Raw genomic sequence first — 57,671 nt, 5'->3', positions numbered from 1 at the left:
CATGGTCCGTATGAGCGGCTCGAAGCGGGCGCGGTGGGTTACGCGAACTGGGGTGACCGGCTGATGGTGTCGACGGTGCCGGACTTCGCGAGCTTCGCCGCACGTTATCGCGGGCCGGCCGTCGACGCGACGATGAACGATCCCGAGATCGTACGGCTCGCGCAGAGCCTGACCGCTCAGGCAACCGATCCGCGCGCAAAGGCGCAGGCTTTATACGACTGGGTGCGTTTGAATATCCGTTACGTGGCGTTGTTTCTCGGCGAGACGGCGGCGATTCCGCACAAGGCGATCGATATCCTTCACAACCGTTACGGCGACTGCAAGGACCACGTCGCGTTGTATAGCGCGTTGCTGGCGGCGGTCGGCATTCGCAGCGAGGCAGTCCTGCTGAATCTCGGGCCGTACTACAGCTTGCCCGATGTGCCCGGATACGGCAGCAGCGCGATCAATCACGCGATCGTGTGGATTCCCGAGCTGTTGCTGTATGCGGATACGACGGCGGGCGGCGTGAGCTTCGGCTATCTGCCGCCGAGCGTGATGGATCGGCCGGTCCTGCTGGTCGACGCGGGTGTGCTGTCGCGCACGCCGGCCACGCAGGCACGCGGGCGCAGTGCGCGCTTGCAGATCGACGTCGATGAAAGCGGCGCGGCGAATTACGCTTACCGTGTCGAAGATGCCGGCTATACGGCCGAGCTGGAGCGCAACATGTTCCGCCGCGCGACGCGGCAACGCACGCAGCAGATCGCGGCAAGCCGTTTGTTGCAGACGGGTTTGCACGGCACCGCCCAGTTGCACACGGACGATGTGAACGAGACCGACGGCGCGTTTTCCACCGCGATGCAGGGCCGCGTCGAGCATTTTGTATGGAAGGACGGCACGACCGCCGTGCCGGCATTGAGCAGCCTGTCCGGCGGGATGGCGGGCCAGGTGCAGGGCTGGCTCGCGGAGCCTTCACGCACGCAGCCGTGGGCATGCATCGGCGGAGACTTTGACGAGACGCTGGAACTCACGCTGCCGCGTTTCGCGCGGGTCGCGGATGTGCCGTCCGACGTGGTGCTAAAAGACCGCTACCTGGCATTCTCTTCGCGCTACGTGTTCGATCCCGTCGCGCGAACGCTGCAGGTCACCCGGCATTTGCGCGCCGCGTTCGGGCATCAGATGTGTTCGGCGCAAGACTTCGCCGACGTGAGGGACGATCTGGTGAAGATCGAACGCGATCTCGATTCCGAGGTGGTGGTGAAGGCGGGGACGTAGCGAGCCCTACGTACCGCTCTTCGTCACGATCGGCACCCACGTACCGCCTTTCACCTGATATAGCGTGGAAGCGCCGCTCTTCAGCGCACCGGTGCTGTCGAAGGAAATCTTGCCGGTCACACCCTCGTAGTCGATCGCTTTGAGCACGGGCCGATACGCCGACGGTGAACTGGACTTCGCCTGTTGCATCGCGCGGATCGCGGCCCACGCGCCGTCATAACCGAATGGCGCATAAGACAGAATATCGACGCCGAAGCGCTTCTTGAACTTCGCCGAAAAATCCTTGCCGCCTGGCAGTTGCGCGAGCGGCCGGCCGTATTCCCATGCCATTGCGCCTTCCGACGCATCGCCCGCGAGCTTGATGAAGTCCTGGTCCATCACGCCGCCGCCGCCCACCAGTTGCGCGTTCATCCCGAGTTGCTTCATCCGCTTCGCGAAGCCCGCGGCCTGTGTGTCCAGTCCGCCGAAGAAGATCAGATCCGCGTTGGTCGACTTGATCTTGGTGATCTGCGTGCTGAAGTCCACCGCTTTATTGTCGGTGTATTCGCGCGTGACGATGTTGCCGCCGTGCGCCTTCACCGCTTTCTCGAACTCGTCCGCTTCGCCCTGACCGAATGCGGTGCGGTCGTCGATGATCGCAATGCGTTTCGCCCTGGTCACTTCGACCGCATACACGCCCGCGTTGCCGGCGTTTTGCGCGTCGGTGGAAATCACCATGAAGGTGTTGGCAAAACCGCGGCCGGTGATGATCGGGTTGGTCGCGGCCGGGTCGATCACCGGAATGCCCGCCTGCTCATAGATCTGCGATGCGGGAATCGTCGTGCCCGAGTTGAAGTGGCCGACCACCACCGCGACGCCCGAGTCGACCAGCTTTTGCGCGGCCTGCACGCCGATACGCGGGTCGGCCTGGTCGTCCTGCGACACGAGCTCGAACTGCGCGACCTGATCGCCGATCTTGATCTTCTGCGCGTTGGCTTCCTCGATCGCGAGCCGCACGCCGTTCTCCAGGTCCTTGCCGTAGCCGGCGTTCGCGCCGGTCAGCGGCGCGGCGAAGCCGATTTTCACCGGCAGGTCGTCGGCGAAGCCGGCGAGGGGCGCGATGGCGAAGACGGCACCGGCCAGCCAGGCAAGCGGTTTCAGCGTATTGCGAAGACTCATGGTCTCTCTCCATCGACAGTTTGAGGGTGTCAAAGCGGCAACGCATCACGCTGGATCGGCGCGCAAACTTCAACTTCCGTTTGCGTCGATGCGATTCATCAAGAGTACGGATGATCGATCGCCAGAAACATCGTGGAAATTACGCGGTGCGCTGCCGCGCTTCGTCATCTGGCGCGAATATAGAAAGCCAATTTGCGATCGTCTTGGCAGATCGCGGCGCTTTGAATGAGCATTTCGGCACAGACGGCGCAGCGCTTGGGCTGGCGGCCGGAGGAGGGAGAGGAGCATGTGCCGATTGCGGCACATGCTTAACAACCGCGATGCTTAATGCTCGCCTTGCTGGCGCAGCAATTCTTCACGCAGACGCAGCAGCGGCGCCTTGGTGTCTTCGTCGGCCCAGGTGTCGAGGTCGTCGATCGCGCGCTGGCAGCCGTCGAGCACCAGATCGAGATCGACCGGCACGCCGTTGTTCAGCGCGAACTCGATGGTCTCGGCGAATTGCTGGCATTCGTCCTCGCCGTATGAGATGTCGAGGTTGTCGGCGATCACTTCGGCGATGTTGCTGCGCGCGCGGTCGTCGGGCGTCACCATGTCGATGATGCCGCGCGCCACCGCGGGCGAGTAATACAACGCGATGTCGAGCCATTGCGCGGGATCGAAGTCGGCCTCGTTGAACTGGTTCTCGAAGTACTCGATCGCTTCCTGCTCGTGCGTTTCGTCCGCGTCGACGCTGACGCACAACTGCTCAAAATATTCTTCCCGCTCGCTGCGGATATAACCGTCCATCGATGCCTCGTCTGCTGAAATGCCGGATGCTGAGAAATGCGGTGAGGCCGGGCGGCGCTCCGGGCCCACGCGGCACGAATTATAGGTGGAGTCGGTGTGCATCGTGACGCCTCGGCACCTACGCGCCGGCTTCCTGCGTCAAGCCGTTTCGGCCACCCACGCGTCGAACCATTCGCGCGGTTGTGCGATCTCGTTCTGCGCGGCCACCAGTTCGAGCTCATAACGCCCGGCCTGCCACGTCGCCTTGACGACACCGTTCACAGCGGCCAGCGTGTGCTCGAAGGCCGAGCGGATCGAATCGCCGAGCAGCGTGCGCGCGACGAACACCGCGCTCGTCAGATCGCCGACGCCGACCGGCTGCCGCGCGAACGGATAGAGCGGACGTTGCCCCATCCACGCTTCGCGCTCGGTGACGACCAGCATGTTGAAGCGATCGGCGGGACTGTTGCGGTCGAGCAGATGCTTGACGAGCATCAGTTTCGGCCCGCGCGCGATCACCTCGCGGCACGCGGTCACGGCTTCTTCGAGCGTTTCGATCTCGCGGCCCACCAGGCGTTGCAGTTCGCTGTGGTTGGGCGCCATCGCGTCGGCCATCTCCGGCATGGTGCGCACGAGGAATTCTTCAATGCCGGGTTCGACCTTGCAGCCGTTCGTCGCGCTCATCACCGGATCGCAGAAGTACCACGCGCGCGGATTGGCGGCCTTCACCGACTTGACGATCTCGAGTACCGACTGCGCCTGTTCGGGCGTGCCCAGATAGCCGGAGAGCACCGCGTCGCAACGCGGCAGCACGCCGATCGCGCCGATTCCGTCGACGAGCTCTTCCATTTGCGTGGCGCCGATCGCGCTGCCGGTCCAGTGGCCGTACTGGGTGTGATTCGAGAACTGCACGGTATTGAGCGGCCAGACGTTGACGCCCAGCCGGCGCATCGGGAACACGGCCGCGCTGTTGCCGGCGTGCCCGAACACGACATGCGACTGGATGCTGAGAACGTTTTTCGTCATGGTAGGCGTACGCGCTTTACCGGAATGCGCGTTTGAGTGAGGACAAAAAGGTGCGCCGCTTGCGCGACCGGTTGAGCCGGTGCGGTGCGCGGCAGGACGGGTGTTTCAGCCGATGCAGGAATAATGCACGGTCTGCGTAGTCCACAAACAATACAGGAGTTTGCCGCGCGCGAGTTGATCCGTCCCCGTGCTGTTGCGTCGAACCATCATCGGGGTGGGTGGGGGCCGTGGGGCCCCGTGCTCGCTAAGCGTGCTCAGGCGAACTCAGGCGAGCTCGCGATATAGCGCCAGATACCGCTCGGCCGATGCGCCCCAGCCGAAATCCTGGCGCATCGCGCGCCGCTGCGTGGCCTTCCACTCGGTGCGGCGGCCATACAGCGCGAACGCGCGACGGATCGCGGCGGAGATGCCCTTCGGCTCGAAGCGCTCGAACACGAAGCCGGTTGCACGATCGTCGGCGAGATTTTCCAGCGACGCGTCGAGCACCGTGTCCGCGAGGCCGCCCACGCAATGCACGAGCGGCAGCGAGCCATAAGCGAGTGCGTACAACTGCGTGAGGCCGCAGGGCTCGAAACGTGAAGGCACCGCGATCACATCGCTGCCGGCGACGATCGTATGCGCGAGTGTTTCGTCGAAACCGAGTTCGACCGCGACCGATTCCGGATGCGCATGCGCGACGCGCTTCAGTCCGTTTTCGAGCGCCGGGTCGCCGGTGCCGAATACCACCAGTTGCCCGCCGTGCTTGATGATTTCCGGCACCGCGCCGAGCAGCAGGTCGAGGCCTTTCTGCTCGGTCAGACGGCTCACTACGCCGAACAGCAGCGCGTCGCTTTTCTGCGCGAGGCCGAAGCGTTTTTGCAGCGCTTCCTTGCAGGCCGATTTGCCGGCCAGACGTGTCGACGTGTAATGGTTGTCGAGCAATGCGTCGCTGGCGGGATTCCACACCGAGTAGTCGACGCCGTTCAGGATGCCGCTCAAGTCGTGCGAACGATGCCGCAACAGCGCGTCGAGCCCGCCGCCCTGCGCGAGCGTTTGAATTTCGCGAGCGTAGGTCGGGCTGACGGTGGTGATGCGGTCGCTGTAGTAGAGGCCGGCCTTCAGAAACGACAACTGACCGTAGAACTCGATCCCGTACATGCTGAAGAAATCGTCCGGCAACGCGAGCTGGCCGAACTGATGCGCGGGAAACACGCCCTGGTAGGCGAGGTTGTGCACCGTGAACACGCTGTGCGCGAGCGCGCGGCCATGATGGCGCTCGGCGGCTTTCAGATAGGCGGGCGCGAGTCCGGCGTGCCAGTCGTGCGCATGGACGATCTGCGGCGACCACGCCGGATCCAGCTGCTGCGCGAGTTGCGCGGCGACCCAGCCGAGCAGCGCGAAGCGCTGCGCGTTGTCGCCGTACGGCACGTGCTCGTCGTTCAGATACGGATTGCCGGGCCGGTCGTACAGCGTGCCGGCGCGAATCACGTAGACGATCAGACCATTGGCCGGCAGCGTGCCGCGTTCGAGCGTCACGTTCGGCGCGTCGAAGCGGCGGCCCAGTTGCGCGACCGGCTGCAGGTCGCTTAGGCCCGCCAGTACCGCCGGAAAGCCGGGTAGCAACACCCGCACATCGGCGCCGCGCTCGATCAGCGCGGGCGGCAACGCGCCCGCGACGTCGGCGAGACCGCCCGTTTTGAGGAGGGGATACAGCTCGCTTGCGACGTGCAGGGCGCGAATCGTCATAGGCTACGTTTCTTCCTGTTGGTCAGTCGGGTGGGGCGTTCCGCTTCGTTCCGTCTCGCTTCGTTCCGCTTCGTTTCCGGTTCGCTGCGCGCCGGATCAGGCCGGCTCACTGCGGGCTCTGTCGCAGCGCTTCCGGCGTGACCAGCACGACGCCGTCGTCGGTGCGATAGAAGCGTTCCGCGTCCGCCACCGGATCTTCGCCGATCACGGTGCCTTCCGGTATCGCGCAGCCCCGGTCTATCACCACTTTCTGCAGGCGGCAGCTCGGGCCGACCGTGACCTGCGGCAACAAGACTGCCTCACTGATATGACAGAACGAACTCACTTTCACATTCGACGACAACACCGAGCGCGAAATCTGCGAGCCCGAAATCACACAGCCGCCGCAGACGATCAGATTATTGCCGCTGCCTTGCAGCCCTTTCATGTCGCGCACGAACTTGGCGGGCGGCAGTTGCTCCTGATAGGTCCAGATCGGCCAGTTGCGATCGTACAGGTCGAGCGTCGGAATCGTGGACGCGAGATCGAGGTTGGCGGCCCAGTAGGCGTCGATCGTGCCCACGTCGCGCCAATAAGGTTCGACTTTCGGGTCCGACGACACGCACGACATGCTGAACGGGTGCGCGATCGCGAGGCCCTGGGTGACCACGCGCGGCAGGATGTCCTTGCCGAAGTCGTGGTCGGTATCGATGGTGGAGATGTTCTCTTCGAGCAGCGAGTACAGGTAATCCGCGCTGAACACGTAGATGCCCATGCTGGCGAGTGCCGTATCCGGGCGGCCCGGAATGCACGGCGGATCGGCCGGTTTTTCGACGAAGCCCGTGACGCGCCGGTGCTCGTCGACGTGCATCACGCCGAAAGCCACCGCTTCCATGCGCGGCACCTCGATACAGCCGACCGTGCAATCCGCGCCGCTTTCCGCGTGATCGGCGAGCATGCGCGTGTAGTCCATCTTGTAGATGTGGTCGCCCGCGAGCACCACGACGTATTTCGGGCGGATCGAGCGGATGATGTCGAGGTTCTGGAACACGGCGTCCGCGGTGCCGCGATACCAGTGCGCGCCTTCCACGCGTTGCTGGGCCGGCCACAGGTCGATGAATTCGCCGAATTCGCCGCGCAGGAAGCTCCAGCCGCGTTGCAGGTGGCGCAACAGCGAATGCGCCTTGTACTGCGTGACCACCGCGATGCGACGGATGCCGGAGTTCAGACAATTGGACAGCGCGAAATCGATGATCCGGTATTTGCCGCCGAAGTGAACCGCCGGCTTCACGCGTTTGTTGGTGAGCGGCCCGAGCCGCGTGCCCCGTCCGCCCGCGAGGACGATGGCGAGAGTGCTGCGTTGCAGATCGTTCAGCCGTGCCGGAGTTTCCATGTTTGTCTCCCATGTCACATCGTTGCTGATTTGTGTGCCCCGGATGTTGCATGCGCCGCTGTTCTTCGCCAGTTTGCGCGGGTTGCTTCGTGATGCGAGGCGGCTCGTTTCTGCGCGGGCCCGTCTGCTAGTTCTAGCACCGATTTGCCGCCGACGCGTAGCTCAATTCTGCGGGCGGTGCTTGCAGACTCACGTTGTGCACGATCAACCCTTGCACGGTTGGCATCCGTGCGCCACGACACATAGGCCGTGAGGTGACGCTTCGCAATATGCGTGCCACGGATTGGACGGGCGGACTTGCACGCGTGTAAGCAACTTGCGTGCACCGCAGCACGGTCGGGCCGCGCGTCGTAGAATCGTCCGCTCTCCGGTTGCGGCCGCGTCCACGCGGTTCTTCCTCGGCTTTCCCTTTGCCAGAAAATTTATCGATGAACCTCCGTCGTCATTCTCTGCTCGCTATCCTGAGCGCCTCCATGCTCGTCGCGGCGTCCGGCGTTTTCGCCGCATCGGACGCTGCCGCTGCTTCTACAGCTTCTGCTGAACCGTCCGCTTCGGCCAGTCCGGCCGCCGCCAGCGATACCGCCGCCGGCAATGCTGGCAATGCCGGCCCTGCCTATGGCCCCGAACTGCAGGGTTTCAACTATCCGGCGCCGGTTGGGCAATACGATTTCACGTCGCAAGGTGTCGCGCTGCATATGGCGTACATGGACATCGAGCCGGCGCATGCGAACGGCCGCACGGCAGTTCTGTTGCACGGCAAGAACTTTTGCGCGGCGACCTGGGACGCGACGATCCATCGCTTGAGCGACGCCGGCTACCGGGTCATCGCGCCGGATCAGATCGGCTTCTGCAAATCGAGCAAGCCCGAGCACTATCAGTACAGCTTCCAGCAACTGGCGCGCAATACGCACGCGCTGCTCGCGTCGCTCGGCGTGACCGACGCGACCGTGATCGGCCACTCGACCGGCGGCATGCTGGCGATCCGCTACGCGCTGATGTATCCGCGTGAGACGCAGCAACTGGTGCTGGTCAACCCGATCGGTCTGGAGGACTGGAAAGCGAAAGGCGTGCCGCCGTTATCCGTCGACGACTGGTATGCCCGCGAGTTGAAGACCACCGCGGACGGCATCCGCCGCTACGAGCAGGCCACTTACTACGCGGGTCAATGGCGCGCCGATTACGAACCCTGGGTGCAGATGCTGGCGGGCATGTACCGGGGACCGGGCAAACAGATCGTCGCGTGGAATTCGGCGTTGCTGTACGACATGATCTACACGCAACCCGTGGTGTACGAACTGGGGCAACTAACGATGCCGACGCTGCTGCTGATCGGCCAGAAGGACACCACCGCAATCGGCAAGGACGCCGCGCCGCCCGACGTGCGCGCAAAGCTCGGTCACTACCCCGAATTGGGCAAGGCGGCGGCGAAGGCGATTCCGCACGCGACGCTGGTCGAGTTCGCAGATTTAGGACACGCGCCGCAGATGCAGGACCCGCAGGCGTTTCATAAGGCGTTGCTGGAGGGGTTGGCGGCGCTGCCGGTGAATCGCTAATGATTCAACCGGCTTTCTATCGGGCAACGTACTCCTGCGTTGCCCGCCGCCTATCGAGCTTATGCCGGTGCGAGGGCGTCGACCGTTCCTCGTCCGGCTGAGGTGTATGCGTCTGCCGGATTTGCTCGATCATCCTGGTTAAGACATCGAAGGCCGTTGCCGGTGTGGCCTGAGTCGGAGTTGGCTTACTCGGGTTTTGATGGGCGATCCAGTCGCGATATTGCTTGATTTGCTTCACCTGCCCGATGAGATCAGGGTCAACTTCGCCTTTGAAAAGGTTGAGAATCTCACCAAACTTCCAGTACTCGACCTCACTTTCGAACTTTTCTGCCAGCCTGTTGGCATAGTGCTGCGGATATCCTGCTGCAAGCAAACGGTTCGCCATTTGCAAATGCTCGATAACGAATCGTTCGAATGTGGCGAACAGCGCCAAAATGGCAAGGTCGGCGGCTTGCTTTGCGGCTTCTGCAAGTGCGTAATTTGCTTCTTCCGGCGTTGCCCCAATGAACTGTGTGCGTCGGATGAGTTCCTCGTGCTGGTTCTCAATCGTATGCGTGGCAACCTTGAAACAATCGTTCGCGACGGCAAATGCCTTATAGACGGGATCCAGTGGATTACTAAAATTCATAGTCGGAGACATCCGTGAGCAGGTCGAGAAACAGACTCTCTTCAACGAGTTTTGGCCGACGTACTTTCGCCTCGATCCAGTACCAGCCATCTGCGTCGACTCCGGAAATCATACGTGTCGACGACGAAGTCACGGTTTTTCCATCAACGGTAGTTTGTGTCGAAAACGCAGAACCTTTTCCAACATAGAAAAGGAACGCATGTCTCGTCACACGGCCAATCAGGTCCACTCTCCCGCGCGCGCCGATGATTTTTGACCCGACAGGCAGGATCCTCGCCACCGACACTCCGTCCTTTGATATGTAAAGGCTCGGGGCATCATATTGGGCCATTCGCTCTTCATTGAGCTTTACAGCGTCGCGGTCCACGGTTAGGCCGTGTTCTATGCACCAGCCGCTCACTTCCTCCAAAAAGGTCGTGACGCGCTGCACATACTCGATCGAAGAAAAGCCTGCGTCTTCAGTTTTTTGTTCAACCACTGCCTATCCTTGTTTGTCACGATGCGCCCACCGCGGCACACCAACGCTTGCCTGCACAGTCACCGTCTTGCCCGCATCAGGGCGATTTGGGCAGTGATCCCGCACCCAAATCCGAGGCGTCAGCGTACCATCGAATCTGTCGCAAAAATCCGCAAAAAACTGGCGTATCGCCATTTCCTTCGACGGTGTTCGGCGCCAGGACACGCGCCGCAGATGCAGGACCGCAGGTGTTTCACAAAGCGCTGCTCGACGGGCCGGCGGCATCGTCGGCGAATCGCTAAACGAGCGCTGTAGTCCAAAAGAAGAAGGGCGGCCTATCGTCGGATAGGCCGCCCTTTTTTAATCCGTCAAACCCGCTCAATTGCCGCTCAACTCCTCGCGCACCTGAGCGGCGATTTCAAACGAGCGCAGCCGCGCCTCGTGATCGTAAATCTGCGCGGTCAGCATCAACTCGTTAGCGCCGGTCTGTTCGATGATCGACTGCAAGCCTTCACGCACCGCATCGCGATCGCCGATGACCGAACAGGCAAGCGAATGCGCGACGCCGTTCAACTCCATCGGCGACGCTTCGAGCCGTTCGACCGGCGGCTGCAACTGCCCCGGCGTGCCGCGCCGCAAATTGATGAACTGCTGCTGCAGCGACGTGAAGAGTCGCTGTGCTTCCTCATGGCTATCGGCGGCGAACAGATTGACGCCGATCATCGCGTAAGGCTTGTCGAGCGTCGCCGACGGCCGGAACTGCTCGCGATACACCTTCAGCGCGGTCAGCATGTAATCGGGCGCGAAATGCGACGCGAAAGCGAACGGCAGGCCGAGCGCCGCCGCGAGCTGCGCGCTGAATAGCGACGAGCCGAGCAGCCACAACGGCACGTGCAGGCCCGCGCCGGGCACCGCGCGAATCCGCTGGCCCGGTGCCGGGTCGGCGAAATAACGCTGCAACTCGACGACGTCGTCGGGAAACGAGTCCGCGCTGTTCTGCAGATCGCGGCGCAGCGCGCGAGCGGTCGATTGATCGGTGCCGGGCGCGCGGCCGAGGCCGAGGTCGATCCGGTCCGGATAGAGCGATGCGAGCGTGCCGAACTGTTCCGCGATCACGAGCGGTGCGTGGTTCGGCAGCATGATGCCGCCCGAGCCGACGCGAATCTTCTTCGTGCCGCCGGCCACGTGGCCGATCACCACCGCGGTGGCCGCGCTCGCGATGCCGGTCATGTTGTGATGTTCCGCCAGCCAGTAGCGGCGGTAGTTCCAGTTTTCCGCGTGCTGCGCGAGATCGAGCGTGTTGCGGAACGCATCCGCGGGCGTGGCGCCCGCGTTCACGGGCGATAGGTCGAGGACCGAGAAGGGGATCATTGTCTGTTGATTGGCGGGTTCCGGCGTTTTCACGCGATGGGGCATTGTGGCAAAGCTTTCGTTTTCCTGCTGACGGCGCGCGGATGTCCACGTTCCTGAAAGGGGGTTTTGACGCGCGTGCAGCGGCGGCGTGAAAAAGCTGCGCTATCCCGCCGCCTGTTATCGGCTCAGCGTTACATGCAAAGTCGATATAGATATGGCCGATCAATATTTAACAAGCGCATGTCGCGCTGCTACCTTAATCGTCTTGCAACCCGCGCCTCGCAACCCGCGCCTTGCAGCACGCTTCACCGCGAGCATTGCACCCCGCAAAGAACGCCCACGCCCCGCCGGGCGGCAACCATCCTGGGAGACACCCACGTGTCCATCGAATTCATCGGCATGATCCAGTCCCGCAAGGTGTCGGAAACGCACGCGCCGCAAGGGCCTGCGATCGACCTCGCGTACCTCGAACAGTTTGCCCGCGCGCATGAGGATGCGGGCTTCGACCGGATCCTCGTGCCGTACCATTCGACCAGCCCCGACGCGCTGCTCACCGTCGCGCACGCGGCGAGCGTGACCAGCAAGGTGCACTTCATGCTCGCGCATCGTCCGGGCTTCGTCGCGCCGACGCTCGCCGCGCGCCAACTGGCGACGCTCGATCAGTATTCGGGCGGCCGTCTCGCGGTGCACATCATCTCCGGCGGCGACGACGCCGAGCAGCGCCGCGACGGCGATTACCTGTCGCATGACGAACGCTACGCGCGCACCGACGAATACCTGCACATCCTGCGGCGCGTGTGGACCGAAACCAAACCGTTCGATCACAGCGGCAAGTACTATCGTTTCGAGCAGGCGTTCTCGGAAGTGAAACCGCTGCAGCAGCCGCACATTCCGGTGTATTTCGGCGGCGCGTCGGCGCCCGCGCTCGAAATCGCCGGCCGTCACGCGGATGTCTACGCGCTGTGGGGCGAGTCGAAGGCACAGGTGTGCGAGCAGGTCGCCCGCGTGCGCGCGGAAGCGGCCAGGCATGGCCGCACCGTGCGCTTCTCGGTGTCGTTCCGGCCGATTCTGGCCGAGACCGAAAAGGCCGCGTGGGAGCGTGCGGATCACATTCTCGAAGAAACGCGGCGGCTGCGCGCGCTGCAAGGGCTCGGCGTAGGCGGCCCGGCGCAAAGCGAGGGCGCGCGGCGTCTGCTGGCGGCCTCGGGCGAGTCGGATCGCGTCGACGAACGCCTGTGGACCGGCGTCGCGAAGGAAATTGGCGGACGCTCGAACTCGACCGCGCTCGTCGGCACGCCGGAGCAGGTCGCCGATACGCTCGCCGACTATTACGCGCTGGGCGTGTCGACCTTCCTCGTGCGCGGCTTCGATCCGCTCGAAGACGCGATCGACTACGGCCGCGAACTGATCCCGGCCACCCGTGAACGAATCGCACGCGTCGAGCGCGTGGCCGCCTGAACTGGAGCAACGATGACCGATCTGTCCCACGCTGTTCTTTCCACTTCGTCCGCGCAGGATGCGCCGACGCTGGAGCGTCACGCGCCGCTGCGCAAATTCTGGTTCGACGAAGTGCCGCCGCGCGCGAGCATCGCGGAAGAACGCCGTTATCGGCAGGAACGGCTCGCGGTGGCGTTTCGTCTGTTTGCGCGTTATGGCTTCGATCAGGGTCTCGCCGGTCACATCACCGCACGCGATCCTGAGTGGCCCGATCACTTCTGGGTCAATCCGTTCGGCAAGCATTTCAGCCGCATTCGCGTGTCCGATCTGCTGCTGGTGAACGCGCAAGGCGACATCGTGGTGGGCGACGGGCCGTTGAATCAGGCGGCCTTCGCGATTCACGCGGCGATTCATGACGCACGTCCCGACGTGATCGCCGCGGCGCACACGCATTCGCTATACGGCAAGGCGTGGTCGACGCTCGGCCGCACGCTCGATCCGCTGACCCAGGATTCGTGCGCGTTCTACCAGGACCATGCGTTGTTCGACGACTTCCGCGGCGTGGTGCTCGATACCGGCGAAGGCGCGCGGATCGCCGCAGCGCTCGGCGAGCGCAAGGCCGTGATCCTGAAGAATCACGGCATCCTGACGGCGGGCCCGAGTGTGGAGTCGGCTGCGTGGTGGTATATCGCGCTCGACAACGCGTGCCAGACGCAACTGCTCGCCGAAGCCGCCGGCACGCCGCAACCGATCCCGCACGACGTCGCCGCGCTCACGCACGAGCAGGTGGGTCGTCCGGGCGGCGCGCTGTTCGCGTTTCAGAGCCTGCTGGAAGGGCTTGTCGAAGCCGAACCCGACGTTCTCACCTGACCCATCCCGGCCGCGAGTTCGATGCCGCCGGCTTCGCTCCGGCGGTATCGGCGTTCGCCAACCGCTCGTGCTCGCGTTCGTGCTCATTGACGTTGCGTAATTCCTTCCTCCCAATCCAACAGTTTCAAGACTCCGAAATATGACTCGAGCCCTACGAACGGACCGGCTACGCACGTTCGCCGGCCAGATCGCGTCGCTGGTCGACCAGCACGCGCCCGAGGCGCAACTGCTCGAGACCGGCGGTGCGCATCTGCGCGAACTGATCGCCCACGACGACTGGCTGCCCGATGCGTTCGCGCAGCCGGACCCGGAGCGCTATCAACAATTCCTGCTGTACGCGGACGCGTTGCAGCGTTTTTCAATCGTCAGTTTTGTGTGGGGACCCGGACAGTCGACGCCCGTGCACGACCATACTGTCTGGGGATTGATCGGCGTGCTACGTGGCGCGGAAATTGCACAGGGTTACAGCATCACGCCGGAGGGCGAGTTGCGCGAAGAGGGCGACGCGCATCGCCTCGACGCCGGCACCGTGGATGCAGTGTCGCCGCGCATCGGCGACATCCATCGTGTGAGCAATGCTTTTGGTGACCGTACGTCGATCAGCATTCACGTGTACGGTGCAAATATCGGCGCGGTGACGCGGTCGGTGTATCCGGCCGGCGGCGGCCGCAAGACGTTTATCTCCGGCTATTCGAACGACCTGTTGCCGAATATCTGGAATGTCTCGAAGGAGCCTTTGGTCTCATGACTTTCGCAAAAGAGTTCAGCACCCGATCATTCGAAGACGTGCGCCGGGCACTCCTCGAACGCGATGAAATCGCGCTCGTCGACGTGCGCGAGGAAGATCCGCACGCACGCAGTCATCCGCTGTTTGCAGCCAATCTGTCGTTGTCGCGGCTCGAACTGGACGCGCCGCTGCGCTTGCCGCGCCGCAATGTGCCGATCGTCGTGTTCGACGACGGCGAAGGGCTCGCCCAACGCGCGGCGCAACGCCTGAGCGAACTCGGCTATACGGATGTCAGCTTGCTCGCAGGCGGACTGAAAGGCTGGGCGCGCGCGGGCGGCGAGCTGTTCAAGGACGTCAACGTGCCGAGCAAGGCGTTCGGTGAGCTGGTGGAAAGCGAGCGCCATACGCCGTCGCTCGAAGCACCGCAGGTGCAGGCGCTGCTCGATCGCGAAGCCGACGTGGTGGTGCTCGACGCGCGTCGTTTCGACGAATACCAGACCATGAATATTCCCGGCAGCGTCAGCGTGCCAGGCGCCGAATTGGTGCTGCGTGCACGGCAGATCGCACCGGATCCGGCCACGCGCATCATCGTGAATTGCGCGGGTCGTACGCGCAGCATCATCGGCGCGCAGTCGCTGATCAACGCGGGCGTGCCCAATCCGGTGGTGGCGCTGCGCAACGGCACGATCGGCTGGACGCTGGCGGGGCAGGCGCTCGCGCACGGCAGTTCGCGCCGCTTCGATCCGAAGACCGACGACGCGGTTCGCCTCGCCGCAGCGCTCGCCGCGCGCAGTGTCGCGGACCGTGCGCGCGTGGGCCGCACCTCGCGCGACGAAGCGCGCCGCTGGGCCGACGAAGCGGTGCGCAGCATCTATCGTTTCGACGTGCGCTCGCCTGAGGAATACGAAGCGGGTCATATTCCCGGCTTTCGTCACGCACCGGGCGGCCAGCTCGTTCAGGAAACCGACATGTTCGCGCCGGTGCGCGGCGCGCGCGTGATTCTCGCGGACAACGACGGCGTGCGCGCGAACATGACGGCATCGTGGCTCGCGCAGATGAACGTCGAGGTGTACGTGGTCGACGGTTTGACGGCCGCCGATTTCAGCGAAAAAGGCGCGGCCCCCGCGCCGCGTTTCGCGGTCACGCCGCCTGCCGCCGATGAAATCTCGCCGGCCGATCTGCTCACGTTGCTGCAATCGCGCGGCACGGTCGTGCTCGATTTCACGACCAGCGCGAATTACGTGAAGCGCCATATTCCGGGGGCGTGGTTCGCGATCCGCTCGCAGCTCGACCAGGTTGCGCCCGAGTTGCCCGACGCGCAGCGCTATGTGGTGACATGCGGCAGCAGTCTGCTGGCGCGCTTCGTCGCACCCGAACTGGCCGCGCTGACCGGCAAGCCGGTTCAGGTGCTGAGCGGCGGCACGGCAGCGTGGGTCGACGCGGGCTTGCCGGTCGAAAGCGGCGAGACGCGGCTGGCTTCACCGCGCATCGACCGTTACCGGCGTCCGTATGAAGGCACCGACAATCCGCGCGAAGCGATGAACGGGTATCTGGAGTGGGAATATGGACTCGTCGCGCAACTCGGGCGCGACGGCACGCATGGTTTCCATGTGATCTGAGCAACGCGGTTGCGGGAGGCCGCGCGGCAGGTTGCGCGTGGGCACCTGAACCGCGAGTCAGGCCTCGGGGTTGTGGGCCGTCACGCCGCCCGTTGCGCGCGAGCCTCCTTGAACTGCCGCTCGACCGCCGCGCCAAAGCGCTCCACCGGCTGCTGCAATTTGCCGAGCACGCGCGGATGCACGAGCCAGATGTCGATCAGCGGTTTGAAATCGCTGACCGGGACGATGTCCAACGCGTCCCCATGCGCGCTCGCATGCAGCAGCGGTAGCGGCACGAGTCCGAGACCGTTGCCGTCCGCGACCAGTTGCAGTTGCAACTCGGTGCCGAGCGTTTCCAGATTGAGCTTCAGCGCGAGGCCAAGACTCGTCAGCGCGCGTTGCAAGCCGTCGCGAAAACCGCAGCCGTCCGGATTCAACACCCAGCCGATCGACTGGCATTCCGCGAGCGCATGCGCGCGTTTTTTCAGCAAGCCTTTCTGCGCGACCACGGCCAGTTTCACGCGGCCGAGCGAGCGCGCCGACAGCGTGTCGTCGAAGGTCTTGTTGCTCGGAAGCAGGATCGCGGCGGCATCGAGTTCACCCTGTTCGACCTGTTGCAGCAGACGGCTGCCCCAGCCCGTGGACGCGCGCGCCTGCAGTTCGGGGAACGCCGCCTTGAGGCCGCGCATTGCGTCGCTGAGCGCGATGTCGGCGATCGTCTGCGCGACGCCCAGACGCAACATGCCGACAGGCGGCGTATCGGTCGCGACGATCTCGCGCAGCACGTCGAGCTCGCGCTGGATCACGCGGCATTGTTCGTAGACGACGCGGCCGGTGGCCGTCGCCTTGAGCGGGCGTGTATTGCGGTCGAGCAGTTCGACGCCGAGCGCCTCCTCGAAATTCTGCAGACGGCGCGTGATTGCCGGTTGCGTGAGGCCGAGCGTGAGCGCCGCCTGTTGCAGCGACTGACAGCGAATCACGGTGACGTACGCGTCGATTTCGTCGATCTTCATGATGAGCGGTGACAGGGAGAGTGCACGAGTTTCATGCACTGGATGATACCTGCGGCGAACCCCATTCATGCTGTAGCAGCGAAGAAAATCCGCATATTTGCTTAGCAGAATAATGCGTTTGTCTTATACAGGGGCTTGCCTTATCGTCGGTTGCACCTTACTTCAAGCTACGACGTTCGCGCCGCCATGACGATTTCCTCGCCTTCCTTCTCCACGCCATCCGTGTGGTCGCGCATCCGCCGCGCGCTGTTCAAACCGCTCGCTACGGTCCCGCTCACGCTGTGCGCGTTGCTCGGTTCGACGCATTCGTCGGGCGCCGATCTGCCGGTGCTGAAAGTGGGCGACCAGTCGTTGCAAACGCGCGGCATTCTCGAAGCATCAGGTCAACTGAAGGATTTGCCGTACAAGATCGAATGGTTCAACTTTCCGGCTGCCCAACCGCTCGGCGAAGCGCTGAACGCGGGCGCGGTGGACGTGGGCGGCCTCGGCGACGCGCCGCTGGTGTTCGCGCTGGCAGCCGGCGCGCGAGTGCGCGCGGTCGCGGCGACACGCTCGACGCCGCTGGACCTCGCGATCGTGGTCGGCGCGCAATCGCCGCTCAACGATGCGGCTAGCCTGAAAGGCAAACGCATCGCGACCACACGCGGTTCGATCGGCCATTACCTCGCGTTGGCCGCGTTGAAAAAAGCCAACGTGCCGCTCGGCGACGTGACCTTCGTGTTCCTCGCGCCCGCCGACGCAAAAGCGGCGCTCGCGTCGGGCAGCGTCGATGCATGGTCCGTGTGGGACTCGTACACCGCGCTCGGCGAAGCGCGCGATCACGACCGCATCATCGCGAACGGCGTGGGCCTTTCGGAAGGACTCAGCTATCAGGTCGCCACCGATCGCGCGATTGCCGACAAGCGAACGCAGCTCGCCGACTTTCTGCGCCGCGTCGCACTCGGCCAGCGCTGGGCGCTGTCGCATCCCGACGAGGTCGCGGCGATGCAATCGCGCGTGACCGGCCTGCCGACCGACGTGCTGAAAACCGTTTATCAGCGTGGCCAGGTGCATCCCGTTGCGATCGACGACAGCGTGATCGCCGCGCAGCAACGCACCGCCGATACCTACGAAGCGGCCAGCGTGATTCGCGCGCATCTCGACGTGCGCCCGAGCTTCGATCGCAGTTTTCCGCTGCCTTGATCGATGTGTGATGCGCACGAAGATGTGCCTGCCGGAGTCTTTCCATGAACGCCCCCATTGCCGATAGCGCGGTGACGCGCCGTCATCCTCCGCTCGATAGCGATGCGTTCGACGCATTGCTCGCGCAACTCACTGCCGAATTTGCGGCGAGTGCCGAACACTACGATCGCACCGCGGAGTTTCCGCACGCGAACCTCACGCAGCTGCACGAATTCGATCTGCTCTCGTTGACCGTGCCGGCGTCGCTCGGCGGCGCGGGCGCGAGCTTGCCGCAAGCGTTGAAGGTAGTACGCGCAGTGGCGCACGGCGAGCCGTCCACCGCGCTGGTGCTGGTCATGCAATATCTGTTTCATGTGCGTTTGCAGGGCAATCCGCATTGGCCTGTCGAATTGCGTGAACGCGTCGCGCGTGAAGCGGTGCGCGACGGCGCGCTGATCAACTCGTTGCGCGTCGAGCCCGAACTCGGTTCGCCGGCACGCGGCGGCTTGCCGTCGACGATCGCCACGCGTAGCGGTGACGGTTGGCGCATCGACGGAAGGAAGATTTACTCCACCGGCAGTCCAGGACTCAGCTGGCTCGCGGTATGGGCTCGCAGCGACGAAACACCGCCGCGCGTCGGCGTGTGGCTCGTGCCTCGCGATACGCCCGGCGTGCGGGTCGGTAGCGAATGGAACCATCTCGGCATGCGCGCGACCGGCAGTCACGAGCTGGTGTTCGACAACGTGTTCGTGCCGGCTGCCCATGCCGTCGACGTGCATCCGCCCGGCGCACCGGGCGCGGGTCTCGATCCGCTCGGCTTCGCGTGGATGAGCGTGCTGTTGTCGGCGATCTACGACGGCGTTGCGCGAGCCGCGCGCGACTGGTTTGCGCACTGGGCCGCCACGCGCGCGCCCGGCAGCCTCGGCGCGCCGCTCGCGAGTCTGCCCGCGTTCCAGCAGACGCTCGGCCGGATCGACGCGCTGCTGTTCAGCAACCGCGTGTTGCTCGACGCGACCGCGCACGCCGAACGCGTCGCGCTCGACGAAGCGCCGCTCGTCAAATACACGGTGACCAATCAGGCGATTCAGGCGGTGCAACTTGCGGTGGAAGCGAGCGGCAATCCCGGACTCACGCGCGACCATCCACTCGAGCGTCACTACCGCGACGTGTTGTGCGCGCGGATTCATACGCCGCAAAACGATTCGGTGTTGCAGGGTGTGGGAAGCGCGGGGTTTGCGCGGTTCGGCGGCGGTTGACGGCCTGCTTCTTCGTGCTCGGGCCGATGCATTGACTTACGCTTAAATTTACGCACGAATCATCTGCCGATTCGGTGTAAACGCGCTCTCGTCTAAAACCGCCAATGCGTTTAGATTAGCTACACCTTAAAGGCTTATCGAGGGACCAGGGCGACCGAACCCGCAGCAGTCCGTTATGCCGGCGACGACATGAAGTCGAAGCGGTCAGAAGCCAATGGTTTCTCGCCGCAGCGTGCGGCCGGACTGCTGCGCGTCGTCCTTCAAATCTGTTTCAGGCGGCATCCAGTCCGCTTTCACTTTCCGGTCGACCGTACCGACCCGCCCGGCGACGCTTTGCACAGCGTCGCTCGCGGTTTTCTCCCCACGCGGTTATTCTGTATGACAGCCCGAAGGAAGCTTGCTTCGTGGCATTCCCCACAATGGAGATGCGGAACGCGTGAGCGGGCCGCGTTCGTACAGGATATTCTCTGTGAGTCTCAAACTGCTTTCCGTCGCGATGCTGGCCGCGTGCGTTGCACTGACTGGCTGCGACGACCAACAGAGCGACCGCGCCGTGCAAAAACTCAAGGAATTCTTCAACGCCGTCAAACCGGACGCATTGTTGCTGAAGGGTTTGACGCCGGGCGTCTCGACCGAAGCGCAGATCCGCGACCAGATGGGCAAGCCGGAAACCGAACGCAGCTTCACGGACGGCTCGAAGCGTTTCGAATATCCGCGCGGCCCGCAGGGCCTCAATACCTACATGGTCGATATCGATCGCGACGGCAAACTGCAGGCGATCACCCAGGTCCTGACCGCTGAAAACTTCGCGAAAATCCGTATTGGCATGACTGAGGACGAAGTGCGCCGGCTGCTCGGCAAGCCTGGCGAAGTCGCGGTGTATCCGCTGAAACCGGAGACCGTGTGGAGCTGGAAGTGGCGCGAGCGCGGCGTGACGGAAGAGGGTATCTTCAACGCGCATTTCGACCAATATCATAAGGTGTACACGACATCGCGCTCGGATGTGGTGCGTGGGCGATAAAGAACAAAAGACGGGGGAAGCGATGATACGTCGACGTCGATACAGCCGTATCGGGCTGGTGTTGGGGGGCGGCGCCGCGCGCGGCTGGGCGCATATCGGCGCGATTCGCGCGCTGCACGATGCGGGCATCAAGCCCGACGTGGTATGCGGCACGTCGATCGGCGCGCTGGTGGGCGCCGTCTATGCGAACGGCGACCTCGACTGGCTCGAGGAGTGGGTATCGCGGCTCACGTGGCAGACGGTGGTGCGGCTGCTCGATCTGCGTCTGTCGGGCGGATTGCTCGGTGGACGCAAGGTCATCCAGTTGTTCGCCGACAAATTCAATGGCCGTTCGATTGCGCAGTTGAACCTGCCGTTCGCGGCGGTCGCGACCGAACTCGATACAGGGCGTGAAAGCTGGCTGCAGGACGGCAGCGTGGTGGACGCGGTGCGCGCGTCGATTGCGATTCCGGGGATTTTCACGCCGGTGTGGCACAACGGCGTGTGGCTGGTGGATGGCGGCTTGAGCAATCCGGTGCCGGTTTCGGTGGCGCGGGGAATGCGGGCCGATTGCGTGATTGCCGTCGATCTGAACAACGACATTCTGAACGGCCGCGATTTTGGCGGCGCGGTGGTGGAAACGCCCGCACTCGATCCGAACGCGCCGCCGCCGGTGGCGCTGCGGCGCAACGGCAAGCCGTGGCCGCGGTGGCTGGCGCCGGCGGAAACCCCGGTCAGCGACGATGTGCGGGTGCCGCCGGCGCCGAGTGCGCGGGTGCCTTCGATGCTGAGTTCTGTAGCGCAGAGTATCGACATCATGCAGGTGCGGATTACGCGCAGCCGGTTGGCGGGGGAGCCGGCGGATATTCTGATTCAGCCGCGGCTAGGCGGGATGGGGATCTTTGATTTTCATCGAGCGGGGCCGGCGATCGAGGAAGGCCGGGCGGCGGTTGAGTTTGTGTTGCCGGCGATTCGGGCGAGGTTGGGGATGGATTAGTGGAAGCGTTTGGCTGCGCAATGACTCATAGATGAGTCATTGCTTGATGCTCTCATCGGAACAGCCAGACGCACGATTGGTCCTTTAAATATCAAAAAAGCGACCCAAAACCTGCAAAATCGAGGCGCCGCTCCGGCCGCAACCAGCGGCAAGGGCCGCGACACTGCCCGCAAAACCAAGCCCCCCAAGTATTTCCACACCAGTGCCGGCTGGATGCTGCAAAGCAGCAAATCCCCTCCATGAGTTTGAGCAATTAATTTCAGCTTGGGAGACTCCGCGCCATCCCGGACAAATCAGGCCAGCAAAAAGCCCGACGCAGTCCCAACCCCTGGATGGAGAGGAGACCCCCGTGTTCCTTTACGGCTTTGGCCCGGTGCTGCTAGCCGGCACGATCCAGACGATCGAACTGTCCGTGCTGTCGCTCGCCGCCGCCGTGTTGCTCGGCCTTGCAGGCGCAGCAGCGAAACTCTCGTTCAATCGCCCGCTGCGCGCGCTCGCCACCGGCTACACGACGCTGATCCGCTCGGTGCCCGATCTCGTGCTCATGCTGCTGCTCTTCTACAGCATCCAGATCGGTGTGAATAACCTCACCGACGCACTCGATCTGCCGCAGTTCGACATCGATCCGTTCGTCGCGGGCGTGCTCACGCTCGGTTTCATCTACGGCGCGTACTTCACCGAGACCTTCCGCGGCGCGTTTCTCGCCGTGCCGCGCGGTCAGCTCGAAGCCGGCAGCGCGTACGGCATGAGCGGCGCGCGCGTATTCACGCGCATCCTGTTCCCGCAGATGATGCGTTTCGCGCTGCCCGGCATCGGCAACAACTGGCAGGTGCTCGTCAAGGCGACGGCGCTGGTGTCGATCATCGGTCTCGCGGATGTCGTCAAAGCCGCGCAGGACGCCGGCAAAAGCACCTTCAACATGTTCTTCTTCATCCTGATCGCCGCGCTGATCTATCTGGCGATCACCACCGTGTCGAATCTCGCGCTGATCTGGCTGGAAAAGCGCTATTCGATCGGCGTGCGCCACGCGGAGCTCTAACCGATGATCGATATCCTCAATCAGTTCTGGAAGGCGTTTCTGTACTGGGACGGTCAGCGCATCTCCGGTCTCGCGGTCACGCTGTGGCTGCTGGTGGCGTCCGTCGGCATCGGCTTTTTTGCGGCGATTCCGCTTGCGGTCGCCCGCGTGTCGAAAAAGCGCTGGCTGTCGACGCCCGTGCGCCTCTACACCTACGTGTTTCGCGGCACGCCGTTGTACGTGCAGCTTCTCCTGATCTACACGGGCATGTACAGCCTCGAATTCGTTCGCTCGCATCAACTGCTGGACGCGTTTTTTCGCAGCGGTTTTCACTGCGCGATCCTCGCCTTCGCACTGAACACCTGCGCGTACACCACCGAGATTTTTGCCGGCGCGATCCGTTCGACCTCGCACGGCGAAGTGGAAGCGGCGCGCGCGTACGGAATGAGCGGCTTCACGATGTACCGTCGCATTGTGATACCGTCCGCGCTGCGCCGGGCCTTGCCGTTGTACAGTAACGAGGTGATCCTGATGCTGCATGCCACCACGGTCGCGTTCACGGCCACGGTGCCGGACATCCTGAAGGTAGCGCGCGATGCGAATTCGGCCACCTATCAGTCGTTCGATGCGTTCGGTCTCGCCGCGCTGATCTATCTGGTGGTGTCGTTCGCGTTGGTGGCGCTGTTCCGGCGCGCCGAGCGTCACTGGCTCGGTTATCTGGCGGTGCGTACGCATTGAGCAGCAGATTGGAAGCGCACCCGTCGCGCCGTCACGAAGATTGATCCGTCTTTTCACAGGGAGAGCATCTTGCTCCACACGACTCAAACCGAAGCCTGCAAGCTCGCCGTTCAGGACATCCACAAGCGCTACGGCGACAACGAAGTGCTCAAAGGCGTGTCGCTGAACGCGAACAAGGGCGACGTGATCAGCATCATCGGCGCGAGCGGCTCGGGCAAGAGCACCTTCCTGCGCTGCATCAATTTTCTCGAGCGGCCGAACGCCGGCCAGATCGTCGTCGACGGCGAAACGGTGAAGACGAAAGCCGATCGCGCCGGCAATCTCGAAGTCGCGGATCACAAGCAGTTGCAACGCATCCGCACGAAGCTCGCGATGGTGTTCCAGCACTTCAACCTGTGGGCGCACATGAACGTGATCGAGAACATCGTCGAGGCGCCGATTCATGTGCTCGGCTTGTCGCGTCGCGAAGCAGAAGACCGTGCGCGTGAATATCTCGAGAAGGTGGGCCTCGCGCCGCGTCTGGAGAAGCAGTATCCGTCGCATCTGTCGGGCGGCCAGCAGCAGCGCGTCGCGATTGCGCGCGCGCTCGCGATGAACCCCGACGTGATGCTGTTCGACGAGCCGACCTCGGCGCTCGATCCGGAACTGGTCGGCGAAGTGCTGAAGGTAATGCAGAAGCTCGCCGAAGAAGGCCGCACGATGATCGTCGTCACGCACGAAATGGGTTTTGCGCGCAACGTGTCGAACCACGTGATGTTCCTGCATCAAGGCCGCACCGAAGAGGAAGGCCTGCCCGCGGAAGTTCTGAGCGCGCCGCGCAGCGAACGGCTCAAGCAGTTCCTGTCCGGCAGTTTGAAGTAGCGCGCGGCTCGCGTTCGTTTTTTGATGGCTCGACCGTCCAGTCCAACCCGCACCACGCAGGTCGCGATCGTCGCGTTGCCGCCCGTGTCGATGTCGGGCGTCGGCCCGATCGTCGACGCGCTCAATCTCGCCAATGAAATCGACGGCCGCGCGCTGTATCGCGTGCAGGTCTGTTCATGGGACGGCCGCGCGGTGCCGCTCGCGGGCGGCGCGCAATGGCCGGCGGATGCCGCGTTCGGCGACGCGATCGCGTGCGACTGGCTGATCATCGTCAGCGAACGGTTCCAGCAGTTCGCCGACTACCGCCTCTTTCTCGCGAGTCTTTCCCGGGTCGGGCAGCGCACGCCGCTCGTCACCGGCATTCATCACGGCGTGTGGTGGCTCGCGATGGCGGGGCAGTTGTCCGGCTATCGCGTGAGCGTCAACTGGGAAACCTATCAGCAGTTCTCCGAACAGTTCGAGCGCTCGATCGTCACGCAGCAGATCTTCGAAATCGACCGCGATCGCGCGACCTGCGCGGGCGGCCAGGCCACCGTCGATTTCATGCTCGCGATGATCGGCCGCGAGCACGGCCCGGAACTCGCGGACCGGATCGCGGATACGCTCGGCGTCGGCGTGTTGCGCGCGGGCGAAGAGCGCCAGCGCATTCCGTTCGTGACCGCGCCGGGCGAGCGTCATCCGCGGTTGAACGACGCGCTGTTGCTGATGGAAGCGAATATCGAAGACCCGCTCACCACCGACGACATCGCCGGCCTCGTCGGCGTGTCGCGGCGTCAGTTGGAGCGGCTGTTCCGCCAGTATCTCGGCTCCATGCCGTCCAAATACTATCTCGGCTTGCGGCTCTCGAAAGCGCGCACGCAATTGCAGCGCACCAGCAAATCGGTGGTGCAGATCAGTCTCGCGTGCGGGTTTTCATCGGCGGCGCACTTTTCGAATGCGTACCGCGAACGCTTTGGTGTCACACCGCGAGAGGATCGTCGCAACTGGATCGACAAACAGACCGGCGCGCGCGGTGCGGCGGCGAGCGAACCGCGCGCGGGCGCGTTGATCGAGCGGCCGGATCGTGGGGAATGAGTGGTGGAATAGGCGTGTGGAATAAGCGTGTGGAATAAGCATGACCCCGGCGCTCCACGCACGGATCCGCCCGGAAGCTCATAGAAAACGTCGCGTATGCGCAAGACGTATCGCGTGCGGTTTCCTACACTAGCTGTATTACCTCTCACCTGTAACGAGGATTTGCCATGAACGACCTGACAGTGACACGCCAGACCTTCGACGAAGTCATGGTGCCGGTGTTTTCGCCCGCGGCCTTCGTACCGGATCGCGGTCTCGGTTCGCGCGTCTGGGATACGCAGGGCCGCGACTATATCGACTTCGCCGGCGGGATCGCCGTCACCGCACTCGGTCATGCGCATCCCGAGTTGCTGAAGGTGTTGCACGAGCAGGGCGGCAAGCTGTGGCACATCGGTAACGGCTACACCAACGAACCGGTGCTGCGCCTCGCCAAACGTCTGGAAGACCTGACTTTCGCCGACCGCGCGTTCTTCGCGAACTCGGGCGCGGAAGCGAACGAAGCCGCGCTGAAGCTCGCGCGCCGCGTCGCGTTCGACCGCCACGGCGCGGAAAAAGACGAAATCGTGTCGTTCACGCAATCGTTCCATGGCCGCACGTTCTTCACGGTGAGCGTCGGCGGTCAGCCGAAGTACTCGGAAGGTTTCGGTCCGGTGCCGGCCGGCATCGTCCATCTGCCGTACAACGACATCGAAGCCGCGAAGAAAGCGATCGGTGCGAAAACCTGCGCGGTGATCGTCGAGCCGATTCAGGGCGAAGGCGGCGTGATCCCGGCCGATCCGGCATTCCTGAAGGCATTGCGCGAAGCTTGCGACCAGCATGGCGCACTGCTGATTTTTGACGAAGTACAAACGGGTGTGGGCCGCAGCGGCTACTTCTACGCGTATCAGGACACGGGTGTGACGCCCGACATCCTGACCACCGCGAAGGCGCTCGGCAACGGTTTCCCGATCGGCGCCATGCTGACCACGCACGAACTGGCCGCGCATTTCAAGGTCGGCGTGCACGGCACCACGTACGGCGGCAATCCGCTCGGCGCGGCGATCGCGGAGAAGGTGGTCGAACTGGTCAGCGACCCGAAGCTGCTCGAAGGCGTGCGCTCCCGCAGCGATGCTTTGAAAGCTCATCTCGCGAAGCTCAATGAACGCTTCGGTCTGTTCGACGAAGTGCGCGGCAAAGGTCTGCTGATCGGTGCGGAACTGAGCGGTGCGTTCAAGGGCCGCGCGAAAGATTTCGTCACGGCGGCCGGTCAGCATGGCGTGATCATGCTGATGGCGGGACCGGACGTGCTGCGTTTCGTGCCGTCGCTGATCATGCCGGCCGACGACATGAACGAAGGTTTCGTGCGTCTCACGAAGGCGTTCGAAACGATCGTCGGCGCGAAGGCCGAAGCGCAGCCGCAGTGATCACGCGTCACATTCAACAGGAACGATGATGCTCTTCGTACGCCCCGGCCGCCTCGCCGATCTCGATGCGCTCGAACATATGGCGCGCACCGCGCAGCCGGTGCTGCATTCGTTGCCGCACGACCGGCGCGCGCTCGAAGCGCGCGTCGCGTTGTCGGAGGATTCGTTTCGCGCGGAGGTCGATTTTCCGGGCGAAGAGTTCTATCTGTTCGTGCTCGAAGATTCGGCCAGCGGCAAGCTGATGGGCACGGCGAGCATCGTCGCCGCAGCCGGCTATTCGGACCCGTTCTACGCGTTTCGCAACGACGCGCTGATTCATGCGTCGCGCGAACTGCACGTGAATCGCAAGATTCATGCGCTGACCATGTCGCATGAACTGACCGGCAAGAGCCGGCTGGCGGGCTACTACATCGACCCGTCGCTGCGTGGCGACGCCGCCGCGCATCTGATGTCGCGCGCGCGGATGATGTACATCGCCGCCAATCGCAAGCGTTTCACGCCGGAAGTATTCTCGCTGCTGCTCGGCGTGACCGACGACGCGGGCGTGTCGCCGTTCTGGGAAGCGGTGGGTCGCAAGTTCTTCGGCCGCGATTTCGCCGATATCGAAATCGAGTCGGGCGGACGCAGCCGAACGTTCATCGCCGAAGTGATGCCGACCTATCCGATCTACGTGCCGTTGCTGCCGGAAGCCGCGCAACGCGTGCTCGGCGAGCCGGATGAGAACGCGCTGCTCGCGTACGACATTCATCTGGAAGAGGGCTTCGAGACCGATCGTTTCATCGATATTTTCGACGCCGGTCCGGTGCTGACCGCGCAAGTGGACCGCAGCGCGTGCGTGACACGCAACGAAACGCGCGCGGTGCACGGCATGCGCGAGACTGCGCAGACCGCAACGGAAGCCGCGATGTATCTGATCGCGCATAACGGTGCCGACGGCGAATTCCGCTGCGTGCTCGGCGATTTGCCGGAAGGCAAGTCGAGCGGCGCGGCGTTGACGCCCGGCGCGCGTGCCGCGCTCGGCGTGCAGGAAGGCGACGCGGTGCGCTGCGTGAGATTGCACCAGCTTCATCACGAAGATCTGACGGGAGACGCGCAATGATCGTCGTTCGCGTTGTGCAACGGGGCGATCTGGACGCGCTGATGCGACTCGCGCAGGAGACTGGCCCCGGTCTCACCACGTTCAAGCCGGACCGCGACGCGCTCGCGGCTCGCGTCGAACGCGCGCGCCGCACGATGGAAGACAGGGCGGAGCCGCATGAAGCGGGCTACTTCTTCGTGATGGAAGACACGGACACCGGCGACGTGGCCGGCGTATGCGGTATCGAAACCGCGGTGGGCCTGCAACAGCCGTTCTACAACTATCGCGTGAGCACGGTCGTGCACGCGAGCCAGGATCTCGGCATCTGGACGCGCATGCGCGCGCTGAACATTTCGCACGACCTCACGGGTTACGCCGAAGTCTGTTCGCTGTTCCTGAGCCCGCGTTATCGCACGAGCGGTGTGGGCGGTTTGCTGTCGCGTTCGCGCTTCATGTTTCTCGCGCAGTTTCGCGAGCGTTTTCCGCAGCGTATCTGCGCGGAACTGCGCGGCCATTTCGATGCGCAAGGCACGTCGCCGTTCTGGCGCGCGGTGGGCTCGCATTTCTACCAGATCGATTTCAATGCGGCGGACTATCTGAGTTCGCATGGCCGCAAGGCGTTTCTCGCCGAACTGATGCCGCGCTATCCGGTGTACGTCGAACTGTTGCCGCAGGAGGCGCAGGACTGCGTGGGCCTCACGCATAACGACACGATTCCGGCGCGCCGTATGCTCGAAGCGGAAGGGTTGCGCTACGAGAATCACGTCGATATTTTCGATGCCGGTCCGGTGCTCGAATGCCATATCGCCGACTTGCGCACGGTGCGCGAAAGCGTGGTGGTGCCGGTCGAAATCGCCGCATCGAGCACACCGGGCGCATCGAACGCGCCGGCCGATGGACCGAAGTCGATGATCTCGAATACCTCGCTGGGCGATTTTCGCGTCGGCGTAGTGGCGGGCGTGCCGCAAGACGGCGTGTTCCGGTTGAGCGCGGCTGAGGCCGCGGCACTCGACGTCAAAGCGGGCGACCCGCTGCGGGTGCTGCCGCAGAAACACAAACAAGGATGATCATGAGCGAGCTTTTCATCGACGGCGAATGGGCCGCCGGCACAGGACCCGTATTCGCGTCGCGCAACCCCGGTACGGGCGCGACGGTGTGGGAAGGCAACAGCGCGTCGGCGGACGACGTCGAACGTGCAGTGCGCAGCGCACGCCGCGCGTTCGCGACGTGGTCGGCGGCGAGCCTCGACGAACGCTGCGCGGTGGTGCGCCGTTTCGCCGCGCTCGTGACCGAACGCAAGGAAGCGCTGGCCGAAGCGATCGGCCGCGAAACCGGCAAACCGTTGTGGGAAGCGCGCACGGAAGCGGCGTCGATGGCGGCGAAGGTCGAGATCTCGATTCAGTCCTATAACGAACGCACCGGCGAAAAGCGCTCCGCAATGGCGGACGGCACCGCGGTCTTGCGGCATCGTCCGCATGGGGTGGTGGCGGTGTTCGGGCCATATAACTTTCCGGGGCATTTGCCGAACGGCCATATCGTGCCCGCGCTGATCGCGGGTAACGCGGTGGTGTTCAAGCCATCGGAACTCGCGCCGGGCGTCGCGCGGCTGACCGTGCAGATCTGGCGCGATGCCGGCTTGCCGGCCGGCGTGCTGAACCTCGTGCAGGGCGAGAAGGAAACCGGCATCGCGTTGGCGAACCACCGGCAGATCGACGGTTTGTTCTTCACCGGTAGTTCGGATACCGGAACATTGCTGCACAAGCAATTCGGCGGCCGTCCGGAAATCGTGCTGGCACTCGAAATGGGCGGCAACAATCCGCTGGTGATCGGACCCGTGGCCGATGTCGACGCGGCGGTTCATCACACGATCCAGTCGGCGTTTCTGTCAGCCGGGCAGCGTTGTACCTGCGCGCGCCGCATTTTCGTGTCGAACGACGCGGCCGGCGACCGCTTCATCGAACGCTTCACCGACGTGAGCTCGCGGATTCGCGTCGGCGAATATAACGCCGAGCCGCAACCGTTCATGGGCGCGGTGGTGTCGGCGCGCGCGGCCGCGCGCCTCGTCGCCGCGCAGGAACGTTTGCTCGCCGACGGCGCCCGTTCGCTGCTGACGATGGAGCAGCGCGATCCGCAACTCGGCTTCGTCACGCCCGCGATTCTCGACGTGAGCGCCGTACACGACCTGCCCGACGAAGAGCACTTCGGCCCGCTCGCGCAGATCATCCGCTATCGCACGTTCGACGAAGCGCTCGAGCGCGCGAACGACACCGGGTTCGGCCTCTCCGCGGGCCTGCTCGCCGACGACGAAGCGCTGTGGACGCAGTTCCAGCGCACGATCCGCGCGGGCATCGTCAACTGGAACCGGCCGACCAACGGCGCGTCCTCCGGTGCGCCGTTCGGCGGCCCGGGCCGCTCGGGCAACCACCGGCCGAGTGCGTACTATGCGGCCGACTATTGCGCGTACCCGATGGCGTCCGTCGAAAGCGCGCAACTGCACATGCCCGCGAGCGTTTCGCCGGGCCTTCAATTCTAAGGATCGACGATGCAAGCCACTGAAGCCAATTTCGACGGCCTGGTCGGCCCGACTCACAACTACGCGGGGCTCTCGTTCGGCAACGTCGCGTCGCAGAACAATGAGAAGTCGGTTGCCAATCCGAAGGCGGCGGCGCGGCAAGGCCTGCGCAAGATGAAGCAACTGGCCGACCTCGGTTTTCATCAGGGCGTGTTGCCGCCGCAGGAACGGCCGTCGATGCGCCTGTTGCGCGAGCTCGGCTTTTCCGGCGACGACGCCACCGTGATCGCACGCGTCGCGCGCGATGCGCCCGAGTTGCTGGCCGCCGCGAGCTCGGCCTCCGCGATGTGGACCGCGAATGCGGCGACCGTGAGCCCGTCGGCCGACACGCACGACGGCCGCGTGCATTTCACGCCGGCCAATCTGTGCAGCAAGCTGCATCGCGCGATCGAACACGAGTCCACGCGTCGCACGTTGCGCGCGATTTTCGCCGACGACAGCCGCTTCGCCGTGCATGAAGCATTGCCCGGCACGCCCGCGCTCGGCGATGAAGGCGCGGCGAATCACACGCGCTTCAGCGCGGAATACGGCACACGTGGTGTCGAATTCTTCGTATACGGCCGCAGCGAGTATCGCCGCGGACCGGAGCCGAAACGCTTTCCGGCGCGTCAGACCTTCGAGGCGAGCCGCGCGGTCGCGCACCGCCACGGTCTCGACGAAGCGGCCACCGTGTACGCGCAGCAGAATCCCGATGTGATCGACGCGGGCGTGTTTCACAACGACGTGATCGCGGTCGGCAATCGCAGCACGCTGTTCTGCCATCAACTGGCGTTCGTCGAACAGAAAGCCGTGTACGACGAATTGCGCGCGAAGCTGCTGGGCCTGAAGTCCGAATTCAACGTGATCGAAGTGCCGGATGCGCAGGTGAGCGTGGCCGATGCCGTCACGTCGTATCTGTTCAACAGTCAGTTGCTGACGCGCCCGGATGGCAAACAGGTATTGGTGGTGCCGCAGGAGTGCCGCGAGAATCCGCGCGTGGCCGCGTATCTGGACGATCTGACCTCGCACAGCGGCCCGATCGACGACGTGCTCGTGTTCGATCTGCGCGAGAGCATGAAGAACGGCGGCGGCCCGGCCTGTCTGCGTCTGCGCGTGGTGTTGAACGACGCCGAGCGCGCGGCGGTGAACCCCGGCGTGTGGATCGACGACGCGTTGTTCGGCCGCCTCGACGCGTGGATCGAAAAGCATTATCGCGATCGTCTCGCGCCGGCCGATCTGACCGATCCGCATCTGCTCTCCGAATCGCGCACCGCGCTCGACGAGCTCACGCAAATTCTCGCCTTGGGTTCGCTGTATGACTTCCAACGCTGAACACGGCATGCTCGACGACTTCCTGGCCTACACGCTGGCGGGCCGGCGGCCTGCCGCGCACGAGACGCAGGGTACCTGTGCGAACGGCGCGCGCTGGTCGTGGCTCGACGAAGGCGTGCTGCAATTCGAACCGGCATCGGTCGGGAAGGGCACACGTAGCGTGCTCGCGTCGGCCGGTGTGCATGGCGACGAGACCGCGCCGATCGAACTGCTGTCGCGACTGGTGCGGGATATTGCACGAGGCAGTGCGCAAGGCGGCCTCGCGCTGACCTGCCGCCTGCTGGTGATCCTCGGCAACGTGGACGCGATGCGCGACGCGTGCCGTTATCGCGACGACGATCTGAACCGGCTCTTCAGCGGCCGTCACGCGCAGGTGCCGCATAGTCATGAAGCGCCGCGTGCCGCTGCGTTGGAACAGGCGGCGATCCGCTTTTTCGCCGACGCGTCATCCGAAGCCGGCGCGCGTTGGCACATCGACATGCACACGGCGATCCGTGCGTCCGCGTTCGAGCAGTTCGCGTTGTTGCCGCACACCGGCAAGCCGTTTTCGCGCGCGATGTTCGAATGGCTCGGCGAGGCACGCATCAGCGCAGTGCTGCTGCATACCACGAAGGGCAATACGTACTCGCACTTCACGGCAGAAGCGTGCGGAGCCGAAGCCTGCACGCTCGAACTCGGCAAGGTGCGGCCGTTCGGCCAGAACGACCTCACGCGCTTTGCCGGCGCGGACGAAGCGCTGCGCCATCTGCTGGCCGGCGAGAGCGGCGTCGCACCAACAACCATGCCGCGCGTGTTCACCGTGATCGATCAACTCACCAAGCAAAGCGATGCATTCGAGTTGCTGGTGGCCGCCGACGTGCCGAACTTCACGCCCTTCGCCAAAGACACCTTGCTCGCCCGCGACGGCGACTATCGCTACATCGTGAGCCGCGACGAAGAGCGCATCGTGTTTCCGAACGCCACGGTCAAACCCGGTCTGCGTGCCGGTCTGCTGGTCGTCGAGACCACTCGGCATACGCTGTCCCAACTCGTCTGAGCCGCTGCCGACGCACGGTGTCGGCTTGCCGGAACGCGACACGCATTTGCACGTTTTCAGTGCGTCTATCCGGCGTCGCGTTCCGGCAGCCCTTCCCGCCGCCGCCCAGGCGCGCTTTCCGAAGCCTGTACAATCCCGCCCTCGCGGCTGCTGCGCTGCACCACGCCGGCCGCACGAGTTTGAATCGCATTGATGGCGCGGCAATGATTGCCCGGATTCGACTCCGTCTTACTCAACACCGTAGAGGAACACCCGTAATGAAGATGAATTGGCGAAACATGGCTGCGTTCGCGCTGTTCGCGGCGTCGACAGCAATGGCAAACTCGGCAGGCGCCGCGAGCGCGGCCGATATCAAGGAAGTGCGCTTCGGCGTCGAGGCGTCGTATGCGCCGTTCGAATCGAAGTCGCCGTCGGGCGAATTGCAGGGCTTCGATATCGACGTCGGCAATGCCGTGTGCGCGAAGCTGAAGGCGAAATGCGTGTGGGTCGAGAATTCGTTCGACGGCCTGATTCCGGCACTCGAAGCGCGCAAGTTCAACGCGATCAACTCGGACATGACGATCACCGATCAGCGCCGCCAGGCCATCGACTTCACCGATCCGATCTACACGATCCCGAATCAGATGATCGCGAAGAAGGGCAGCGGCCTGCTGCCGACGCCCGCGTCTCTGAAGGGCAAGCATGTCGGCGTGCTGCAAGGCACGATCCAGGAAACCTACGCGAAGGCGCGCTGGGCACCGGCGGGCGTCGACGTCGTTCCATATCAGACGCAGGACCAGATTTACGCCGACCTCGTCTCCGGTCGTCTTGACGCTGCGTTCCAGGACGCGGAAGCGGCCTCGAAGGGTTTTCTGAAGAAGCCGCAAGGCGCGGGCTTCGAATTCGCCGGTCCGGCCGTGGTCGACGAAAAACTGCTCGGCGCAGGCGTGGGCTTCGGCGTGCGCAAGGGCGACAAGGCGTTGAAGGACGCGTTGAACCAGGCGCTCAAGGAATTGAAGGCGGACGGCACGATCGACCGCTTTGCCGCGAAGTACTTCGACGTGAAGGTCGTGTTGAAGTAAAGCGTTGCGCGCCGGCGAGGCGCGCAACGCGGTCACCGCACCGCTTAGCGCGCCTTCGCTTCAGGCTGATCCAGATAGTCGAACACCACTTCGCCGAGACCGAGCGTCAGGTCGGCAATCAGATGCCGCGCCTCGACGATTTCGAGCACCGGCAACTCCGCCACCGGCGCGAGCGCATGCGGCGCGAGTTCGAGCGCGGCCGGTCCGGTCCATGCGCCTTTCAGCTCGATATCCTGCAGGTAGTAGCGCACCAGTTCGCAGATCCGCGGCGTGCCGTCCACATGCGGAATCACCTTGAGCAGAAAGTTGGGCGTCTCGAGACGCTTTTTCTGCTGTGCCAGATCGAGCTGCCGGTGCTTGTAGCCCATCGTGCCCGTCGCGACGCGCACCGGGCCGTAGTCGAGCGTGCCGACCATCGTGTCGGTGTGTACTTCGAGCACCGGCTTCGCGAGCTTCTTCGGAAAACCCCACAATTCGCGGCCGCCCGCGATCGGCGGATGATCGTCGAGATACATCGCGAGCGTGTAGCCGCCCGCCACGCCGTTATACGACACCGGAATCACCTGGCCGCTTTCGGTGTAGTCGCCGAAACCGGTCGAGTCCGGCATGCGAATGAATTCGTAATGGACGAGCGGCTCGCCGATCTGCAAAGGTTCGGGCACCACCGCGCGCAGTTTGTCCGGGTCGGTGCGGTAGGTGATGATCAGAAACTCCCGATCGATGAAACGATACGGGCCCATCGGAAAGGCCGGGTTCGTAATCGGCATTGCGAAGGCATTCGACAGCACGCTTTTGACGTCCATGGGTTTCCTCAGTGGTTGAACACGGGGTGCGCGGGTACGACGATTTTGCACCGCACAACAGTATCGGCGATTTCGCGGCGGCGTTCAGCGTCGGGCAACCAGACTGCGGCTAATCGCCCACCCGGCATCGATCTACCCTCGGCCAAAGTGCTTCCTGATTATTTCGAGATATTGCTTGATAGACATGTCCCGGCATGACGCGCTGCGCTAAAATCGCCGGGCGCATCGCGGCCATCGCCGCGCAGGCATCACGTGGCCGTGATCCAGAACGGTGCGTACGCGTGATCAGTCGAGATTAAATACTGTAGTAGGCGCCGGGCGGCGCGTTAGCGGGGGACCGGGGAATGACCAGCATTGCAATCGAAAATCCGAGCCAGACAGATGCCACGGACGATGCGCAATTGAAAGCCAGTTTCGCGCGCCAGCCGATCCTGAATCGGGACGGCATGCTGTGCGGCTACGAACTCAAGGTGCGCGCACCGGCGTTGCCTGCCGTCGAGCCGGACACGGCCGAGGCTGCCGCCGATGCCGCAGACTCCGATGCATCGGTCGGCCGCCAGCCGTCGCCCGAGCAACAGGTCGCGCGCGCGATCGTGCAGGGGCTCGTCCAGAGCGACGTGCGCTTCGCGCTCACCGGCCATCCGGCGTATGTCGACGCCAATCGCGAACTGCTGCTCGACGACGCGATCCTGCGCCTGCCTCCCGAGCGCTTCATGCTCCAGTTGCAACCGGCGATTCAGGTAGACGAAGCACTGATCGCGCGGATCGTGCAATTGCACGGGCGCCGCTATCGTTTCGTACTCGACAACGTCGCGCAGCCCGGTGAATCGTTTGCGAAGCTGCTGCCGTACGTGGAAGTCGTCAAGATCGATTTCGCGCGCGCGCCGGCCGCGCTGCTGCCCAAGCTGGCGAGCGTGCTGAAGTCCGCAGGCAAACTGCTGGTCGCGCTGGGCATCCACGCGCAGAGCGATTTCGAAGCCGCGCATGGGCTCGGCTTCGATCGCTTTCAAGGGTATTTCTTCGCCCGCCCGCAAACCTCGATGACGCGCCGCGTGAGCGCGCCGCGCCATGCGTTGCTGAATCTGCTGCAACTGTTGTCGGGCGACCCGACCGTCGCGCAACTCGAAGCCGAGCTCAAGCTGAATCCGGTGCTGGTGATGCATCTGATGAAGCTCGCGAATTCGAGTGGCCTCGCGGTCGGCCACAAGGTCACCACATTGCGCGAAGCGATCAACGCGACCGGCACCAACCGGATCGCCCGCTGGACGCAATTGCTGTTGTACGCGGACGGCCGCAAGGTCGCGCTCGAAGACGATCCGCTGCTGCAACTCGCGGCAACCCGCGCGCGCTTCATGGAGCTCGCGATCGAGCGCCTGCCTGAAGCCGGCCGCGACGAGGCCGACGCGGCGTTTCTGACCGGCGTGTTTTCGTTCGTCGACGCGGTGTTCGGCGGCTCGCTGGAAAGCACGTTGAACGTGCTCACGCTGTCACGGCCGATTCAGGCGGCGATTCTGCATCGCGAGGGCGTGGTGGGATTGCTGCTGTCGACGGTCGAGGCGCTGGAGAACGGCGAGTGGGACAAGATCGACGCATTGTGCGAGCGCTTGCAGCCGTTGACGACGCAGGAAGTGGCGCGGCTCGGTCTGACCGCGGGCGCGTGGGCCGGTGTCGCGGATCGCAGCGCGGAAGGCCTCGAGCGGATCGAGGACTGAAGCTCGCGGCGGTTGAAAGCGGTGAGGCAGAAGAACTGAAGCCGCGACGAGTCGCGGCTTCGGCAAAACTTCCAACTTGTTTCTGGCTTTAGGGCAAATGCAAAACGGGAGAAGCGAAGCGGCGTGATCAACGGTCACGCCAGGTCTTCACATCGTCTCCATTTCCAGCATTTGCCCCAGGCCGAAAAAACGTCCTAACTCCTTGGCCAGTTCATTCAACACGCTCATTTCTTTCTGCGAAATCCGCCGTGGCTCCTGAGTATGCGACCAGTCTCCGTAGAGGAGCGCCACTGTCTGATCGCTTTCGTCGACAACCGGTAGCAGCACGAACGCGCGGGCATCGTCGAACGCCCGCCTGAACCATTCCGGTAATCGCGCGACCATTTTCGGATCGCGCGCATTCTCGATGAAGATGCCCACCGAGTTCGCGATCGCCAAGTGGAACACGTCGGGCTCGAACGCGGTGTTGAAGGTCAGCTTCGGCAGCGCCGCGTCGATCTTCGGACCCAGCCCGAGGCGCGCCTTGAACGTGCCGTTGCTGTGCTTGACGAACACCACCGTGCGCGCAAAGCCGAGGCCGGCAAGCACGGTTTCCGCGGCCATCGCGAGCGCCGGGGCGAGCGGGCTGCTGTCGGGCAGGCCGCGCAGATCTTCCACACCGACCGCAATGCGCGCCTCCGGGCTGAGCGCCTCGCGCGCGATCGCGTCCGCATTCGCGCGCAGCTCGACGATCTCGGCCATCACGCCGTCGCCGCCTTCTTCGCGGGCGAGCGCGATGCTCATCTGCTGCAGCACGTCGGCGTCGGTATTGAGCGCGAGGCTGTAGGCCTGAGCCAGTTCGGTGATGCGTTGCTCGCGCTCCCAGTCCGGCACGTTCGGCTGGGTCAGCACGTCGGCGACGGCTGTCGAGTAATTGGTGATCGCGCGCAGCCACTGCACCTGGCGCGGCTGTTCGTGGTCCAGCGGATCGAACTCGCCCATGCCGGAGCGGATCATGTCCGGCAGGCGCCAGCGCACCGCGGCTTCGGCGCCGATCTCGTCGAACGTGACGCCGAGCACGAGCACGCATGCATCGTTTTCCGGCGCGCCGCCTTCGATATGGCGGCGGATCTGATCCCATTCGGCGTCGAGATAAAACACCACCAGCAGCTTGCCGATCTGGCGCATCAGCGTGCAGACCACCGCCTCTTCGCCGGCGCGCAGATCGCCGCGCTCGGTCAGCTTGCGCGCGACGCAGCCGGACAGCAGCGTGCGGTTCAGTTCGAGTTTCGCGTCGATGCGGCGCGGCGCGCTGTGATGAAAGTGATCGACGATCTTCAGGCCGACCACCAGATGGCCGACCGCGTCCATGCCGAGCACCATCAGCGCGCGCGACACGGTCGTGATGTTGCCGCCGAAAGCCATGTACATGGCCGAATTGGCGAGACGCAACACTTTTTGCGTCAACGCGAAATCCGACAGCACGACCTGGACTAGACCGGTGAAGTCGAGGTCGTCATTGTTCATCGCCGCCATGGTGGTGCGCAGCGACTGCGACAGCATGGGGAAATCGCCGCGCTCGCTCATTCGCGTCCAGAGCCGGTCGAGCACCGCCGCCTTTACCATGTGAGTCCCGCAAAAGCCATACATGTTCCAATGAGTGCCAAGCCGACGTCGAGCCGGCTTCTTCCACCGCGCAACCGCGTTGCCTGCACCTGATGCCCGTTATGCAAGTTGTGCACGTTATGCCGTATGCAGGTGAAGCGTGCGCGCTTCGAAACGTTTCGCGAGTTCATCGGACGGCAACGCCTTGCAGACGAGCCACCCCTGAATATGATCGCATCCCATTTCGGTGAGCAACGCGCGTTGCGCCTCGGTTTCGACGCCCTCCGCGACCAGCTCGAGATCGAGCGTCTGCGCGAGGCCGACCACCGCGCTAACGATTGCCTGATCGTTCCGGGAGGTTAGCAGATTCTCGACAAAACTCCTGTCGATCTTGAGTTTCGCAAGCGGGAATCGTTGCAGGTACGCGAGACTCGAATAGCCGGTGCCGAAATCGTCGACGGCAAAACGGATCCCCATCGCGGTCAGTTCCTCGAGCAGGCCCTTTGCGTGCGCCGGGTCGTGCATCAGCAGGCTTTCGGTGATCTCGAACACGAGGCGCCGCGGGTCGATGCCGGTCAGCTCGATCGCCTCGCGCACCGCGTCCTTGAAACGCGGATCGCGGAACTGCTGCGGCGATACGTTGACGGCCACATACTGCAAGACGATGCCCTGCGCATCCCACTGGATCAACTGCATGCACGCAACTTTCAGCACCCAGTTGCCGAGGAAGTTGATCAGGCCGATCGATTCCGCGAGCGGAATGAACATCGACGGCGGCACGAGGCCATGCACCGGATGCAGCCAGCGGATCAACGCCTCGACGCCGACCACGCCGTGCGTGCGGCTGCTCGTGATCGGCTGGAAGTGCAGCGAGAACTCGCCGTTGCGCACGCCGTCGTAAAGGTCGGCTTCCAGCTTCAGGCGTTCGGCGTCGGCCGGGTTGTCGTCCGGCACGTAGAAAGCGAGCGTGTTGCCGCCCGCCGCCTTGGCCTGCAGCAACGCGTGGTCGGCCCAGCGCAGCAGATGCGTGTCGTGGCCGGCGGTGTCGTTCGCGTGACGCACGTCGGGGTAGAGCGCGATGCCGATGCTCGCCGACAGGTGCACCTGCTGACCCTTGAAGCCATACGGCTGCTGGATCGCGGTCAACAGGCGGCGCGCCAGCGCTTCGGCGGCCGCGGCCGCGTCGGTGCGGCTCGCGGCCGGCTTCACGAGGATCGCGAATTCGTCGCTGGCCACGCGGGCCACCGTCTCGCCGGGGCTCGTCATGTTCAACAGACGCCGCGCGGTGTCGCGCAGCATTTCGTCGCCGGCATCGTAGCCGAGCGCGCGGTTCACCCGCTGGTAGTCGTCGAGATCGAGCAGCAGCAGCGCGGCCGGCGTGCCGTGCGCGTCGGCCTGCTGTTGCGCGTCGAGCAGCGCGGGCAGAAGCGCGGACTGATTCGCGAGGTTGGTCAGGCGGTCCAGATGCAGCGCCTGGGTCAGGCGTTCTTCGGTGGCGCGCCATGCCGATACGTCGAAGCCGGCGATCGCATAGCCTTCGACACCGTCATGGTTGCTGCGCACCACGCGCAGCTCCACGGTGATCGGATAGGTCAGCGATTTGATCAGGCCGAGCGTGGCCTTCTCGACATTGCCCGTCGAGACCGCGCGCACCAGCAGCGCGTCGAGGCGCGCGACGTCGGCGGGCGCCACCAGATCGTGCAGCGTGATGGTCTCGAGATATTCGCGGTGATAGCCGATGAAGCGCAGGCTGGCGTCGGACACATAGATGAAGCGCAGGTCGTCGTCGACGTGCGCCAGCAGGTCGACCGCGCCGACCACCTGTTCCAGTTGCGCCGAGCGGCTCGGCACAGGCTGGAGTTTGCCGTCCGCGCGCCGGCCGAACGCACGAAGCCGGTCGAAGACCGTGCGCAAGGAGCCCCGGCGGGGCGCGGTGATCCTGTTCGCTTCCATGTTTGTCGCTGGCAACCTGTATTCGTCTGCAGGCGGGCGGCTTGCTGCCCGCCGGATTCGGGCGGTCGAGAGGTATTAAGCCGCCCCATCAGAACGAGATAACGACCCGGGCCGGGAAATCTTTAGCGGGTACTGTAAAAAACCGCGGGTAAGGAAAGGCGCGCGCGGCCCCGGCGCTATCGCGGGATCGATTCGGTTAAAGTGCAACGGCCTGCCGTCCGTTAATACGGCAACAGATTGCGCAGCGCCGGGAACAGCGTCGCTGCGTGGCTTTCTTGAATACTTGCACCGGTGATCCATGTCCGAACGTCACTTGACGAGAGCCGTGCCGCGGCGCATCGAGGTGCTCGACGCGAATGCCGGCGATGCAGAGGCGGACGACGGCGCGCAGTTCGTTTATCTGGGCCGCCAGCCGATTCTCGACCGGCACGGCGCGCTGCATGCTTACGAACTGTTATTTCGAGCCGGCGCGCATAACTACGCCGAAATCACCAACGACGCCCAGGCGACCGCCCAGGTGGTGGCGCGCGCGATCGGCGGAATCGGTGTGTCCGTCGTGCTGGGGCAGCACCGTGGCTTCGTCAATATCGACCGCACGCTGTTGCTCAACGACATCGTTCACCTGATCCCGTCCGAGCGCTTCGTGCTCGAAATTCTGGAGACGGTGAAATTCGACGCGCAAGTGGTGCGCCGTCTGACCGAGTTGCGTCGCGCGGGCTTCCAGATCGCGCTCGACGACGTCTGCGAACTCTCCGACGAACTGATCGCCGCGCTGCCGTATGCGGACATCGTCAAGATCGATTTCCTCGCGACCCGGCGGGACTTGCTCGCGAAGCTGGCGTCCGTCGTGCGCGGCCACGGCAAGACGCTGCTCGCAGAGAAGGTCGAGACGCGCGAAGACTTCGAGCTGGCGCGCGAGCTCGGCTTCGATCTGTTCCAGGGCTACTTCTTCGCGCGTCCGCAGGTGCTGGCCGCGCAGCGCAACCGCTCGCCGCGTCCTGGCCTGCTGCGGCTGCTCGCGCTGCTGTCGCGCGATGCCGGGATTCTCGAGCTCGAAGCGGAGCTCAAGCTGAATCCGAGCGTGGTGGTGCAACTGCTGCGTCTCGTCAATTCGAGCGCGTTCGGGCTCGGACGCAATATCGCGTCGTTGCGGGAGGCGATCCTCGCCACCGGCACGCGGCAGATCGCGCGCTGGGCTCAACTGCTGTTGTACGCGGACAGCGGCGATCTGCCGTGGCGCGCCGACCCGCTCGTGCAACTGGCCGGCACGCGCTCGCGGCTGATGGAACTGGCCGCGCTTCATTTGCACCCGCACGACGACCAGTTCGCCGATGCCGCGTTCATGACCGGCATCTTCTCGCTGGTCCACGTGGTGTTCGGCAGCACGCCGGGGACGATGCTGGACAAGCTCGGGCTCGCGCCGCACATCCGCGATGCGATCGTGTTGGGCACGGGTACGCTCGGCACGTTGCTGCGCATTGCCGAGGCGGCGGGCGAGGGCGCCGACGCGTCCTCGCTCGCGGCCGCGCCGGATGCGCCCGCCGGCTTCGCCGCGCTGACGCCCGCGGTGCTGGCGGAGCTGAATCTGTCGGCGGCGACGTGGTTCGGCGCGCATGTCGAGGGCGTGGCGGCCTGAAGCGGTGGCGGCCCGGCGTGGATTGCAACGTAGATCGCGACGTGGAGCCTGAGCGCGTGGTTCAATAGCGCGTGGCGGTCGGCCGGCGCTCATCCGGGCGCGGCAACCGCCGGTTCATTGCACGAACGACGTGCATCAACGCTTCGAGGGGATGGAGATGAAGAAACGCTTCGTATCGGCGGCGCTGGCCGCCGTGGTGTCGGTGGGATTCGCGATGCATTCGCTGACGGCCTCGGCCACGCTCAAGCCGGGCGACGACGCGCCGCAGTTCACCGCGCAGGCTTCGCTCGGCGGCAAGACCTACACGTACTCGCTCGCCGACGAGCTGAAGAAAGGTCCGGTGGTGCTGTACTTCTATCCGGCGGCCTTCACGAAGGGCTGCACGATCGAAGCGCACGAATTCGCCGAAGCGGTCGACGAGTACAAGCAATACGGCGCGACGGTGATCGGCGTGTCGCACGACAACATCGATACGCTGACGAAGTTCTCGGTGAGCGAATGCCGCAGCAAATTCCCGGTCGCCGCGGATGCCGACTCGAAGGTGATCGGCCAGTACGACGCGGGCTTGCCGATGCATGCGTCGATGGCCAATCGCGTGTCGTATGTGATCGCGCCGGACGGCAAGATCATCTACGAATACACGAGCCTGTCGCCGGAAAAGCATGTCGAGAACACGTTGAAGGCCGTCAAGGATTGGGCGGCCACGCACAAGCAATAAGTCGTGGCGCGCAGCCGGGGTACGCATTTCTCGCAATGGTTTTTTGCGCCGGGTTTCGGGCATTGCCCGTGCTAGCCTGCGGTTTTGTCCTGTGAGCTTGCGATGCCGATTCTCGTTGCGTTGATTGCGCTGATCGCGCTGGTGTATGGCGCGGTGCGGGCCTTTTTTGCGTTGCAGGCGGCTTTCGGTTCGGCCGTCGCGGTGGGCGTAGCGGTGGTCGTCGCGCTGTTGGTGAGCGCGGCGATCGCGCGTTGGTTGCGGCGTCGCAAGGACGTGGCGCCGAATATCCGCGACGGCGACTGGACGCACGAGCTCAAGGGGAGTTGGGGGGCGGTGCGGCTCGCCGCCGGCAAGCGGCTGTGCGAGATTCGCGTCGGCGGCGAAGCGGGCGCTTATATCTTCGACGATCTGCTCGGGGCCGAAGCGCAGAACCGCGATGCGCAATGGCAGGTCGCGCTGAAGGTCAGGGACGTGAAGCACGGCGACTGGCATGTGCCGATGCAAAGCGAGCGGCAGGCGAAGCAGTGGCAGCGGATTTTTTCGCTCGCGATGGAGCAGAAGCTTTAGGCGCGTGCGGGGTTGGGGTGGGGTACACCCCGCAACCCTCGCACGTCAACGCATCACACCTTCTCACGCCGACCGTTCAGGTCGACGCCGCCCCCGTATTCGTCCCCGCGCCGCCGCGGCGAGCCTTCCTCGACTCCCAGCGCACGCGGATCCGGTCCATGTACAGATACACGACCGGTGTCGTATAGAGCGTGAGCATCTGGCTCACGATCAAACCGCCGACGATCGCGATCCCCAGCGGCGCGCGCAATTCCGCGCCTTCGCCGTGCCCGAACGCGAGCGGCAATGCGCCGAGCAACGCCGCGCAGGTGGTCATCATGATCGGCCGGAAGCGCAGCAGACAGGCCTGATGAATCGCATCGCGCGACGACAACCCGTGGCGTGACGCTTCGATCGCGAAGTCGACCATCATGATCGCGTTCTTCTTCACGATACCGATCAGCAGGATCACGCCGATCAGCGCGATGATGCTGAACTCGGTTTGGAACAGCAGCAAGGCCAGCAACGCGCCCACGCCGGCCGACGGCAACGTCGACAGGATCGTCAGCGGGTGGATATAGCTCTCGTACAGCATCCCGAGCACGATATACACCGCCGCCAATGCGGCCAGAATCAGGATCGGCTGGTCGGACATCGACTGCTGGAACGCCTGCGCCGTCCCCTGGAAACTGCCGTGGATGGTGCCCGGCATGCCGATTTCCGCCATCGTGTCGTAGATCGCCTGGGTCGCCGTCGACAACGACACGCCCGGCGGCAGATTGAACGAGATCGTCGACGCGACGAACTGGCTCTGGTGATTCACCGACAACGGCGTGCTGCCCGGACCGAAACTCGCGATCGCCGACAACGGCACCATCGTTTCCCTGGCGGTCGACACCGCCGCGCCCGACGACGCGCTCGACTTGCCGCTCGCCGCAATCGAGTTGATCGCCTGGTTGCGCGCGGAATCGGCGGCGATGCTGGCCGCGCTCGACGCCGTGGTGCCCGCCGTGCCGCCGATGGTGGCGCTGGTTGCCGGCGACGTGGGCGCGCTGCTACCCGTGGTTACCGTGCCGGCCGGCGCATTCGTGGTCTGCGCGCCGCTCGCGCTGCCGCCCGACGTGCTGATGTAGATCTGCTTGAGCATGTCGGGGCTCTGCCAGTACTTCGGCGCGACTTCCATTACCACGTGATACTGGTTCAACGGGTTGTAGATCGTCGATACCTGACGCTGGCCGAACGCGTCGTACAGCGTGTTGTCGATCTGCGCGGGCTTGATGCCGAGGCGCGACGCGGTCGCGCGATCGATCGTGACCATCGCTTCGAGGCCGCCTTGCTGCTGGTCGGAGTTGACGTCCGCGAGTTCGGGGCGCGCCTGCAGCGCTTCGGTCAGCTTCGGCCCCCACAGGTACAGATCGGGCGTGGAGTCGGCGAGCAGCGTGAACTGATACTGCGCGTTCGATTGCCGGCCGCCCACGCGGATGTCCTGCACCGCCTGCAGGAACGTGCGCGCGCCGGCCACGTCGCCGAGCGGCGCGCGCAGTTGCTGGATCACCTCGTCGGCGGACAACTTGCGTTCGCTTTTCGGTTTCAGCGACACGAACATGAAGCCCGAATTGGTTTGCCGTCCGCCGGTGAAGCCGACCACGCTATCCACCGCCGGATTCTTGCCGACGATATCCATCATCTCGGCGAATTTGCCCTTCATCGCCTGGAACGACGTAGCCTGGTCGGCCTGAATGCCGCCGACCAGACGTCCGGTGTCCTGCTGCGGAAAGAAGCCCTTCGGCACGATGATGTACAACCACACGTTCAGGCCGATCGTGAGCAGCAGAATCGTCACGATCAGGCGCGGATGCAACAGCGCCCAGCCGAGCGTGCGCTCGTAGCCGCGCTGCATCGACGCGAAGCCGCGCTCGAGCCAGCGGCCGAAGCGGCTTTCCTCCTCCTGCTCGTGCGGCTCGCGCAACAGCCGCGAGCACATCATCGGCGTGAGGGTGAGCGAGACGATCAGCGACACGCCGATCGCGAGCGACAGCGTTAGCGCAAACTCGCGGAACAAACGCCCGACGATGCCGCCCATCAGCAGAATCGGCAGAAACACCGCGACCAGCGAGATACTGATCGACAGCACCGTGAAGCCGACTTCGCGCGCGCCGAGAAATGCCGCCTTCATGCGCGGCACGCCGTTCTCGATATGCCGCGAGATGTTCTCCAGCACGACGATCGCGTCGTCCACCACGAAGCCGGTCGCGATCGTCAACGCCATCAGCGACAGGTTGTCGATCGAGAAGCCCAGCATATACATCGCGCCGAACGTGCCGATGATCGAGATCGGCACGGCCACGCTCGGGATCAGCGTGGCGCGCCAGTTGCGCAGGAACAGGAACACCACCATCACCACCAGCGCCACCGCGATCACGAGCGTGCGCTCGGTGTCTTTCAGCGACGCGCGAATCGTGGTGGAGCGGTCCGCGGTAGGCGTGATGTCGACGTCCGCGGGCAGCGATGCGTGCAGTTGCGGCAGCATCTGCGTCACGCGGTCGATCGTTTCGATGATGTTCGCGCCCGGCTGGCGGTACAGGATCACCAGCACCGAACGCTTGCCGTTGAAGAGACCGAGGTTGCGCAGATCTTCGACCGAATCCACCACCTCGGCGACGTCGGACAGCTTGACCGCCGCGCCGTTGCGATACGCGATCACCAGGTCCTTGTATTGCGACGCTTTGCTCGCCTGGTCGTTGGTATAGATCTGCACGCGGTTCGGGCCGAACTCGATCGACCCTTTTGGCGTGTTCGCGTTGGCGGCGGCGAGCGCCGCGCGCACGTCTTCGAGACCGATTCCGTAGTGCGACAGCGCATGCGGTTCGAGCTCGACGCGCACAGCCGGATTGGCCGAGCCGCTCACGTCCACTTCGCCCACGCCGTCCACCTGCGACAGCGACTGCTGCAACACCGTGGCCGCGGAGTCGTACAACTGGCCGGCGGTCAGCGTTTTCGACGTGAGCGCGAGAATCATGATCGGCGCGTCGGCCGGGTTGACCTTGTGATAGGTCGGATTGCTGCGCAGGCTCGCCGGCAGGTCGGCGCGGGCGGCATTGATGGCCGCCTGCACGTCGCGCGCGGCGCCGTCGATGTCGCGATTCAGGCCGAACTGCATCGTGATGCGCGTGGAGCCGACCGAGCTCGACGAGGTCATTTCGGTCACGTCGGCAATCGAGCCGAGATGCCGTTCGAGCGGACTGGCGACGCTGGTTGCGACCGTATCCGGACTTGCGCCCGGCAACGACGCCTGCACCGAGATCGTCGGGAAATCGACTTGCGGCAGCGGCGCGACCGGCAGCCTGGTGAACGCGAAAACCCCGGCCAGCGCAATGCCGATCGCCAGCAGCGTGGTGGCGACCGGGCGCGAGATAAACGGACGCGACAGGTTCATCGCTCAGTTCCCCGCATCGGTGGCGGGCGGCGCGGCGCCTTTCGTCGAATCGCCGCGATGGAAGCGCTCACGCGCGCGGCGCGCGAGCGCGTCGAAGCCGAGGTAGATCACCGGCGTGGTGAACAGCGTCAGCAACTGGCTCACGATCAGGCCGCCGGCAATCGCGATACCGAGCGGGCGGCGCAGCTCCGAGCCCGCGCCGGTGCCGAGCATCAGCGGCAACGCGCCGAGGAGTGCTGCGAGCGTGGTCATCAGGATCGGCCGGAAACGCAACAGACACGCCTGATAGATCGCTTCGCGCGGCGACTTGCCTTCCTCGCGTTCGGCGTAGAGCGCGAAGTCGATCATCATGATCGCGTTCTTCTTCACGATACCGATCAGCAGCACGATGCCGATGATCCCGATGATGTCCAGATCGTGGCCGGTGATCAGCAGCGCGAGCAACGCGCCGACCCCCGCCGACGGCAGCGTCGACAGAATCGTGATCGGGTGGATGAAGCTCTCGTACAGCACGCCGAGCACGATATACATCGTGATGATCGCCGCGAGGATCAGGAACAGTTCGTTCGACAACGACGCCTGGAACGCCAGCGCCGCGCCCTGGAAGCGCGTCTGGAACGACGCCGGCAAACCGATGTCTTTCTCCGCCTGATCGATCGCCTTCACCGCCGCGCCGAGCGACGAACCCGGCGCGAGGTTGAACGAAATCGTGGTGGCCGGGAACTGGCTCAAATGCGAGACCAGCAGCGGCGCGGGCCGTTCGATGAACTTCGCGATGGCCGATAGCGGCACCTGGCCGCCGGTCGACGTGGAGGAGGGCAGGTAGATCGAATTCAGCGACACCGTGTAGTGCTGCATTTCCGGCTGCGCTTCAAGAATCACGCGGTACTGGTTCGATTGCGTGAAGATGGTCGAGATGATGCGCTGGCCGAACGCGTCGTATAGCGCGCTATCCACGGTGGCCGGCGTGATCCCGTAACGCGACGCGGTGGCGCGGTCGATTTCGATGTAGACCGACTGGCCGCTGTCCTGCAGGTCGGTTGCGACGTCGGCGAGTTCCGGCGATTCCTTCAGCCGGTCCACCAGTTTCGGCACCCACGCGGAAAACTCCGTGATGTTCGGATCGGTGAGCATGAACTGGTACTGCGTGGGGCTGACGGTCGAGTCGATCGTCAGATCCTGCACCGGCTGCATGTACAGCGACGCGCCCGGAATATGCGCGACGTCTTTCTGCAACTGGCGGATCACGTCGCTCGCGGTGTTGCTGCGGTCGTCGCGCGGTTTCAGGTTGATCAGCATGCGGCCGCTGTTCAGCGTGATGTTGCTGCCGTCCACGCCGATGAACGAGGTCAGGCTTTCCACGTCCGGGTTCTTCAGGATCTGCGCGGCGAGTTCCTGCTGGCGCTCCGCCATCGACGCATACGACACCGACTGCGGCGCCTGCGTGATCGCCTGGATCACGCCGGTGTCCTGCACCGGGAAGAAGCCTTTCGGGATGAACACGTACAGCACGCCGGTCAGCACCAGCGTGAGCAGCGCGACCACCAGTGTGGCGCGCTGCCGGTTCAGCACCCACGTAAGCGCGACCGCATAACGGGCGATCACCCAGTCGATGAAACGATGGGCCTTGGCTTCGAAACGGTGGCTCTCGTGCGGCGGCGTGTGGCGCAGCAGCTTCGCGCACATCATCGGCACCAGCGTGAGCGAGACCACCGCCGAAATCACGATCGTCACCGCGAGCGTGATCGCGAATTCGTGGAACAGCCGGCCGACCACGTCGCCCATGAAGAGCAGCGGAATCAGCACGGCGATCAGCGACACCGTGAGCGAAATGATCGTGAAGCCGATCTGTTTCGAGCCCTTCAGCGCGGCTTCGAGCGGCGCTTCGCCTTCTTCCACGTAGCGCGCGATGTTCTCGATCATCACGATTGCGTCGTCCACCACGAAACCGGTGGCGATGGTGAGGGCCATCAGCGACAGATTGTCGAGCGAGAAGCCGCACAGGTACATCACCGCGAGCGTGCCGATCAGCGACAGCGGCACCGACAGACTCGGAATGATGGTCGCGTAGATATTCGCGAGGAACAGGTACATCACCAGCACCACCAGCACCACCGACATCGCCAGTTCGAATTGCACGTCGCGCACGGAAGCGCGGATCGTGGTGGTGCGGTCGGTGACGATCTGCACGTCGAGCGCGGCCGGCAGCGACTGCTGCAATTGCGGCAGCAGCGCCTTGATGCTGTCCACCACCTGGATCACGTTCGCGCCCGGCTGGCGCTGCACGTTCAGGATGATCGCCGGCGTGTTGTTCACCCATGCGCCGAGCTTCGTGTTCTCCGCGCCCTGCACGATGCTGGCGACGTCCGTCAGCATCACCGCGCGGCCGTTCTTGTACGCGACCACCGCGGTTTTGTACGCGTCGGCGTCGGTCAGCTGGTCGTTTGCGTTGATCGTGTAGTTGCGCGTCGGGCCGTCGAAGTTGCCCTTCGGCGTGTTGACGTTCAGGTTCGAAATCGTGGTGCGCAGGTCGTCCAGATTCAGACCGTAGGCGGCGAGCGCGCGCGGATTCGCCTGAATCCGCACGGCCGGGCGCTGGCCGCCCGACAGGCTCACCAGACCCACGCCCGCCACCTGCGAAATCTTCTGCGCGAGACGCGTGTCGGCGAGATCCTGCACCTGCGTGAGCGGCAGCGTTTTCGACGTGAGTGCGAGCGTGATGATCGGCGCGTCGGCCGGATTCACCTTCGCGTAGATCGGCGGCGCGGGCAGGTCGGACGGCAGCAGGTTGCCCGCCGCGTTGATCGCGGCCTGGACTTCCTGCTCGGCGATATCGAGCGGCAGGTCGAGGCTGAACTGCAGCGTGATGATCGACGAACCGGCCGAGCTCTGCGACGACATCTGATTGAGCGACGGCATCTGCCCGAACTGCCGTTCGAGCGGCGCGGTGACCGACGAAGTCATCACGTCCGGGCTCGCGCCCGGATAGAAGGTCTGCACCTGGATCGTCGGATAGTCGACCTCGGGCAGCGCGGACAGCGGCAGAAAGCGCAGCGCGACGAGACCGACCAGCATGATCGCCGCCATCAGCAGCGCGGTGCCGACGGGACGCAGAATAAAAGCGCGGGATGGATTCATGCGGGAGTGGCCGTGCCTTTATTGCGAGGCTTGCGCCGCGTGTTTGCGACGATGCCCATGCGCGCCGGAAGCACCCCACGCGCCTGAGGCCGCGCCGCTTGCGCCGCGCGCGCCCGATGCGCCCCTCGGCCGGTCGGCCGGAATCGTGATCTTCGCGCCTTCCTTGAGCCGGTCCGAACCGTCGATCACGACGCGCTCGCCGACCTGCAGGCCCGATTTGATGCTGGTGCGTTCGCCGTCGACCGGACCGGCTTTCACCGGGCGCACGGTCACCGTGTTGTCCGGTTTCACCACGTAGACGAACTGACCCATCGAGCCGTTCAGCACGGCCGGCGTCGGCACGATCACCGCGTCTTTCACGGTATCGACCAGCAGACGCGTGTTGACGAACTGATTCGGGAACAGCACGTTCTTCTCGTTCTGGAACACCGCGCGCAGTTTGACGGTGCCGGTGGTGGTGTCGATCTGGTTGTCCAGCGTTTCGAGCATCCCGCCTTCGAGCGACGTGGTGTTGCTGCGGTCGTAAGCGGTGACCGACAGCTTCGCGCCGGTTTGCGTCTGCTGCAGAATCTGCTGAAGGTCGTCTTCGGACGCGGTGAAGATCACGCTGATCGGCTGCAACTGTGTGATCACGACGATGCCATTGGCGAGGCTAGGCGTCACGTAGTTGCCCGGATCGACCTGGCGCAGCCCGACGCGACCCGACACCGGCGCGGTGATGCGCGCGTACACGAGGTCGAGCTTGAAGGTATCGATGTTGGCCTTGTCGGACTTCACCGTGCCTTCGTACTGCCTGACGAGCGAAGCCTGCGTGTCGACCTGCTGACTCGCGATCGAGTCTTGCGCGAGCAGCGTCTGATAGCGCTTCAGGTCGAGGCGCGCGGTTTGCAGCAGCGCCTCGTCGCGCGCGAGCGTGCCCTGCGCGTTGTCGAGCGAGATCTGATACGGCCGCGGGTCGATCTGGGCTAGCACGTCGCCCTTCCTGACCATCTGGCCTTCCTTGAAATAGACCTCTTGCAGCGTGCCGCTCAACTGCGGCAGCACAGTGACGCTGGCAAGCGGTGTGACCGTGCCGAGCGCGGTCAGCACGACGGGCATTTCGCCTTGCGTGGCGGTGGCCACGTGCACCGGCTGGGGCATGCCGCCCATCCCGCCGGGTCCGCCGCGGCCCCCACGGCCGGCATGCCCGGCGCTCGCGCCGCCCGGACCCGCTGCGCCGTTCGCGCCACCCGACGGACCACCCCACGGATGCCAGCGCCACACGACGACCCCGAGAATGACCAGCGCCACGACGATCAGCGCGATGTTGCGCGCGCGGTGCCGTGTGGGGCCGGGGTTGGGGCCGCCGGGAGGGTTCGGTGGACCGCCGGCGGGACGGCCGGTGGAAGGCTGTTGCGGAGCCGGTGTGGTCGGGCGATTAGTTTCCGAATGCTGTTGTTGTTCGTCCATCGGTTCGGTCAGGTGGCAGGCTTTGATGTGAGCCGCTGCGCGAGTGGACCGCCGACGGATCGGCGGCTGACCCCCAGGCGGCGTGGCAGGCGGTTTCGACAGCGGGCGCGCCGCGCTTGTTCAACGCGATGCTACCCGAGGCGCGGGTCAAGGATGTTAAGGCACGAGTCGCACGAGCCGCACGAGTCGCGACGCAGCATTGCAGCGGGCCGTCCGCACCCCAGGCGGGCTCGCCCCACGGCGGAATGCATGATCCTACGTCGCGGGCTCTGTAACAGTCCACCCGGCTATTTTTCTAACGATTACGAAGGTTACAGGATGTCAGCCAGATGCGATCACGTTGAACCGCGCGTCGACTCGCAAGCCGGCGCGCACATCAGTTGTCGAGACGGCGCCCGGGCGTGCCGCCGATCTCGAGCGTGATCTTGCAGATGCATTCGAGCAGCGCGGGCGCCGCGCGCGCGATCAGCCAGTCGCGTGGGCACTGGTCGGCCGAGCCGCCGCAATTGACCGCATAGCGCTCGCCCGACGGCCCCGTGAAACCCGACGCGATCGCGTTCAGCCCGTCGTACCACTCGCCGGTGGCGATCGCGAAACCTTGCTCGATGGTTTCCTGCAGCGCGTCGTCGAGCCGGCCGCTGACGCTGCCCCAGTCGTCGCCTTCGGCGGCTTGCAGTCCGATCAGCAGTTTTTCCCGTTCCTGTGGGGCCAGCGCCGCCAGATAGGCGCGGCCGATCGCGGTACGGCTGAGATTCATCCGCGAGCCGATTTCGAGGCGCGACACCAGCACCGCCGAGCGCGGCCGGATTGCGTCGATCACCACCATGTCGAGGCGATCGCGCACGGCGAGATGCACCGACAGCGCGGTGCGCTCCGCCAGTTCGATCAGAAAAGGCCGGGCCCGCGCGCGGATGTCGAAGTTGCGCAGAAAGCCGTTGCTCAATTCCAATACCGCGGAGGTCAGCACGAAACGCTCGCTGTCCGGCAGGCGAAACAGAAAGCCGGCGCCCACGAGGGTGGCGGTGATGCGCGAGACCGTGGGCTTGGGGATGCCGGTCAATTCCGCCAGATCCCGATTGCTGAGCGGAGCGTCCGCGGCGGCGACCGAGCGCAGTACCGTCAAACCGCGGGCGAGTGCGGTAACTTCGTCGCCCGAGCTGTCTTTGTCTTTAGGCGGGGAGGCGTCGGTGCGGGAATGCGGAGGTCGGGTCATGTCGTTTTTTTGAAACTACATTTCAATATAGTCGCTCGCATGCCGTATTCAATTGCACTGAAAAGTCGGCTTAAAGCCCCAAAATGGGGCGTGCAAGGTCATTTTTCATCAGAACATTCATTGTATCGGAATGTATCGGAACATTTTTCCGTGTTGCGCAGACGTTCTTTAGATTTTGCTTGACTTAGTCAGCATAACCATAAAAAATGGAACCCTATTTCGAAAGACGATTTCAGCGCAGTTATTTTTTTGAAATCTCAGCGGGTGTGGCCCGCCTGGCGTGTTGTTTAGTACCGGCTGTCATTTGTTTAGTACCGGTTCACAATTCGCATCGTGCTTCGCATCAGCGCCGCCCCCCCAGTTTCGAATACCGTCTCTCAGGTTCTAGCACGGCCCTCGGAATGGCTAGAACTTTTTAAGGCGTCACGGCAACGTGACGCCTTTTTTTTCGGCCTTCATTGACGCACAACGGCGCCCGCATGGGGCGCCGTTGTCCTGTTCGCAACCGACAAAGCGGCGTTTTTCCCCGACGTCACGCTGACCCGTGATCGTTGCGAGTGCTGCTTGCCCACCGGCGCGGCGACGTCATTTCCCAGAGATGATGGATTTTCCCGTCGAGATAGGCGGCCACCAGCAGGATTTCGAATTCCAGCGGTTGTCCAATTGAAGTCTGTTTCCTGATCCACAAGCGCACGGCGACCTTCGCGGCGCTTTCGACCCATGATGCATCGTCGTATCGAACTTCGAAGGTAACCGGTGTCGCGTACATTTTTTCGTGCCCCGACGCGAACGCCTGATAGTCCTCCAACTGTCCATTGGACTCGCGCTGGAAATCCGGATGGTAGTAATGCGGAATCAGCGATGCATCTTTGCGCATGACCATTTCGCTGAACATTTCCTGCAACATTTCCCGCGTGGACCGGGTAGAAGAAGCGGCTCTCATCGGCAATGGGCTTTTAAAGCGGATCGTAATGGAACAGGCCGGAAAGCGATGACGCCCGGAGGATTCCGGGCGGTCATCGCAAGGCCTGCTCATGTGCGCGATTTAGCGCCACGGATCGTGTCAAGGAGCGGGGTTGATTTGCAGCACGACGTTGTCATCGGAATCCGCCGCGTAGATCGAGTTGTTGTACCAGGCAATCTGCCCGATGTCGGGCAGATTGCCGGGCAATGAACCGAGACTCAGGCCGGACTGACCTGGCGTGCCGGCGAGCGTGCGCGGTAAAGCCGGTGACGAGCAAGGTGTTCAGGTAGCGGGCGCCGTGCCGGACAGCCCGCGCGCGAAGGCAAAGGTGGTGATTGGAAGTCATTCTTCGTTCGTTCGATCATTGATAGGACGTCGACGCAGCGCGTGAAGGCGAAGGCGCTTCTTGCAGCGCGGCTTTTACGGCGAGTGTCGTGCGCTGTCTGAGGCCGGTGCTGAGGCCGGCGCTGAGGCCGGACCTGAGGCCGCACCGGAGTCTGGAGCCGGAGCGCCGCCTGTCGACCGAACGAATCCTAGGCGCGAAGAGTTAGTTGAGAATGAGCGACGCCGCTGTCGCTTCGCGGCGTCAGCTCGCCGGTCCGCTGCCGGTGTCGCCGAGCATCACGGTCCAGCCGAGCCCGCGCACATTGCGAATCACCGAAGCGCCGAATTTCTTGCGCACCGAATGAATCAGCACGTCGAGCGCATTGCTTTCGACTTCTTTGCCCCAGCCGTATAGACGGTCTTCCAGTTGCTCGCGCGACAGGATCGTGCCGGGCCGTTCGAGAAACGCCAGCATCAACGTGAATTCCCGCGCGGACAGCACGGTCGACACGCCGTTGCAGGTCAGCATGCGTTTGTCGAGATCGAGGTTGAACGCGTCGTCGCCGAGACGCGACGACGCGTAGCCGGCCTTGCGCCGGATCACCGCACGAATTCGCGCGAGCAGTTCGGGGACGGCGAAGGGTTTGAGCAGATAGTCGTCGGCGCCGACATCGAGGCCTTCCACGCGTGAATCGAGATCGTCGCGCGCGGTCAGTATCAGCACCGGCACCGCAATGCCCGCGGTACGCAACGACTTCAGCAGTTCGATGCCGCCCATGCCGGGCAAGCCGAGATCGAGCAGCACGACGGTGTACCCGGTGTCGGTGAGCGCGTGCCTTCCGGCCAGCCCGTCGCGCACCCAGTCGACGCTGAAGTCGGCGTCCTTCAATGCGCGCAGCAGGCTTTGACCGATCTGTACGTCGTCTTCGATTAGCAGAACTCTCATTTTTATCCGCTTCGCAACAGTGAGGATGGGATGGCTGCCGCTGCAACAGCCGCGTATCAGACGGTGCCGTCGCGTTCGACCGGCAAGCTGACCGTCGCGACGATGCCGGACTGGCCGTCGCCGCGATTACGCAGGCTCACGGTTCCGTCGTACCGGGTCACGATGGCTTTGACGATCGACAAGCCGAGTCCGCTGCCTTCGCTGTCGGCGCTGACTCGGAAGAAACGGTCGAACACGCGCGGCAGCAGGGTTTCGTCGATGCCGGGTCCGGTGTCCTTGACTTCGATGTCCACCGTCGTGCCGCGCACGCGGGTCGATAGATCGATCTTGCCGCCGTCGGGCGTATAACGCACCGCATTGCCGACGAGATTCTTGACGACCGTGTCGATGTCGAGCGCGATGGCGTACACGCGGGCGTCGGCCATTTCGTCCGCGCCGATGTCGATATTGCGTTGCATCGCAATCGGCAGCACGTCGGCAATTGCGTTGACGACCGCCGCGGCGATATCGACGCTTGCCATCGCCCGCGTCATCGATTGGCCGGTTGGCGGCGCGTCGGCGCGGGCGAGCCGCAGCAGTTGCGAAATCAGATTGCTGCTGCGCGTGATGCCGCCTTGCAGTTCGCGAAAGCGCTCCCGATTGCCCGGCGCGATCTCGCGTTGCAGATTGTCGGCTTGCAGTTGTAGTGCGGTGAGCGGCGTTCTCAACTCGTGCGCGGCATCGGCGATGAATTTGCGTTCGGTTTCGATCGAATGAGCGAGGCGCTCGATCATCAGATTGATCGAGCGGATGAACGGCAGCAGTTCGTTCGGTACGCCGGTCAGCGGCAGCGCTTGCAGGCGGTTCGCATCGATGCGCCGAACCTGGCGCCCGAGCCGGTTCAGTTGCCGCAACGAACGGCTGACGACGACGAGAACCGCGATCCAGACAAGCGGAATCAGCACGAAGATCGGCCAGAGTGTGCGCGTCGACGCCCTTTTCTCGATCTCGTGGCGCACGGACATGCGCTGCGCGACCTGGACGAGCTGATCCGGACGCCGCCGTGTGTAAAGCCGCCACTTTTCGCCGTCGAGAACCGGCGTCGTAAAGCCGAGCGGCGCGTCGCGCGGCAGTAGCGGCGACGGCTCGTTGGCGAATGCGGGCAACGCTTCGCCGTTTTTCCAGACCACGACGGAGAGATCGTGCGTGTCCGTCGCAGTGGGCGTGGAAAACGTCAGGATGCCCTCGTTGAAGTCGACCCGGAGATGCGTCGCGAGCGTTTCCATGCGCCGGTCGAGCAGCGCGCTCGTGCCGGTCACGGAGAAGTGATACGAACTCGCGCCTTGCAGGAGCGCGAACAGGCTGACCACGACGCCGATGGCGAGGACGAGCTGGTTACGAAGCGATTTGAGCATGGGCAGTGCCGCGAGGAGCGAGTGACGTGGAAGCGGGCGGCAACCAGGCCGCGTGCCGCGCTACCTGCTTTCGGTTCGGTTCAGATGATAGCCGGCGATCAGGCCGATATCGTACGCACTCTCCAGCGCGCGGACGATATCCGCCGTGCGCACCGCGACGTCGCGCGAGTCCTGAACGCCGGGCAGTCGGGCGAATGCGTCGATGCCGAAGCAATCGTTCGCGATCTCGCTTAGCGCGTTGAAACGTTCGTCGCGAGGCATATCCATACAGGTCTTCGTCTTCAAATGGGGTGTTCATGGGCTCGGAAGGCGGGCTTGCACCTTGGTCGCACCTCGGTCGCAGCATGGTAGTGACGAAGAATGAGTTGGAAATGAGCCGGCGACGTGGGCGGCGGTTGGCTGGTCAGCCTGGGTTCGGGCGTGCTCGCATCGCACGCAGCGCTCATTCTCTGCTCATTGTGCTGCGCCACACTGCAGTCACGCGATGCCCTCACCGCACGGGCGTCGAAGAACATGGAGTCGAAAAATGAAAGTCATCCGCCAATTGACGGTCGCGGCCATGCTCTGCGGTGGCCTGGTCAGCGTCGCGCAAGCGCGCATTTATGTCGGCGTCGGGGCTGTCGTTCCGGTCGCGCCTGTGGTCGGCGTGTACGTGCCGCCGCCGCCCGTGTACTACGCTCCGCCGCGGGTGTACTACGCATCGCCGCCCGTTTACACCGCGCCGGTCGTGGTCGGCTATTACAGCCACCCGCATTGGTATCCGCATTACTACGGCTGGCATTCCGGATATGGCTACTGGCATCGCTGGTAAGCCGCCTGGCGTGGATCGGCCGCTGCCGGCAGCAGACGCGCGGCGGCCGCTTCGCTCATTGCCGGTTCAGCGCGACACCAGCGCGACCGTCGCGATCCCGAGAACCGTCATCACGAGCGACGCCGCCACGTGAATGACGATCTCGCCCGCGGCCCAGCCGAGCCGCCCGTCCTGCAGACGCTCGACGACTTCGGCTGAAAAAGTGGAAAAGGTCGACAGGCCGCCCATCAGCCCGGTGATGATGAACAGGCGCCATTCGGGCGCGATCTGCGGCGCCCGCGCGAAGCCGGCGACCGCCACCCCGATCACATAGCCGGCAATCACGTTCGATGCCAGCGTGCCGAGCGGCAGGCCGACGAAAACGCCATTCAGACGGATACCGAGAAACCAGCGGAACAGCGAGCCGAGCGCACCGCCGATGCCGACCGCGAGAATGGACATATACATGCGAAGAGCCTTAGGCGAAGCCGCATTGTCAGACTAACCGGTCTGCATCTGAACACGCTGCCGCGGCAGTCTATCATCGGCAGGCATAGGGGGGCAGCAAAGCGCCGCCGCGCGCTGGACTCAAGCGCGCGAGGTCTCCAACCCGACGCACAAGTCCACCCCGTCGCCGCTTCATCCGGCGCTTTCGCGCTCCGGCGTCGCCGAAATCCTGTGAATCGACAGGTCCGCGCCGTTGTATTCGTCTTCCTGATCGAGCCGCAAACCCACCGTCAACCGGATCGCGCCGTACACCAGCGTGCCGCCGAGCGTCGCGACCACGATGCCGCCCAGCGTGCCGATCAGTTGCGAGGCGAACGACACGCCGCCCATGCCGCCGAGCGCATGCAGGCCGAAGATGCCGGCTGCCAGTCCGCCCCACGCGCCGCAGAGTCCGTGCAGCGGCCACACGCCGAGTACGTCGTCGATACGCCAGCGGTTTTGCACGCACGTGAACATATAGACGAACAGCACGCCGGCAATCCCGCCCGTCACCAGCGCGCCGAGCGGATGCATCACGTCGGAGCCGGCGCACACCGCCACCAGTCCGGCGAGCGGTCCGTTGTACGTGAAGCCCGGGTCGTTGCGACCCGCGAGCCACGCGCTCAGTGTGCCGCCGACCATCGCCATCAGCGAATTCACCGCGACGAGGCCGCTGATCTTGTCGACCGTCTGCGCGCTCATCACGTTGAAGCCGAACCAGCCGACCGTCAGCACCCACGCGCCCAACGCGAGGAACGGAATGTTCGACGGCGGATGCGCGGCGATTCCGCCGTCGCGGTGATAGCGGCCATGGCGCGCGCCGAGCAGGATCACCGCCGGCAACGCGACCCAGCCGCCGAACGCATGCACGACCACCGAGCCGGCGAAGTCGTGAAACGGCGCGCCGAAGGTCTGCGTGAGCCATGCCTCGATGCCGAAGCGGCCGTTCCACGCGATCCCTTCGAAGAACGGATAGACGAAGCCGACCAGCACGAAGGTCGCGAACAGTTGCGGATTGAATTTGGAGCGCTCGGCGATGCCGCCCGAGACGATTGCCGGAATCGCCGCCGCGAAGGT

General features: G+C 64.2%; 50 protein-coding genes (2 of these 50 cut by a window edge). 27 read left to right on the top strand and 23 right to left on the bottom strand.

All coding sequences use genetic code 11. The annotated features are described in order from the left end of the window. Positions 1-1,254: the 3' portion of a DUF3857 domain-containing transglutaminase family protein gene (locus tag PQQ51_RS21845; RefSeq protein ID WP_408498902.1), read on the top strand. The gene continues 639 nt to the left of window position 1, outside the view; the window shows 1,254 of its 1,893 coding nt (coding positions 640-1,893); its start codon lies off the left edge, out of view; the stop codon is at positions 1,252-1,254. Between the two features lie 6 nt (positions 1,255-1,260). Here the strand turns inward: PQQ51_RS21845 and PQQ51_RS21840 are convergent, their stop codons facing one another. From PQQ51_RS21840 to glgC, 5 genes are all read right to left on the bottom strand, one after another. Next, a complete protein-coding gene (locus PQQ51_RS21840; RefSeq protein WP_408498901.1) occupies positions 1,261-2,412 on the bottom strand; it encodes a branched-chain amino acid ABC transporter substrate-binding protein in 1,152 nt (383 codons plus the stop codon). A gap of 324 nt (positions 2,413-2,736) precedes the next feature. Then, the gene (locus PQQ51_RS21835) at positions 2,737-3,198 is read right to left on the bottom strand and encodes a hypothetical protein (RefSeq protein ID WP_408498900.1); all 462 of its coding nucleotides are present in this window, start codon (positions 3,196-3,198) and stop codon (positions 2,737-2,739) included. A gap of 138 nt (positions 3,199-3,336) precedes the next feature. Continuing rightward, on the bottom strand, positions 3,337-4,203 hold the full coding sequence (pdxY, locus tag PQQ51_RS21830; protein ID WP_408498899.1) for a pyridoxal kinase PdxY: 867 nt from the start codon (positions 4,201-4,203) through the stop codon (positions 3,337-3,339). 264 nt (positions 4,204-4,467) lie between these two features. Next, positions 4,468-5,928 carry a glycogen synthase GlgA gene (gene glgA / locus PQQ51_RS21825; protein ID WP_408498898.1) on the bottom strand — a complete coding sequence of 487 codons (1,461 nt, stop codon included), beginning with the start codon at positions 5,926-5,928 and terminating at the stop codon, positions 4,468-4,470. Positions 5,929-6,034: 106 nt separating this feature from the next. After that, a complete protein-coding gene (gene glgC, locus PQQ51_RS21820; protein ID WP_408498897.1) occupies positions 6,035-7,300 on the bottom strand; it encodes a glucose-1-phosphate adenylyltransferase in 1,266 nt (421 codons plus the stop codon). A gap of 428 nt (positions 7,301-7,728) precedes the next feature. Between glgC and PQQ51_RS21815 the strand changes: the two genes are divergently transcribed. Next, on the top strand, positions 7,729-8,853 hold the full coding sequence (locus PQQ51_RS21815; protein ID WP_408498896.1) for an alpha/beta fold hydrolase: 1,125 nt from the start codon (positions 7,729-7,731) through the stop codon (positions 8,851-8,853). Positions 8,854-8,869: 16 nt separating this feature from the next. Here the strand turns inward: PQQ51_RS21815 and PQQ51_RS21810 are convergent, their stop codons facing one another. From PQQ51_RS21810 to PQQ51_RS21800, 3 genes are all read right to left on the bottom strand, one after another. Further along, positions 8,870-9,481: a hypothetical protein gene (locus PQQ51_RS21810; RefSeq protein WP_408498895.1), complete on the bottom strand. Its 612-nt coding sequence runs from the start codon at positions 9,479-9,481 to the stop codon at positions 8,870-8,872. Next, positions 9,471-9,959: a hypothetical protein gene (locus PQQ51_RS21805; protein WP_408498894.1), complete on the bottom strand. Its 489-nt coding sequence runs from the start codon at positions 9,957-9,959 to the stop codon at positions 9,471-9,473. Before PQQ51_RS21805 ends, PQQ51_RS21810 begins: the two co-directional genes overlap by 11 nt. A 357-nt stretch (positions 9,960-10,316) precedes the next feature. Then, on the bottom strand, positions 10,317-11,309 hold the full coding sequence (locus PQQ51_RS21800) for an LLM class flavin-dependent oxidoreductase (RefSeq protein WP_408498893.1): 993 nt from the start codon (positions 11,307-11,309) through the stop codon (positions 10,317-10,319). Positions 11,310-11,669: 360 nt separating this feature from the next. On the opposite strand from PQQ51_RS21800, the gene PQQ51_RS21795 reads away from it, so the two are divergent. From PQQ51_RS21795 to PQQ51_RS21780, 4 genes are all read left to right on the top strand, one after another. Further along, the gene (locus tag PQQ51_RS21795) at positions 11,670-12,749 is read left to right on the top strand and encodes an LLM class flavin-dependent oxidoreductase (RefSeq protein WP_408498892.1); all 1,080 of its coding nucleotides are present in this window, start codon (positions 11,670-11,672) and stop codon (positions 12,747-12,749) included. Positions 12,750-12,761: 12 nt separating this feature from the next. Further along, positions 12,762-13,598, top strand: a complete 837-nt coding sequence (locus PQQ51_RS21790; RefSeq protein ID WP_408498891.1) for a class II aldolase/adducin family protein — start codon at positions 12,762-12,764, stop codon at positions 13,596-13,598. Positions 13,599-13,737: 139 nt separating this feature from the next. Further along, positions 13,738-14,346, top strand: a complete 609-nt coding sequence (locus PQQ51_RS21785) for a cysteine dioxygenase family protein (RefSeq protein WP_408498890.1) — start codon at positions 13,738-13,740, stop codon at positions 14,344-14,346. Then, entirely contained in the window at positions 14,343-15,944 is a 1,602-nt protein-coding gene (locus PQQ51_RS21780; protein WP_408498889.1) for a rhodanese-related sulfurtransferase, read from the top strand. Before PQQ51_RS21785 ends, PQQ51_RS21780 begins: the two co-directional genes overlap by 4 nt. An 80-nt stretch (positions 15,945-16,024) precedes the next feature. Here PQQ51_RS21780 and PQQ51_RS21775 read toward each other — a convergent pair whose 3' ends face one another. After that, a complete protein-coding gene (locus PQQ51_RS21775) occupies positions 16,025-16,936 on the bottom strand; it encodes a LysR family transcriptional regulator (protein WP_408498888.1) in 912 nt (303 codons plus the stop codon). A 186-nt stretch (positions 16,937-17,122) separates the two neighbouring features. On the opposite strand from PQQ51_RS21775, the gene PQQ51_RS21770 reads away from it, so the two are divergent. Then, a complete protein-coding gene (locus PQQ51_RS21770) occupies positions 17,123-18,118 on the top strand; it encodes an ABC transporter substrate-binding protein (protein ID WP_408498887.1) in 996 nt (331 codons plus the stop codon). 44 nt (positions 18,119-18,162) lie between these two features. Continuing rightward, a complete protein-coding gene (locus tag PQQ51_RS21765; RefSeq protein WP_408498886.1) occupies positions 18,163-19,353 on the top strand; it encodes an acyl-CoA dehydrogenase family protein in 1,191 nt (396 codons plus the stop codon). A gap of 204 nt (positions 19,354-19,557) precedes the next feature. On the opposite strand, the gene PQQ51_RS21760 is transcribed toward PQQ51_RS21765, so the two are convergent. Further along, the gene (locus PQQ51_RS21760) at positions 19,558-19,692 is read right to left on the bottom strand and encodes a hypothetical protein (RefSeq protein WP_408498885.1); all 135 of its coding nucleotides are present in this window, start codon (positions 19,690-19,692) and stop codon (positions 19,558-19,560) included. A 130-nt stretch (positions 19,693-19,822) separates the two neighbouring features. Between PQQ51_RS21760 and PQQ51_RS21755 the strand changes: the two genes are divergently transcribed. The 14 genes from PQQ51_RS21755 (at position 19,823) to PQQ51_RS21690 (ending at position 33,502) form a co-directional block, all read left to right on the top strand. After that, positions 19,823-20,374, top strand: coding sequence for a hypothetical protein (locus PQQ51_RS21755; RefSeq protein WP_408498884.1), 552 nt, complete (start codon positions 19,823-19,825; stop codon positions 20,372-20,374). 22 nt (positions 20,375-20,396) lie between these two features. Next, on the top strand, positions 20,397-21,350 hold the full coding sequence (locus PQQ51_RS21750) for a patatin-like phospholipase family protein (RefSeq protein WP_408498883.1): 954 nt from the start codon (positions 20,397-20,399) through the stop codon (positions 21,348-21,350). Between the two features lie 39 nt (positions 21,351-21,389). Next, complete coding sequence (locus PQQ51_RS21745) at positions 21,390-21,593, top strand: hypothetical protein (protein WP_408498881.1); 204 nt, start codon at positions 21,390-21,392, stop codon at positions 21,591-21,593. A 106-nt stretch (positions 21,594-21,699) separates the two neighbouring features. Beyond that, positions 21,700-22,389 (top strand): ABC transporter permease, encoded by a 690-nt coding sequence (locus PQQ51_RS21740; RefSeq protein WP_408498880.1) that lies wholly within the window; start codon positions 21,700-21,702, stop codon positions 22,387-22,389. Between the two features lie 3 nt (positions 22,390-22,392). Further along, entirely contained in the window at positions 22,393-23,106 is a 714-nt protein-coding gene (locus tag PQQ51_RS21735; protein ID WP_408498879.1) for an ABC transporter permease, read from the top strand. Positions 23,107-23,175: 69 nt separating this feature from the next. Beyond that, positions 23,176-23,967, top strand: a complete 792-nt coding sequence (locus PQQ51_RS21730; RefSeq protein WP_408498878.1) for an ABC transporter ATP-binding protein — start codon at positions 23,176-23,178, stop codon at positions 23,965-23,967. Between the two features lie 24 nt (positions 23,968-23,991). Beyond that, on the top strand, positions 23,992-25,041 hold the full coding sequence (locus PQQ51_RS21725; RefSeq protein WP_408498877.1) for a GlxA family transcriptional regulator: 1,050 nt from the start codon (positions 23,992-23,994) through the stop codon (positions 25,039-25,041). A 167-nt stretch (positions 25,042-25,208) separates the two neighbouring features. Continuing rightward, the gene (gene astC, locus PQQ51_RS21720) at positions 25,209-26,444 is read left to right on the top strand and encodes an aspartate aminotransferase family protein (RefSeq protein ID WP_408498876.1); all 1,236 of its coding nucleotides are present in this window, start codon (positions 25,209-25,211) and stop codon (positions 26,442-26,444) included. A gap of 28 nt (positions 26,445-26,472) precedes the next feature. After that, positions 26,473-27,543, top strand: a complete 1,071-nt coding sequence (aruF, locus tag PQQ51_RS21715; protein WP_408498875.1) for an arginine/ornithine succinyltransferase subunit alpha — start codon at positions 26,473-26,475, stop codon at positions 27,541-27,543. Beyond that, on the top strand, positions 27,540-28,589 hold the full coding sequence (gene astA / locus PQQ51_RS21710; RefSeq protein ID WP_408498874.1) for an arginine N-succinyltransferase: 1,050 nt from the start codon (positions 27,540-27,542) through the stop codon (positions 28,587-28,589). Before aruF ends, astA begins: the two co-directional genes overlap by 4 nt. A gap of 2 nt (positions 28,590-28,591) precedes the next feature. Next, complete coding sequence (gene astD, locus PQQ51_RS21705; protein WP_408498873.1) at positions 28,592-30,055, top strand: succinylglutamate-semialdehyde dehydrogenase; 1,464 nt, start codon at positions 28,592-28,594, stop codon at positions 30,053-30,055. 9 nt (positions 30,056-30,064) lie between these two features. Continuing rightward, on the top strand, positions 30,065-31,405 hold the full coding sequence (gene astB / locus PQQ51_RS21700) for an N-succinylarginine dihydrolase (RefSeq protein ID WP_408498872.1): 1,341 nt from the start codon (positions 30,065-30,067) through the stop codon (positions 31,403-31,405). Then, entirely contained in the window at positions 31,389-32,441 is a 1,053-nt protein-coding gene (astE, locus tag PQQ51_RS21695; protein ID WP_408498871.1) for a succinylglutamate desuccinylase, read from the top strand. Before astB ends, astE begins: the two co-directional genes overlap by 17 nt. 257 nt (positions 32,442-32,698) lie before the next feature. After that, the gene (locus PQQ51_RS21690) at positions 32,699-33,502 is read left to right on the top strand and encodes an ABC transporter substrate-binding protein (protein WP_408498870.1); all 804 of its coding nucleotides are present in this window, start codon (positions 32,699-32,701) and stop codon (positions 33,500-33,502) included. A 44-nt stretch (positions 33,503-33,546) separates the two neighbouring features. Here the strand turns inward: PQQ51_RS21690 and PQQ51_RS21685 are convergent, their stop codons facing one another. After that, positions 33,547-34,305, bottom strand: coding sequence for an acetoacetate decarboxylase (locus PQQ51_RS21685; protein ID WP_408498868.1), 759 nt, complete (start codon positions 34,303-34,305; stop codon positions 33,547-33,549). 344 nt (positions 34,306-34,649) lie between these two features. On the opposite strand from PQQ51_RS21685, the gene PQQ51_RS21680 reads away from it, so the two are divergent. After that, positions 34,650-36,017: an EAL and HDOD domain-containing protein gene (locus PQQ51_RS21680; protein WP_408498867.1), complete on the top strand. Its 1,368-nt coding sequence runs from the start codon at positions 34,650-34,652 to the stop codon at positions 36,015-36,017. A gap of 147 nt (positions 36,018-36,164) precedes the next feature. Here the strand turns inward: PQQ51_RS21680 and PQQ51_RS21675 are convergent, their stop codons facing one another. Together PQQ51_RS21675 and PQQ51_RS21670 are read right to left on the bottom strand one after the other, a co-directional pair. After that, positions 36,165-37,622, bottom strand: a complete 1,458-nt coding sequence (locus tag PQQ51_RS21675; protein WP_408498866.1) for an HDOD domain-containing protein — start codon at positions 37,620-37,622, stop codon at positions 36,165-36,167. A gap of 117 nt (positions 37,623-37,739) precedes the next feature. Beyond that, a complete protein-coding gene (locus tag PQQ51_RS21670; RefSeq protein WP_408498865.1) occupies positions 37,740-39,554 on the bottom strand; it encodes a putative bifunctional diguanylate cyclase/phosphodiesterase in 1,815 nt (604 codons plus the stop codon). 298 nt (positions 39,555-39,852) lie between these two features. Between PQQ51_RS21670 and PQQ51_RS21665 the strand changes: the two genes are divergently transcribed. The 3 genes from PQQ51_RS21665 to PQQ51_RS21655 all read left to right on the top strand — a co-directional run bounded on the left by PQQ51_RS21665 (position 39,853) and on the right by PQQ51_RS21655 (position 42,475). Then, the gene (locus PQQ51_RS21665) at positions 39,853-41,190 is read left to right on the top strand and encodes an EAL and HDOD domain-containing protein (RefSeq protein WP_408498864.1); all 1,338 of its coding nucleotides are present in this window, start codon (positions 39,853-39,855) and stop codon (positions 41,188-41,190) included. A 157-nt stretch (positions 41,191-41,347) separates the two neighbouring features. Beyond that, positions 41,348-41,908 carry a peroxiredoxin gene (locus PQQ51_RS21660; protein WP_408498863.1) on the top strand — a complete coding sequence of 187 codons (561 nt, stop codon included), beginning with the start codon at positions 41,348-41,350 and terminating at the stop codon, positions 41,906-41,908. 102 nt (positions 41,909-42,010) lie between these two features. Then, entirely contained in the window at positions 42,011-42,475 is a 465-nt protein-coding gene (locus PQQ51_RS21655) for a hypothetical protein (protein WP_408498862.1), read from the top strand. Positions 42,476-42,551: 76 nt separating this feature from the next. Here the strand turns inward: PQQ51_RS21655 and PQQ51_RS21650 are convergent, their stop codons facing one another. From PQQ51_RS21650 to PQQ51_RS21615, 8 genes are all read right to left on the bottom strand, one after another. After that, positions 42,552-45,890, bottom strand: a complete 3,339-nt coding sequence (locus tag PQQ51_RS21650; RefSeq protein ID WP_408498861.1) for an efflux RND transporter permease subunit — start codon at positions 45,888-45,890, stop codon at positions 42,552-42,554. A gap of 3 nt (positions 45,891-45,893) precedes the next feature. Next, positions 45,894-49,028, bottom strand: coding sequence for an MdtB/MuxB family multidrug efflux RND transporter permease subunit (locus tag PQQ51_RS21645; RefSeq protein ID WP_408498860.1), 3,135 nt, complete (start codon positions 49,026-49,028; stop codon positions 45,894-45,896). An 18-nt stretch (positions 49,029-49,046) separates the two neighbouring features. Further along, complete coding sequence (locus PQQ51_RS21640) at positions 49,047-50,477, bottom strand: MdtA/MuxA family multidrug efflux RND transporter periplasmic adaptor subunit (RefSeq protein WP_408498858.1); 1,431 nt, start codon at positions 50,475-50,477, stop codon at positions 49,047-49,049. 376 nt (positions 50,478-50,853) lie between these two features. After that, on the bottom strand, positions 50,854-51,690 hold the full coding sequence (locus tag PQQ51_RS21635; RefSeq protein WP_408498857.1) for an IclR family transcriptional regulator: 837 nt from the start codon (positions 51,688-51,690) through the stop codon (positions 50,854-50,856). A 532-nt stretch (positions 51,691-52,222) separates the two neighbouring features. Then, a complete protein-coding gene (locus PQQ51_RS21630; RefSeq protein WP_408498856.1) occupies positions 52,223-52,567 on the bottom strand; it encodes a hypothetical protein in 345 nt (114 codons plus the stop codon). 673 nt (positions 52,568-53,240) lie between these two features. Continuing rightward, the gene (locus PQQ51_RS21625) at positions 53,241-53,924 is read right to left on the bottom strand and encodes a response regulator transcription factor (protein ID WP_408498855.1); all 684 of its coding nucleotides are present in this window, start codon (positions 53,922-53,924) and stop codon (positions 53,241-53,243) included. Between the two features lie 56 nt (positions 53,925-53,980). Further along, the gene (locus PQQ51_RS21620) at positions 53,981-55,318 is read right to left on the bottom strand and encodes a sensor histidine kinase (protein WP_408498854.1); all 1,338 of its coding nucleotides are present in this window, start codon (positions 55,316-55,318) and stop codon (positions 53,981-53,983) included. A gap of 60 nt (positions 55,319-55,378) precedes the next feature. Further along, positions 55,379-55,585: a hypothetical protein gene (locus PQQ51_RS21615; protein ID WP_408498853.1), complete on the bottom strand. Its 207-nt coding sequence runs from the start codon at positions 55,583-55,585 to the stop codon at positions 55,379-55,381. Between the two features lie 259 nt (positions 55,586-55,844). Here PQQ51_RS21615 and PQQ51_RS21610 point away from each other — a divergent pair, with 259 nt between their 5' ends. After that, positions 55,845-56,129 carry a hypothetical protein gene (locus PQQ51_RS21610; protein WP_408498852.1) on the top strand — a complete coding sequence of 95 codons (285 nt, stop codon included), beginning with the start codon at positions 55,845-55,847 and terminating at the stop codon, positions 56,127-56,129. Positions 56,130-56,195: 66 nt separating this feature from the next. Here PQQ51_RS21610 and crcB read toward each other — a convergent pair whose 3' ends face one another. Both crcB and PQQ51_RS21600 read right to left on the bottom strand, forming a co-directional pair. Further along, positions 56,196-56,576: a fluoride efflux transporter CrcB gene (crcB, locus tag PQQ51_RS21605; protein ID WP_408498851.1), complete on the bottom strand. Its 381-nt coding sequence runs from the start codon at positions 56,574-56,576 to the stop codon at positions 56,196-56,198. A gap of 171 nt (positions 56,577-56,747) precedes the next feature. Next, positions 56,748-57,671, bottom strand: partial view of an ammonium transporter gene (locus PQQ51_RS21600; RefSeq protein ID WP_408498850.1) — the 3' portion only. It continues 279 nt past the right edge of the window; only the last 924 of its 1,203 coding nucleotides appear in the window; the start codon falls outside the window, past its right edge; its stop codon occupies positions 56,748-56,750.

Origin of the sequence: Paraburkholderia xenovorans, assembly GCF_046030735.1 — a bacterium.
GTDB lineage: Bacteria > Pseudomonadota > Gammaproteobacteria > Burkholderiales > Burkholderiaceae > Paraburkholderia > Paraburkholderia xenovorans_A.
This window is presented reverse-complemented; position numbering and strand designations above follow the sequence as displayed.

Bases quoted from the DNA above. Each gene is read 5' to 3' on its own strand.
- PQQ51_RS21840 (WP_408498901.1), bottom strand. From the start codon at position 2,412: ATGAGTCTTCGCAATACGCTGAAACCGCTTGCCTGGCTGGCCGGTGCC.
- PQQ51_RS21835 (WP_408498900.1), bottom strand. From the start codon at position 3,198: ATGGACGGTTATATCCGCAGCGAGCGGGAAGAATATTTTGAGCAGTTG.
- pdxY (WP_408498899.1), bottom strand. From the start codon at position 4,203: ATGACGAAAAACGTTCTCAGCATCCAGTCGCATGTCGTGTTCGGGCAC.
- glgA (WP_408498898.1), bottom strand. From the start codon at position 5,928: ATGACGATTCGCGCCCTGCACGTCGCAAGCGAGCTGTATCCCCTCCTC.
- glgC (WP_408498897.1), bottom strand. From the start codon at position 7,300: ATGGAAACTCCGGCACGGCTGAACGATCTGCAACGCAGCACTCTCGCC.
- PQQ51_RS21815 (WP_408498896.1), top strand. From the start codon at position 7,729: ATGAACCTCCGTCGTCATTCTCTGCTCGCTATCCTGAGCGCCTCCATG.
- PQQ51_RS21810 (WP_408498895.1), bottom strand. From the start codon at position 9,481: ATGAATTTTAGTAATCCACTGGATCCCGTCTATAAGGCATTTGCCGTC.
- PQQ51_RS21800 (WP_408498893.1), bottom strand. From the start codon at position 11,309: ATGATCCCCTTCTCGGTCCTCGACCTATCGCCCGTGAACGCGGGCGCC.
- PQQ51_RS21790 (WP_408498891.1), top strand. From the start codon at position 12,762: ATGACCGATCTGTCCCACGCTGTTCTTTCCACTTCGTCCGCGCAGGAT.
- PQQ51_RS21785 (WP_408498890.1), top strand. From the start codon at position 13,738: ATGACTCGAGCCCTACGAACGGACCGGCTACGCACGTTCGCCGGCCAG.
- PQQ51_RS21780 (WP_408498889.1), top strand. From the start codon at position 14,343: ATGACTTTCGCAAAAGAGTTCAGCACCCGATCATTCGAAGACGTGCGC.
- PQQ51_RS21775 (WP_408498888.1), bottom strand. From the start codon at position 16,936: ATGAAGATCGACGAAATCGACGCGTACGTCACCGTGATTCGCTGTCAG.
- PQQ51_RS21770 (WP_408498887.1), top strand. From the start codon at position 17,123: ATGACGATTTCCTCGCCTTCCTTCTCCACGCCATCCGTGTGGTCGCGC.
- PQQ51_RS21765 (WP_408498886.1), top strand. From the start codon at position 18,163: ATGAACGCCCCCATTGCCGATAGCGCGGTGACGCGCCGTCATCCTCCG.
- PQQ51_RS21750 (WP_408498883.1), top strand. From the start codon at position 20,397: ATGATACGTCGACGTCGATACAGCCGTATCGGGCTGGTGTTGGGGGGC.
- PQQ51_RS21735 (WP_408498879.1), top strand. From the start codon at position 22,393: ATGATCGATATCCTCAATCAGTTCTGGAAGGCGTTTCTGTACTGGGAC.
- PQQ51_RS21725 (WP_408498877.1), top strand. From the start codon at position 23,992: ATGGCTCGACCGTCCAGTCCAACCCGCACCACGCAGGTCGCGATCGTC.
- astC (WP_408498876.1), top strand. From the start codon at position 25,209: ATGAACGACCTGACAGTGACACGCCAGACCTTCGACGAAGTCATGGTG.
- aruF (WP_408498875.1), top strand. From the start codon at position 26,473: ATGCTCTTCGTACGCCCCGGCCGCCTCGCCGATCTCGATGCGCTCGAA.
- astA (WP_408498874.1), top strand. From the start codon at position 27,540: ATGATCGTCGTTCGCGTTGTGCAACGGGGCGATCTGGACGCGCTGATG.
- astD (WP_408498873.1), top strand. From the start codon at position 28,592: ATGAGCGAGCTTTTCATCGACGGCGAATGGGCCGCCGGCACAGGACCC.
- astB (WP_408498872.1), top strand. From the start codon at position 30,065: ATGCAAGCCACTGAAGCCAATTTCGACGGCCTGGTCGGCCCGACTCAC.
- astE (WP_408498871.1), top strand. From the start codon at position 31,389: ATGACTTCCAACGCTGAACACGGCATGCTCGACGACTTCCTGGCCTAC.
- PQQ51_RS21690 (WP_408498870.1), top strand. From the start codon at position 32,699: ATGAAGATGAATTGGCGAAACATGGCTGCGTTCGCGCTGTTCGCGGCG.
- PQQ51_RS21685 (WP_408498868.1), bottom strand. From the start codon at position 34,305: ATGGACGTCAAAAGCGTGCTGTCGAATGCCTTCGCAATGCCGATTACG.
- PQQ51_RS21680 (WP_408498867.1), top strand. From the start codon at position 34,650: ATGACCAGCATTGCAATCGAAAATCCGAGCCAGACAGATGCCACGGAC.
- PQQ51_RS21675 (WP_408498866.1), bottom strand. From the start codon at position 37,622: ATGGTAAAGGCGGCGGTGCTCGACCGGCTCTGGACGCGAATGAGCGAG.
- PQQ51_RS21670 (WP_408498865.1), bottom strand. From the start codon at position 39,554: ATGGAAGCGAACAGGATCACCGCGCCCCGCCGGGGCTCCTTGCGCACG.
- PQQ51_RS21665 (WP_408498864.1), top strand. From the start codon at position 39,853: ATGTCCGAACGTCACTTGACGAGAGCCGTGCCGCGGCGCATCGAGGTG.
- PQQ51_RS21660 (WP_408498863.1), top strand. From the start codon at position 41,348: ATGAAGAAACGCTTCGTATCGGCGGCGCTGGCCGCCGTGGTGTCGGTG.
- PQQ51_RS21655 (WP_408498862.1), top strand. From the start codon at position 42,011: ATGCCGATTCTCGTTGCGTTGATTGCGCTGATCGCGCTGGTGTATGGC.
- PQQ51_RS21650 (WP_408498861.1), bottom strand. From the start codon at position 45,890: ATGAACCTGTCGCGTCCGTTTATCTCGCGCCCGGTCGCCACCACGCTG.
- PQQ51_RS21645 (WP_408498860.1), bottom strand. From the start codon at position 49,028: ATGAATCCATCCCGCGCTTTTATTCTGCGTCCCGTCGGCACCGCGCTG.
- PQQ51_RS21640 (WP_408498858.1), bottom strand. From the start codon at position 50,477: ATGGACGAACAACAACAGCATTCGGAAACTAATCGCCCGACCACACCG.
- PQQ51_RS21635 (WP_408498857.1), bottom strand. From the start codon at position 51,690: ATGACCCGACCTCCGCATTCCCGCACCGACGCCTCCCCGCCTAAAGAC.
- PQQ51_RS21630 (WP_408498856.1), bottom strand. From the start codon at position 52,567: ATGCGCAAAGATGCATCGCTGATTCCGCATTACTACCATCCGGATTTC.
- PQQ51_RS21625 (WP_408498855.1), bottom strand. From the start codon at position 53,924: ATGAGAGTTCTGCTAATCGAAGACGACGTACAGATCGGTCAAAGCCTG.
- PQQ51_RS21620 (WP_408498854.1), bottom strand. From the start codon at position 55,318: ATGCTCAAATCGCTTCGTAACCAGCTCGTCCTCGCCATCGGCGTCGTG.
- PQQ51_RS21615 (WP_408498853.1), bottom strand. From the start codon at position 55,585: ATGGATATGCCTCGCGACGAACGTTTCAACGCGCTAAGCGAGATCGCG.
- PQQ51_RS21610 (WP_408498852.1), top strand. From the start codon at position 55,845: ATGAAAGTCATCCGCCAATTGACGGTCGCGGCCATGCTCTGCGGTGGC.
- crcB (WP_408498851.1), bottom strand. From the start codon at position 56,576: ATGTATATGTCCATTCTCGCGGTCGGCATCGGCGGTGCGCTCGGCTCG.